Source organism: Bradyrhizobium sp. LTSP849, from assembly GCF_000938255.1.
Lineage (GTDB): Bacteria > Pseudomonadota > Alphaproteobacteria > Rhizobiales > Xanthobacteraceae > Bradyrhizobium.
In genome coordinates this window covers 1-57,087 of record NZ_JYMR01000010.1, presented here as the reverse complement: position 1 = coordinate 57,087, position 57,087 = coordinate 1, and the positions used below count along the sequence as shown (strand labels likewise).

54 protein-coding genes, 1 tRNA gene, 2 pseudogenes and 2 riboswitches (1 of these 59 only partly in view) are annotated in these 57,087 nt (G+C 63.9%); of the genes and pseudogenes, 32 read left to right on the top strand and 25 right to left on the bottom strand.

The genetic code is table 11. The features are described from left to right. Both UB31_RS08235 and UB31_RS08230 read right to left on the bottom strand, forming a co-directional pair. Nucleotides 1–160, bottom strand: partial view of a hypothetical protein gene (locus UB31_RS08235; protein WP_045010511.1) — the beginning only. Its footprint begins 353 nt before the window's first position; only the first 160 of its 513 coding nucleotides appear in the window; it begins with the start codon at nt 158–160; its stop codon lies off the left edge, out of view. 96 nt (nt 161–256) lie between these two features. Then, nucleotides 257–682, bottom strand: coding sequence for a VOC family protein (locus tag UB31_RS08230; protein ID WP_045010510.1), 426 nt, complete (start codon nt 680–682; stop codon nt 257–259). 308 nt (nt 683–990) lie between these two features. On the opposite strand from UB31_RS08230, the gene UB31_RS08225 reads away from it, so the two are divergent. Continuing rightward, a complete protein-coding gene (locus UB31_RS08225; protein ID WP_045010509.1) occupies nt 991–1,965 on the top strand; it encodes a c-type cytochrome in 975 nt (324 codons plus the stop codon). Between the two features lie 10 nt (nt 1,966–1,975). Here the strand turns inward: UB31_RS08225 and UB31_RS08220 are convergent, their stop codons facing one another. Next, entirely contained in the window at nt 1,976–3,127 is a 1,152-nt protein-coding gene (locus tag UB31_RS08220; RefSeq protein WP_045010508.1) for a zinc-binding dehydrogenase, read from the bottom strand. A gap of 443 nt (nt 3,128–3,570) precedes the next feature. On the opposite strand from UB31_RS08220, the gene UB31_RS08215 reads away from it, so the two are divergent. The 4 genes from UB31_RS08215 (at nt 3,571) to UB31_RS08200 (ending at nt 7,690) form a co-directional block, all read left to right on the top strand. Continuing rightward, nucleotides 3,571–4,812, top strand: coding sequence for an MFS transporter (locus UB31_RS08215; RefSeq protein WP_283806073.1), 1,242 nt, complete (start codon nt 3,571–3,573; stop codon nt 4,810–4,812). A gap of 75 nt (nt 4,813–4,887) precedes the next feature. Then, entirely contained in the window at nt 4,888–6,054 is a 1,167-nt protein-coding gene (locus tag UB31_RS08210) for an MFS transporter (protein ID WP_045010507.1), read from the top strand. Between the two features lie 68 nt (nt 6,055–6,122). Beyond that, nucleotides 6,123–6,734: a PilZ domain-containing protein gene (locus UB31_RS08205; protein WP_045008364.1), complete on the top strand. Its 612-nt coding sequence runs from the start codon at nt 6,123–6,125 to the stop codon at nt 6,732–6,734. A 329-nt stretch (nt 6,735–7,063) separates the two neighbouring features. Continuing rightward, complete coding sequence (locus UB31_RS08200) at nt 7,064–7,690, top strand: transglutaminase-like cysteine peptidase (RefSeq protein WP_045008365.1); 627 nt, start codon at nt 7,064–7,066, stop codon at nt 7,688–7,690. Between the two features lie 144 nt (nt 7,691–7,834). Here the strand turns inward: UB31_RS08200 and UB31_RS08195 are convergent, their stop codons facing one another. The 3 genes from UB31_RS08195 to UB31_RS08185 all read right to left on the bottom strand — a co-directional run bounded on the left by UB31_RS08195 (nt 7,835) and on the right by UB31_RS08185 (nt 10,988). Continuing rightward, entirely contained in the window at nt 7,835–9,175 is a 1,341-nt protein-coding gene (locus UB31_RS08195; RefSeq protein WP_045010506.1) for a metal-dependent hydrolase family protein, read from the bottom strand. A 25-nt stretch (nt 9,176–9,200) separates the two neighbouring features. After that, complete coding sequence (locus UB31_RS08190) at nt 9,201–9,764, bottom strand: HdeD family acid-resistance protein (RefSeq protein ID WP_045010505.1); 564 nt, start codon at nt 9,762–9,764, stop codon at nt 9,201–9,203. Nucleotides 9,765–10,280: 516 nt separating this feature from the next. Next, nucleotides 10,281–10,988, bottom strand: a complete 708-nt coding sequence (locus UB31_RS08185; RefSeq protein WP_045008368.1) for a GntR family transcriptional regulator — start codon at nt 10,986–10,988, stop codon at nt 10,281–10,283. 268 nt (nt 10,989–11,256) lie between these two features. Between UB31_RS08185 and UB31_RS08180 the strand changes: the two genes are divergently transcribed. From UB31_RS08180 to UB31_RS08155, 6 genes are all read left to right on the top strand, one after another. Then, entirely contained in the window at nt 11,257–12,243 is a 987-nt protein-coding gene (locus UB31_RS08180) for an ABC transporter ATP-binding protein (RefSeq protein ID WP_045010504.1), read from the top strand. A 40-nt stretch (nt 12,244–12,283) separates the two neighbouring features. Continuing rightward, complete coding sequence (locus tag UB31_RS08175; RefSeq protein WP_045010503.1) at nt 12,284–13,573, top strand: ABC transporter substrate-binding protein; 1,290 nt, start codon at nt 12,284–12,286, stop codon at nt 13,571–13,573. Then, nucleotides 13,573–14,532 carry an ABC transporter permease gene (locus UB31_RS08170; protein ID WP_045008371.1) on the top strand — a complete coding sequence of 320 codons (960 nt, stop codon included), beginning with the start codon at nt 13,573–13,575 and terminating at the stop codon, nt 14,530–14,532. Before UB31_RS08175 ends, UB31_RS08170 begins: the two co-directional genes overlap by 1 nt. 3 nt (nt 14,533–14,535) lie before the next feature. Beyond that, complete coding sequence (locus UB31_RS08165; protein WP_045008372.1) at nt 14,536–15,414, top strand: ABC transporter permease; 879 nt, start codon at nt 14,536–14,538, stop codon at nt 15,412–15,414. A gap of 21 nt (nt 15,415–15,435) precedes the next feature. Beyond that, a complete protein-coding gene (locus tag UB31_RS08160; RefSeq protein ID WP_045010502.1) occupies nt 15,436–16,167 on the top strand; it encodes an aspartate/glutamate racemase family protein in 732 nt (243 codons plus the stop codon). A gap of 204 nt (nt 16,168–16,371) precedes the next feature. After that, the gene (locus UB31_RS08155) at nt 16,372–16,866 is read left to right on the top strand and encodes a hypothetical protein (RefSeq protein WP_045010501.1); all 495 of its coding nucleotides are present in this window, start codon (nt 16,372–16,374) and stop codon (nt 16,864–16,866) included. 206 nt (nt 16,867–17,072) lie between these two features. Here UB31_RS08155 and UB31_RS08150 read toward each other — a convergent pair whose 3' ends face one another. Further along, complete coding sequence (locus UB31_RS08150; protein ID WP_045010500.1) at nt 17,073–17,441, bottom strand: hypothetical protein; 369 nt, start codon at nt 17,439–17,441, stop codon at nt 17,073–17,075. A gap of 103 nt (nt 17,442–17,544) precedes the next feature. Next, the gene (locus UB31_RS08145; protein WP_050044733.1) at nt 17,545–17,862 is read right to left on the bottom strand and encodes a hypothetical protein; all 318 of its coding nucleotides are present in this window, start codon (nt 17,860–17,862) and stop codon (nt 17,545–17,547) included. Between the two features lie 95 nt (nt 17,863–17,957). Between UB31_RS08145 and UB31_RS08140 the strand changes: the two are divergent. Continuing rightward, nucleotides 17,958–18,187: pseudogene (locus UB31_RS08140) on the top strand (hypothetical protein). Next, the gene (locus UB31_RS42100) at nt 18,184–18,348 is read left to right on the top strand and encodes a hypothetical protein (protein WP_197090785.1); all 165 of its coding nucleotides are present in this window, start codon (nt 18,184–18,186) and stop codon (nt 18,346–18,348) included. Before UB31_RS08140 ends, UB31_RS42100 begins: the two are co-directional and overlap by 4 nt. A gap of 2 nt (nt 18,349–18,350) precedes the next feature. Here the strand turns inward: UB31_RS42100 and UB31_RS08135 are convergent, their stop codons facing one another. Both UB31_RS08135 and UB31_RS08130 read right to left on the bottom strand, forming a co-directional pair. Then, nucleotides 18,351–18,881, bottom strand: a complete 531-nt coding sequence (locus UB31_RS08135) for a gamma carbonic anhydrase family protein (protein WP_045008377.1) — start codon at nt 18,879–18,881, stop codon at nt 18,351–18,353. 88 nt (nt 18,882–18,969) lie between these two features. Further along, nucleotides 18,970–19,299, bottom strand: coding sequence for a DUF6949 family protein (locus UB31_RS08130; protein ID WP_045008378.1), 330 nt, complete (start codon nt 19,297–19,299; stop codon nt 18,970–18,972). A gap of 222 nt (nt 19,300–19,521) precedes the next feature. On the opposite strand from UB31_RS08130, the gene UB31_RS08125 reads away from it, so the two are divergent. After that, entirely contained in the window at nt 19,522–20,232 is a 711-nt protein-coding gene (locus UB31_RS08125; RefSeq protein ID WP_045010579.1) for a hypothetical protein, read from the top strand. A 224-nt stretch (nt 20,233–20,456) separates the two neighbouring features. Here the strand turns inward: UB31_RS08125 and UB31_RS08120 are convergent, their stop codons facing one another. The 6 genes from UB31_RS08120 to UB31_RS08095 form a co-directional block, all read right to left on the bottom strand. Beyond that, entirely contained in the window at nt 20,457–21,626 is a 1,170-nt protein-coding gene (locus UB31_RS08120; protein ID WP_050044741.1) for an aminotransferase class V-fold PLP-dependent enzyme, read from the bottom strand. A 23-nt stretch (nt 21,627–21,649) separates the two neighbouring features. Then, a complete protein-coding gene (gene glyA, locus UB31_RS08115) occupies nt 21,650–22,951 on the bottom strand; it encodes a serine hydroxymethyltransferase (RefSeq protein WP_082078441.1) in 1,302 nt (433 codons plus the stop codon). Between the two features lie 62 nt (nt 22,952–23,013). Continuing rightward, nucleotides 23,014–23,808, bottom strand: coding sequence for an amino acid ABC transporter ATP-binding protein (locus UB31_RS08110; RefSeq protein ID WP_045010498.1), 795 nt, complete (start codon nt 23,806–23,808; stop codon nt 23,014–23,016). Beyond that, on the bottom strand, nt 23,805–24,938 hold the full coding sequence (locus UB31_RS08105; RefSeq protein WP_045010497.1) for an amino acid ABC transporter permease: 1,134 nt from the start codon (nt 24,936–24,938) through the stop codon (nt 23,805–23,807). Before UB31_RS08105 ends, UB31_RS08110 begins: the two co-directional genes overlap by 4 nt. Continuing rightward, nucleotides 24,935–26,128: an ABC transporter permease subunit gene (locus UB31_RS08100; RefSeq protein ID WP_050044731.1), complete on the bottom strand. Its 1,194-nt coding sequence runs from the start codon at nt 26,126–26,128 to the stop codon at nt 24,935–24,937. Before UB31_RS08100 ends, UB31_RS08105 begins: the two co-directional genes overlap by 4 nt. Nucleotides 26,129–26,180: 52 nt before the next feature. Beyond that, entirely contained in the window at nt 26,181–27,209 is a 1,029-nt protein-coding gene (locus UB31_RS08095; protein ID WP_045010496.1) for a transporter substrate-binding domain-containing protein, read from the bottom strand. Between the two features lie 196 nt (nt 27,210–27,405). On the opposite strand from UB31_RS08095, the gene UB31_RS08090 reads away from it, so the two are divergent. Next, nucleotides 27,406–28,314 carry a LysR family transcriptional regulator gene (locus UB31_RS08090; protein ID WP_045010495.1) on the top strand — a complete coding sequence of 303 codons (909 nt, stop codon included), beginning with the start codon at nt 27,406–27,408 and terminating at the stop codon, nt 28,312–28,314. Between the two features lie 99 nt (nt 28,315–28,413). Next, nucleotides 28,414–28,818, top strand: coding sequence for a PaaI family thioesterase (locus UB31_RS08085; protein WP_197090784.1), 405 nt, complete (start codon nt 28,414–28,416; stop codon nt 28,816–28,818). 48 nt (nt 28,819–28,866) lie between these two features. Here UB31_RS08085 and UB31_RS08080 read toward each other — a convergent pair whose 3' ends face one another. After that, nucleotides 28,867–29,085: a DUF3126 family protein gene (locus UB31_RS08080; protein WP_007602550.1), complete on the bottom strand. Its 219-nt coding sequence runs from the start codon at nt 29,083–29,085 to the stop codon at nt 28,867–28,869. Nucleotides 29,086–29,208: 123 nt separating this feature from the next. Further along, on the bottom strand, nt 29,209–30,033 hold the full coding sequence (gene cysE, locus UB31_RS08075; RefSeq protein ID WP_045008385.1) for a serine O-acetyltransferase: 825 nt from the start codon (nt 30,031–30,033) through the stop codon (nt 29,209–29,211). A gap of 277 nt (nt 30,034–30,310) precedes the next feature. Between cysE and UB31_RS08070 the strand changes: the two genes are divergently transcribed. Continuing rightward, entirely contained in the window at nt 30,311–31,687 is a 1,377-nt protein-coding gene (locus UB31_RS08070; RefSeq protein ID WP_045010575.1) for a hypothetical protein, read from the top strand. Here UB31_RS08070 and UB31_RS08065 read toward each other — a convergent pair. Both UB31_RS08065 and UB31_RS08060 read right to left on the bottom strand, forming a co-directional pair. Continuing rightward, on the bottom strand, nt 31,673–32,428 hold the full coding sequence (locus tag UB31_RS08065; RefSeq protein WP_045008386.1) for an alpha/beta fold hydrolase: 756 nt from the start codon (nt 32,426–32,428) through the stop codon (nt 31,673–31,675). The two genes, UB31_RS08070 and UB31_RS08065, sit on opposite strands and share 15 nt — an antisense overlap. Nucleotides 32,429–32,462: 34 nt before the next feature. Further along, nucleotides 32,463–33,599, bottom strand: coding sequence for a hypothetical protein (locus UB31_RS08060; protein ID WP_045010494.1), 1,137 nt, complete (start codon nt 33,597–33,599; stop codon nt 32,463–32,465). Between the two features lie 319 nt (nt 33,600–33,918). Between UB31_RS08060 and UB31_RS08055 the strand changes: the two genes are divergently transcribed. Beyond that, nucleotides 33,919–34,164 (top strand): zinc-finger domain-containing protein, encoded by a 246-nt coding sequence (locus UB31_RS08055; protein ID WP_007602543.1) that lies wholly within the window; start codon nt 33,919–33,921, stop codon nt 34,162–34,164. Nucleotides 34,165–34,183: 19 nt separating this feature from the next. Then, a complete protein-coding gene (locus UB31_RS08050) occupies nt 34,184–35,386 on the top strand; it encodes an FAD-dependent monooxygenase (RefSeq protein WP_045010493.1) in 1,203 nt (400 codons plus the stop codon). A gap of 10 nt (nt 35,387–35,396) precedes the next feature. Here the strand turns inward: UB31_RS08050 and UB31_RS08045 are convergent, their stop codons facing one another. After that, the gene (locus tag UB31_RS08045; protein ID WP_045010492.1) at nt 35,397–35,822 is read right to left on the bottom strand and encodes a hypothetical protein; all 426 of its coding nucleotides are present in this window, start codon (nt 35,820–35,822) and stop codon (nt 35,397–35,399) included. Between the two features lie 173 nt (nt 35,823–35,995). Here UB31_RS08045 and UB31_RS08040 point away from each other — a divergent pair. The 4 genes from UB31_RS08040 to UB31_RS08030 all read left to right on the top strand — a co-directional run bounded on the left by UB31_RS08040 (nt 35,996) and on the right by UB31_RS08030 (nt 38,907). Then, nucleotides 35,996–36,084, top strand: a tRNA-Leu gene (locus tag UB31_RS08040). Next, nucleotides 36,042–36,272, top strand: coding sequence for a hypothetical protein (locus UB31_RS42095; protein WP_197087461.1), 231 nt, complete (start codon nt 36,042–36,044; stop codon nt 36,270–36,272). The genes UB31_RS08040 and UB31_RS42095 overlap by 43 nt, the downstream gene beginning before the upstream one ends. A 95-nt stretch (nt 36,273–36,367) precedes the next feature. After that, nucleotides 36,368–37,378: a hypothetical protein gene (locus UB31_RS42090; protein ID WP_045010491.1), complete on the top strand. Its 1,011-nt coding sequence runs from the start codon at nt 36,368–36,370 to the stop codon at nt 37,376–37,378. Nucleotides 37,379–37,656: 278 nt separating this feature from the next. Further along, nucleotides 37,657–38,907 carry a multidrug effflux MFS transporter gene (locus UB31_RS08030; protein WP_045008818.1) on the top strand — a complete coding sequence of 417 codons (1,251 nt, stop codon included), beginning with the start codon at nt 37,657–37,659 and terminating at the stop codon, nt 38,905–38,907. A 204-nt stretch (nt 38,908–39,111) separates the two neighbouring features. Here UB31_RS08030 and UB31_RS08025 read toward each other — a convergent pair. The 3 genes and pseudogenes from UB31_RS08025 to UB31_RS08015 form a co-directional block, all read right to left on the bottom strand. Next, nucleotides 39,112–40,711, bottom strand: a pseudogene (locus UB31_RS08025) (glycosyltransferase family 39 protein). A 227-nt stretch (nt 40,712–40,938) separates the two neighbouring features. Next, complete coding sequence (locus tag UB31_RS08020) at nt 40,939–42,537, bottom strand: ABC transporter substrate-binding protein (RefSeq protein ID WP_045010490.1); 1,599 nt, start codon at nt 42,535–42,537, stop codon at nt 40,939–40,941. A 100-nt stretch (nt 42,538–42,637) separates the two neighbouring features. Then, complete coding sequence (locus tag UB31_RS08015) at nt 42,638–44,248, bottom strand: ABC transporter substrate-binding protein (protein WP_045010489.1); 1,611 nt, start codon at nt 44,246–44,248, stop codon at nt 42,638–42,640. Nucleotides 44,249–44,510: 262 nt separating this feature from the next. Here UB31_RS08015 and UB31_RS08010 point away from each other — a divergent pair, with 262 nt between their 5' ends. From UB31_RS08010 to UB31_RS07970, 9 genes are all read left to right on the top strand, one after another. Next, the gene (locus UB31_RS08010) at nt 44,511–45,641 is read left to right on the top strand and encodes a M20/M25/M40 family metallo-hydrolase (RefSeq protein WP_045010488.1); all 1,131 of its coding nucleotides are present in this window, start codon (nt 44,511–44,513) and stop codon (nt 45,639–45,641) included. A 94-nt stretch (nt 45,642–45,735) separates the two neighbouring features. Further along, nucleotides 45,736–45,840: riboswitch (glycine riboswitch) on the top strand. 3 nt (nt 45,841–45,843) lie between these two features. Further along, nucleotides 45,844–45,972: riboswitch (glycine riboswitch) on the top strand. A gap of 68 nt (nt 45,973–46,040) precedes the next feature. Continuing rightward, nucleotides 46,041–47,354, top strand: coding sequence for a D-amino acid dehydrogenase (locus UB31_RS08005; RefSeq protein ID WP_045010487.1), 1,314 nt, complete (start codon nt 46,041–46,043; stop codon nt 47,352–47,354). Between the two features lie 182 nt (nt 47,355–47,536). Beyond that, entirely contained in the window at nt 47,537–48,478 is a 942-nt protein-coding gene (locus UB31_RS08000) for an ABC transporter permease (RefSeq protein WP_045008396.1), read from the top strand. Between the two features lie 18 nt (nt 48,479–48,496). After that, entirely contained in the window at nt 48,497–49,384 is an 888-nt protein-coding gene (locus UB31_RS07995; RefSeq protein ID WP_045010486.1) for an ABC transporter permease, read from the top strand. Further along, nucleotides 49,384–51,033 carry an ABC transporter ATP-binding protein gene (locus tag UB31_RS07990; RefSeq protein WP_045010485.1) on the top strand — a complete coding sequence of 550 codons (1,650 nt, stop codon included), beginning with the start codon at nt 49,384–49,386 and terminating at the stop codon, nt 51,031–51,033. Before UB31_RS07995 ends, UB31_RS07990 begins: the two co-directional genes overlap by 1 nt. Before the next feature lie 314 nt (nt 51,034–51,347). Next, the gene (locus UB31_RS07985; protein ID WP_045010484.1) at nt 51,348–52,853 is read left to right on the top strand and encodes a M81 family metallopeptidase; all 1,506 of its coding nucleotides are present in this window, start codon (nt 51,348–51,350) and stop codon (nt 52,851–52,853) included. A 13-nt stretch (nt 52,854–52,866) separates the two neighbouring features. Beyond that, nucleotides 52,867–54,039, top strand: a complete 1,173-nt coding sequence (locus UB31_RS07980; RefSeq protein ID WP_045010483.1) for a M20 aminoacylase family protein — start codon at nt 52,867–52,869, stop codon at nt 54,037–54,039. Then, nucleotides 54,032–55,453: an amidase gene (locus UB31_RS07975; protein WP_045010482.1), complete on the top strand. Its 1,422-nt coding sequence runs from the start codon at nt 54,032–54,034 to the stop codon at nt 55,451–55,453. The genes UB31_RS07980 and UB31_RS07975 overlap by 8 nt, the downstream gene beginning before the upstream one ends. A 175-nt stretch (nt 55,454–55,628) precedes the next feature. After that, nucleotides 55,629–56,519 (top strand): crotonase/enoyl-CoA hydratase family protein, encoded by an 891-nt coding sequence (locus tag UB31_RS07970; protein ID WP_045010481.1) that lies wholly within the window; start codon nt 55,629–55,631, stop codon nt 56,517–56,519. 202 nt (nt 56,520–56,721) lie between these two features. Here UB31_RS07970 and UB31_RS07965 read toward each other — a convergent pair. Further along, on the bottom strand, nt 56,722–57,087 hold a 366-nt coding region (locus UB31_RS07965), incomplete at its 5' end, for an IS110 family transposase (protein WP_045010198.1).

The following is a 57,087-nucleotide window of genomic DNA, read 5'->3' as shown; positions in this document are numbered from 1 at the left end:
GATAAGGCGGCAGCGATCTGATCCAGGCCCGCAACCGCTTGAACTCGAGATGCCGTCCAAGCCAGCGCGATATTGGCCTCGCCAAGGCCATGAAGACCGCATCCACCAGGAAGTAGATCGCGGCCAAGATATAAGTGACGGGTTTCAGGATTCGCTTCACGGTAAACTCTCCCGTGAACTGAAAGCCGGAACTGGGGCCTAAGTTTCACCGCAGCGTGAATAAGTCAGGGATTCCCAATGGAACTTTTTGGGCATCTCAGATCTCCGCGTAGACCTCAAGCAGATTGCCGTCCGGATCGCGGAAGAACAGCGTCCGATGCCCGAAGGACTGGTTCGTCGGCGGCGACAGCAGCGCCACGCCCTGGCGCACGAGTTCGTCGGCGCATTGATCCACCTCGGCCGCGGACACCTTGAAGGCCAGTTGCAGCGAAGCGCTGCCGGCAGGCGTCGGCGCATCGGCCGCAGTCCGGCTTGGTCGTGCCAGCGTCAGTGTATTGTTGCCCAAGCCGTATTCGATCCAGTTCGGCGAAAGCTCGCGCAGCAGCGGAAAGCCGAGGACAACTTCATAGAAGCGGCGCATCGCGGCCATGTCGCGGGCGAAAATAACTGTGTAGTCGATCGCGCGAATGGCTCGAAACGGCGAGCCGTCGCGCGAGTTTGGTTTGCGTGTTCGTTCGTCCATTGACTGGTCCTCGCGTTCCGGCCTCTATGGGCAGCGATACCAAGGCTAGGCGCATTAGTATGCAGCCGCGTTCGGATCGATGCGAGATTGACAGTCAGATTATCGGTACCCGACCCGACGGGTTGATCGCCGCAGTCGGCAGCGTGCGCATCGCCGACCTTTATGCCGAGCCATGAGGGCGCTCACCCGGACGGGTGATGACGCGGAGCCCGCGGCGGGTTCAATGGAATCACCGAGGCCTGCCATGTGGTCGGTGGACGTGGTCGGTGGACTTGGCCGGGTATGTCACGGACTTCAGAAGGCGGATCATGAGGAAGCTTGCTGCGGCGCTGGCGATTTTCTGCACGTGTTTCGCCGCGGCTCGCGCGGAAGAACCGACGCCTGCGTGGGCGTATCCGGTCAATCCGCCGGACTTCAAACCATCTCCTGACGATGGTCAGCTCCGGCAGGTTCCGGGCAGCTCTCTCGCTTATCGCACGGCTCAAACGCGCGACTTGTTCTTATCGCCCGACTGGCACCCTGATGACCATTCCGAGATGCCCGAGATCGTGGTGCATGGGAGAAAGCCCGATGTCTTCGCCTGCGGTTTCTGCCACCGCGCGGACGGAGCCGGCGGCCCCGAAAACGCAGGCCTTGCCGGGCTTCCGGCGGCCTACATCATTCAGCAAATGGCTGACTTCAAGAATGGGGCGCGAAAGACGGCCGGTCCTGACCGCGTTCCCATGCGATTGATGGTCAAGGCCGCCATAGCTGCTTCGGACGAAGAGATCCGCGCCGCCGCGGCCTATTTCTCCGCCTTGACGCCGAAATCCTTCATCAGGATCGTCGAAACAGACACCGTGCCGGAAACCCGCGTCACCGCGTGGTTTCTGGCCGATGCAAACTCCGGAAAGAAAGAACCTGTCGGCAACCGGATCATCGAAGTCCCGGAGGACCTGGTGCAGTTCGAGAACCGCGACGCGCGGGCCCGCTTCATCGCCTATGCACCGATCGGCAGCATTAAAAAAGGTGAAGCGCTAGCCACGCAAGGCGTCGGGGCCGCCGCCGCTCCGTGTGCAACTTGCCACGGCGCCGGGCTGAACGGAATGAATGACGTTCCCAGGCTCGCCGGCCGGTCGCCCAGCTACATTGTTCGGCAGCTCCACGATTTCAAGCACGGCGCACGAAGTGGGAGCGGCAGCGAACTGATGAAACCGGTGGCCGAGGCGCTCACACTTGACGACATGATAAATCTTGCCGTCTATGCGGCGTCGCTGCCGGCGGAGGCGGCCTCGCCGAGATAGTATTTCTCGGTCACTCCACCAATTCCGGCCACGGCACGATGGTCGACTTCACCGTCTTCATGGCCACCGCATCCTGCACCGCCTGCGCGACGCCCTCTTCCGTGAAGGGATAGATCGTCTGCATCTTCAGCCACGGATATTTGTCGCGGGTGCGGTAGAGCATGTCGACGCCGAGCGGCAAATCGTTGGCGGTAAAGCCCCAGGAGCCGAGCACATTGAGGTCCTTGGTGCAGATGCGGTGCCATGAGGTCTCGATCGAGCCGGCGTCGGTGAACTGGCCCATCTCGACATAGGTGCCGCCATCACGCAACATCTCGATGCCTTCGGGGCCGGCGGTCGGATGGCCCGAGCAATCCATCACGAGATCAGCACCAAAACCGCCGACGATCTCGCGCACGCGCGCGATGCGATCTTGCGGTGTCTTGAGCTCCTCGATGTTCACCGTCGCCTCGGCGCCGAATTCGCGCGCGAGTCTCAGCCGCGGCTCCTCCGGCGCGCCAACGCAGATCACCCGCCCTGCGCCCATCTCCAGCGCGGCGGCGACCGCGAGAATGCCGATCGGGCCCGAGCCCTGGATCACCACGGTGCCGCCCCAGCTGAAACCGCCGGCGCGGTTCGCGCGGTTGAAGGCGCGGATGCAGGACGTCAGCGGCTCGGATAGTGCGCCGAGCCGCAGCGACATGTCGTCGGGCAATTTGTAGATCTTGGTGCCCGGCAGCATGTCGAGATCGACATAGACATATTCGGCCCAACCGCCCCACATGTGAGGTGGTTTGTCGAAGCCGAGATAGCGGCCGTAATAGACCGGCGTCAGGCACTTGTTGGCGGTCTGCGGATAATGGATGCAGTAATAGCAGCGGCCGCACGGCATCAGCGGCGGGATCATCACCTTTGAACCGACCTTCAACGGCTTGCTCATGAAATCCTCGGTGAATTCCTCGCCGCATTCGACGATGACGCCCCCGAGCTCGTGGCCGAGCGTGAACGGCCAGGGCAGCGGCTTCGGCCAATGTCCCTTCAGGATGTGCAGATCGGTGCCGCAGACCCCGCACGCGCCGATCTTGATCAGCGCCCCCTTCTTGCCGACCTTCGGCCAGGGCACGGAGCGGATGACGGGTTCAGTGCCCGGCCCTGCATGGGTGCAGACGCGGATGGATTCCATGGCTGTTTCCTCGACGCCCGCTTGTTGTGATTGTTTGGTGCGGGCTGAGGCGAAGCGTATGTGAGATGTGTGATTGTGCCAAGCCGTGGTCTCGTAGCCCGCATGAAGCGAAGCGTAATGCGGGGGCGGCGTTCCCGGATTTCGCTGCGCTCCATCCGGGCTACAGCGCCTGCCACAAGCTCAACCGTCATCCTGAGGTGCGCGCCTTGCGATGCATTTGCATCGCAAGGTGAAGCCTCGAAGGATGAGCCACAGGCACTTGGATGCCATCCTTCGAGGCGCGCAAGAGCGCGCACCTCCAGCGACAACCGCTTCGCGGTTGCGCGGGGATGACGGTGCAGTGTGTGACAGCAGCGCATGGCAGATGTCCAAGCGCACCCAAGTGTCTTGAGCCCTCACCGGCGACCGTGTAGGGACGGCTCAAGTCCCACCCAGGTGATCGCTTGAACCCCCTTCCCCAAAATCCCGTGGTCGCGTCCGGCTCGTTCGCGGCCATGAAGTCGGTGCCCTACCGCCTCCAGTTCATCGCCTATGTGCTGGCGATGATGGCCGACAATATCGAGCACGTGATCAGCTATTGGGTGGTGTTCCAGAAATTCCATTCGCCGGCGCTGGCAGGCTTTGCCGTGCTGTCGCACTGGCTGCCGTTCCTCTTGTTCTCCGTCGCCGTCGGCGGGCTCGCCGACCGGTTCGACCCGCGCCGCATCATCCAGTGCGGAATGCTGCTGTTCATCGTGGCCTCCAGCGGCTGGGGCTTCTTCTTCATCACCGACACGATCCAGATGTGGCACGCGATGCTGCTGCTGGTGATCCATGGCTGTGCCGGGGTGCTGTGGCAGACGCCGAACCAGCTGCTGCTCTACGACCTCGTCGGCCCCGCCGATCTTCCGAGCGCGGTACGCCTGAATGCGATGGCGCGCTATCTCGGCATTCTGGTTGGCCCTGCGGTGGGTGGCGTCATCATGCTGACGCTCGGCACTTCGCACGGCATCATCTTCAACACGCTGTTTTATCTGCCGATGCTGCTGTGGTTGTTCTGGGCTCCGGTACGCGACAGAAGCGTCGCTGTGCGGCGCTTCGCAGTCCGCGGCTTTGCCGACATCGTCGACACCATGCGCGCCATCGGCACGCAGCCGGTGCTGACGGCGATGACTTGGCTCGCCGGCCTCACCTCCTTCATGGTCGGCAACGCCTACCACGCGCAGATGCCGGGCTTTGCCGGCGATCTCGGCCACGGCGATCCCGGCGTGTCCTACAGCGTGCTGCTTGCCGCCGACGCGGCCGGCGCGCTGCTTGCGGGCATCGCGCTGGAATCCTGGGGGCGCCTCAAGGGCACGCCGCGCACCGCGATCCTACTGGCGATGCTGTGGAGCGTGGCGCTGCTTGGCTTCGCCGCGGTGCGGATCTATCCGGTTGCAATCGTGCTGCTGTTTTTCGCAGGCTTCTTCGAGCTGTCGTTCAACACCATGGCCCAGGCGCTCGTGCAGTTGAACGCGCCGCCCGACATCCGCGGCCGCGTCGTCGGCCTCTACAACATGGCCGGGCTCGGAATGCGGGCCTTCAGCGGCATCACCGTCGGCCTCTTTGGCGCGGCGATCGGCATTCACTGGTCGCTGGGACTGTCGGCCGCCGTGCTGCTCGCACTGCTGTTTCTCCTCAATCAGCGCGCGGCAAAGAAGGCGTAGCTCCTCGCGAAGCTGCCCGTTGACAGCAACGTCTCGCCACCGCAGGTTTGTCACAACGGCTGGGGAGATGAGGCGTTGCGCAATCGCTGGGGCATTCTTGCGATCCTGTTCTTTGTGCGCCTCACCATTGCGTTCCAGTTCCAGAGCGTGGCCGCGGTCGCGCCGCTGCTCGAGAAGACGTTCGGCGTTGGGCTCGCCGATATCGGCATCCTGATCGGGCTCTATTTCACCCCTGGCGTGGTGCTGGCGCTGCCGGGCGGCGCGATCGGACGAAGGTTTGGCGACAAGCCAACGACGATCGCGGCGCTGCTGTTGATGACAGCGGGCAGCCTCGTGATGGCGTTGGCTGAAGCCTGGGGCTGGCAGATGGCGGGCCGGCTCGCCTCCGGCGCCGGCGGCGTGTTGCTGACGGTGCAGCTCACCAAGATGGGCACCGACTGGTTTGCCGGCAAGGAAATCGCCACCGCCATGGCGATCTTCGTCAATTCCTGGCCGGCCGGCGTCGCGATCTCGCTGCTGATACTGCCGGCCATCGGTATCGCGCATGGTGCCGGTGCCGTCTTCCTGGCGGCCGGCGCGCTGACCGCAGCCGGGATCGTGCTGATCGCGTTCTATCAGCCGCCGCCGACGACAGGCGCGACAGCGGCCACCTCGGCGCGGCTCGATCCGCTGGCGCTGCTGGCGGTGATCGTCGCCGGCGCGATCTGGGGCCTCTTTAATGTCGGCTTCGCCATGATCTTCTCATTCGGCCCCTCGCTGCTGGTCGAGCGAGGCTGGAGCATTGCGGCGGCAGGCTCTGCGATCAGCCTCGTGCTGTGGCTGTCGGTGATCTCGGTCCCGGCCGGCGGTTTTATCGCCGATCGGACCGGGCGGCCGATGACGCTGGCGGTCACGGCGTGTCTCGTGGTTGCTGTGCTGCTGGCCTGGCTGCCCCGGTCCGACGCGGTGATCGCGATCATCGTCCTGATCGGCCTGATCAGCGGCCATCCGGCCGGACCGATCGTGAGCCTGCCCGCCCGGGTGCTCGCGCCCGAGACCAGGGCGATCGGCATGGGCGTGTTCTACACTCTCTTCTATGCCGCGATGATGCTGGGACCGGCGGTGGCAGGAAGGCTCGCCAAATCGGCCGGGACTGCCGGGGTCGCGCTCGACCTCGGCGCGCTGGCCGTGCTCGCCTGCCCGCCGCTGATGTGGCTTTTTGAACGGATTGTGTCTGTCCGTGATCGCCGCGCCAAATCATAACGCGGCATTAACCCTATGCACCTTAGGGTCGTCTCGGACTCCGCCAGGCGGGGGGTCGGGTTGTGAAAATGGCGTTGGCGAACAAAAAATTTCTTCCGGCCGCCGAGGAACGTCGGCGTTTCCAGCGGGTGAAAGTTCACCTGCTCGGCCGCTACATGCTGCCGGACCGCCGTGAATTCCCCTGCCAGGTGATCAACATGTCGCCCGGCGGGCTTGCGCTGCTGGCGCCGGGTATCGGCAATGTCGGCGACCGCGTGGTCGCCTATCTCGACCATATCGGCCGGGTCGAGGGCAAGATCACCCGCATCATCGACAACGGCTTCGCCATGACGGTCGGGGCGACGCCCCGCAAGCGGGACAAGCTCGCGGCACAGCTGACCTGGCTCGCCAACCGCGACATTCTCAACCTGCCGGAGGACCGCCGCCACGACCGTATCGTGCCGCGCAACCCGATCGCGGTGCTGACGTGTGAGGACGGCACCAAGATGACCTGCCGCATCATCGACCTCTCGCTGTCCGGCGCGGCGATTGCCGCAGAGAACCGGCCGCCGCTGAAATCAACGGTTTTGCTCGGCCGGGTCCAGGGTCGCGTGGTCCGAAATCTCGAAGACGGCTTCGCGCTCGAGTTCCTGCACTCGCAGCCGATCGAGACTCTCGAAGAGAGCGTTACCGCGCGGTAAAGCGCGACGACGCCAAAACCCCCGTTTTTTTAGCCTCAAGGCGGCCTCCGCGATGCGGACGCCGCCTTTTTCGTGCGTCGTCACGGGCCTCGCGCGGGTTAACGCGCGGCCTGTTCGCATGCGAAACAGCAGTTCCGCCAGTGTTCCCGCGTTAATCCTTACAATTTGAATCAATTGCAGTCATATCAAATTTTATTCGAATAATATTCAAGTATAGATCGAATTCGCCGCTCGTTTTACTTGTATTCGTCTCGACTTGACTTGACTGACTTAGCGGCAACGCAAAAGCTCCATGCGCAATGTGGTCCCAACAAGAAACGGGGGCCGCAATGTTGGACTTCAGGGGACAGGGGAAGGGTTTGGCGCTTGCCGCCATGCTCTTCGGGATCGGCGCGACAGCGCAGGCCGGCGAAAGCCGACTGCTCTACGCGAGCCTCGGCGACACCACGCGTGCGCCGATCGGCTGGGTCGAGTTCTGTTCGGAGAATACCGCTCAGTGTCAGGGCGGGCCGACGCAGCCGCGCGACATCGTGATGTCGCAGACCGCGTGGCGCGACCTGACCAAGGTCAATCGCTGGGTCAACGAGACCATCAAGCCTTTGACCGACCAGGAGCACTGGGGCGTGATCGAGAAGTGGTCGCTGCCGACCGATGGTTACGGCGACTGTGAAGACTACGTGTTGTTGAAGCGCAAGATGCTGATCGATGCCGGATGGCCGCGCGAGGCCCTGCTCATCACCGTCGTGCGCGACAAGAAGGGCGAAGGACACGCGGTGCTGACGGTGAAGACCGACAAGGGCGAGTACGTTCTCGACAATCAGAACGAGAACGTCATTGCCTGGACGGAAACCGGCTACCGCTTCGTCAAGCGCCAGTCGCAGAGCGATCCCAATGTCTGGGTCTCGCTCGGAGATACCAAGCCGGCGGTCTCCACCGCCAGCGCAAGAGATCAGTAGTTCGATCCGTAGGAACGAGACAACGAGTTACGCGACCCGGTCACATCCCCACCCCTCCCCGTCCCAGACCGGTTCGCGCGCGGCCAGCCATCCCCCAATGGCTGGCCGCAACTTTTTTTGAGACATGATCGACGCCTGCCTTCGTCAGCGCGCTAGGATATTCTTGTAGACCTTGCCGCTCTTCATGATCACCACAAAATTCTTCGCGGGATCTTCGACGAGGGCGATTTTGTCGAGCGGATTGCCGTCGACCAGCAAGAGATCGGCGAGCGCGCCCTCCTCGACCACGCCGAGCTTGCCGGGATAGGGATTGCGCAGGCCCGACAGGCTCAGGAGTTCGGCATTGGTCGACGTCGCCATGGCCAGCGCTTCGGCCGGCGTGTACCAGCGCGTCAGCGCGGCCAGCATTGAGCCTTGCTTCTCCGCCAGCGCCTGCGAGAACAGGACATCGGTGCCGAACGCAGTCTTGAGGTGATACTTCTTGGCCAGCGCATAGACACGATCGGTGCCGGCGACCACCTGCCGCAGCTTGTCCTGCTCCGCCGGCCCGAGCCCGGCACCCATGGACATATCCAGGAACGGCTGCGTGCTCAGCCAGATCCCCTTCTCCGCCATCAGCTTTGCGCTCGCCTCGTCCATGAGATGGCCATGCTCGATACATCTTACGCCGGCGGCGATCGAGCGCTGGATCGCGACCGGCGTATAGGCGTGCGTGGCAACATAAGTGCCCCAATTGTCGGCGGCCTCGACGGCGGCGCGCAGCTCGGGCTCGGTGAAGGTCGAGACGTCCAATGGACTGAACGGCGAGGCCACGCCGCCGCCCGCGGTGAGCTTCACCTGGGAAGCACCCTGCATCAGCTGCTCGCGGGCGCGCACGCGCACCTCGTCGGGACTGTCGGCAACCATGCTGCCGCCGATCCGCTCCATCCGGCTGAGCATGCCGCCGATGGTTCGCGGCAGGTCGGAGAGTTGGCGGAAGTCGCCGTGACCACTGGTGATGGTGATGATGGCGCCGGACGGATAGATGCGCGGACCGACGACGAGGTCCTCGTCGATGGCCTGCTTGAGGCCGAAACTCGGCCCACCCATGTCGCGTATGGTGGTAAAGCCGCGCATCAGCGTCGCGGTCGCTTCGCTGGCGGCGAGCAGATTGTTGTAGCCGATATCGCCTGCCATTGCGGCCATCGGCGTCGGGCGCACCAGCATCGCATGCCAATGCGCGTCGATCAGCCCCGGCATCAGCACGCGGCCGCCGCCGTCGATCACTTGGCCGGCGGCCGCGATATCCGCGGTCGAGATCTTCTCGATCTTCCCATTCCTGACGAGGACATTCGACGCGGCCGAGAGCGCGCCGTTCTTTCCGTCGAAGATTTTGACGTTGCGGAACAGGATGGCAGAGTCCTGTTGGGCCGGCGCAGGCAGCGCGCTGCAGAGAAGCACTGCAAGCAGCACTGCGAGTCCGGCCCGCACCTTCAATCCCAACATATTCAGTCTCCGCGCCAATACGCTGTTACGTGGTTGCGGCCACGGGCCGCCACGCAAACGTCAGCCAGCCGATGCCTTGGGACAACAGGTCGATGCCAAGCAGCATTCCCAACACCCAGAGCCCGGTCGTCGGAAAGCCCGTGAGGATGATGAGACCCGCAAGCACGCCAAACAGGCCGGAGGCCAGCATGATCCCACCGCCCTGCTGCCAGCGGCCGATGCCGATCAGCATGCGGACGACACCGGAGACGAGGAGCGCGAGGCCGAGCACATAGGTGAGCAGCAGCGCGCCGGTCAGCGGCTGGCTGATGAGAATGATGCCGAAGGCGATATAGAGAATGCCGAGCACCACCTGCCAGACGAAGCCGCCCCAGCCCTTGGTCCAGAACGCGTGGAAGATCTCGAAGGCGCCAGCGGCGATCGCCATCCAGCCGATGAACAGCGCGCTGACCACGGTGAAGAACGCAACGTCGCCCAGCACCATCAGTCCCGTGAACACCATGAAGAGACCCAACAGCACACAAACCCAGCGGGGCGGTTGCGGCAGCCCGGTTGCGCCCATCGGCGCGCTATGGTCGTAAGTCGTCATGACATCCTCCCTCGGTTAATGCCAACGCCAGCCGCAATGGCGGCGGCCACCGTGCAAGCGCCGGATGCCGCGAATTTTCTCCATCGCGATTTGATTTGAATCGTCGCTGCGCGTCGTCCGCAAGCGCCTGCACCACTTCGGAGCCTGGCAAATGGCCGGTCAAAACATACGCCGGCTTCCGCTCATCGACGACCGAACGCGACGCCATTGCACCACTCCACAGAACGGCTTCGCCCGGTGTCGGCTCCGTTCCAGAACTCAATGCGCGAGGGTAAGTTGATGCCGACGCCCGACGCGAGTCAATTTGCAACTACAGGGCGCTTCTGCAATTCAGCCATACGACTGAATGAGAGATACATGGGCACGTGTCGGTGGAACGAAATTTCCTGAAAGATGCGTCAGTGCGGCTGTCTCACTTGCATCGAACTCTCATCAAAAGACGGACATCGCGTTCGACCCCCGATCAACGCAAGATTGCCGCTCTCATGGAAAACAGGCCGCGATATCGTGATTCGCTTACGCGCCCAGAACGTCCGCGAGCCGCAGCTCGTCGGCGGCGGGGTCCTTCAAGAACAGCTCGGCCTCGATCTCGCGAAGATGCGACAGCATCTGCGCGCGTGCGACGGCCTTGTCACGCTTGCGGATCGCGGTGACGATCTCGGCGTGATGATCGGTACCGCAGGCCGGCGTGTCATGACGGCGATAGAGCAGGATGATCAGCGAGGAGCGCGCGATCAGCTCTTTCAGGAAGCCGAGATAGATGCTGTGGCCACTCATCTCGGCAATCAGCCGGTGAAATTCGCCGGAGAGCCTGACCGAGGCACGCGCGTCGCCGCGCAGCTCCGCCTCGCGCTCTTCAGCGAGATGCCCCTGGAGGCGATTGATCCAGGCCGGCGAGACCGCTGCACAGGCGTGGTCGACGATGGTGGGCTCGATCAGCCGCCGCGCCTCGAACACTTCGCGGGCGTCCGCAGGTGTGGGACGCGCCACGAAGGCACCGCGGTTCTTCTCGATGTTGACGATACCCTCATGCGCAAGCTGTTGCAGCGCGGTGCGGACCAGGGTGCGGCTGGCGCCATAGATCTCGCCGATCTCGTCTTCGCCAAGTTTCGTGCCCGGCAGCAGGCGATGCTCGAGGATCGCCGCGGTCACGCCTTCCCTGATCCGGCTGACGCGATCGCTCACGTCTGGCGCATCGGACTTTTGGCGGGTTTTGGCGGCCATCAGTTCAAGGGTTGGGTTTGAGGGCTCGATCGGCGAAGTTCGGCCTTGAATGTTAGTCGACGAGCTGTATCCAATTACAGGCGAAACTTTATACAATCTTCGCCCATTTTGTGTGCACATTTCTGCCCGCCCGGCGCGCCGCGTGGTTGCGCCGAATTCGATCTAACGGCCTGACTCCGCTGCACAGTTTTGGAATTCGGCAATCCCGGGGCTGTTGGCACGGACCTCGCAGAGAAAGCCGGAGCATCGCCCTCCTTTCGGACAAGCCATGGCCACTCCCGCCGCCCTCGAACTGGTCGCCGTCACCAAGCGCTACGACACGACGCTCGCCGTCGACAACGTCAACCTGAAGATCCCGGCCGGCACCTATTGCTGCCTGCTCGGCCCATCCGGCTGCGGCAAAACCTCGACTTTGCGCATGGTTGCGGGCCACGAGGCGGTCAGCGAGGGCGACATCATTCTGGGGCCGCAGAACGTCACCGACCTCGAGCCCGCCAAGCGCGGCACGGCAATGATGTTCCAGTCCTACGCGCTGTTTCCGCACCTGACCGTGCTCGACAACGTCGCATTTGCCCTGAAAATGCGCGGCATCGACCGCGCCACGCGGCACAAGCGTGCCAACGAATTGCTTGAGCTGGTGGCCATGACCCCGTACGCGGCTCGGCTCCCGGCGCAGCTCTCCGGCGGCCAGCAGCAGCGCGTCGCGCTCGCCCGTGCGCTGATCACCGAGCCGCAGATCCTGCTGCTCGACGAGCCGCTGTCCGCGCTCGATCCGTTCCTGCGGGTGAGGATGCGGGGCGAACTGAAGCGGCTCCAGCGCGAGCTCGGCATCAGCTTCATCCAGGTCACCCATGGCCAGGAAGAAGCGATGGCGCTCGCCGACCACATCGTGGTGATGAATCACGGCAAGATCGAGCAGCAGGGCTCCGCCCGCGATATCTTCCACCATCCCCGCACCGAATTCGTGGCCCGCTTCATCGGCGGCCACAACGTCCTCAGCGACGCTGGCAAACTCATCGCCGTGCGCGCCGATCAGCTCGGCATCGTGCCGTTCACTGACGGCGTGTTCGGCGCGCCGGCGCTGCTGACCCAGACCGAGTACCAGGGCTCCTATGTCGCCGTCTCGCTCACGCTGGACGACGGCACCGCCCTGTTCTCACACGTTTCCGAGGCCGCCTTCGACGTTCACCCGTTCCGTCCGGGCGATCGCGTGCTGGCCACCTGGGATCCCGCCAAGGCGCAACGCCTGCAATAACGATTTCACTTAGAAAATGCGCAACAGAGGAGTGACTGATATGACCGAGACGACCAAAAAGACAGGTGTCAGCCGCCGCACGCTATTGAAGAGCACCGCAGGTCTCGCCGGCCTCGCCGCTGGCTCCGGCGCCATCACCGGCTTTCCCTATGTGATGTCGGCCGAGCCGAAAGTGCTGCGCTATCTCGGCACCGCCGTGAACGAGGGCGACGACATCTCGAAGCAATGCCTCAAGGACACCGGCATCAAGATCGAATACATCACCGCGACCACCGACGACGTCACCAAGCGCGTGATGACCCAGCCGAATTCCTTCGACGTGCTGGACACCGAATATTTCTCGCTGAAGAAGCTGGTGCCATCGGGCAACATCCTTGCCCTCGACTCCAAGAAGATCAAGGAATTCGACAACATCACGCCGGTCTTCACCAAGGGCGAGACGCCCGGCGGCAAGAAGATCGGCAATCAGGGCACCGCGCCCTGGAAGGTGCTCTATCTCGAAGGCAAGGACTCCAAGACCTTCTCCAAGACGGCGACCGAGTTCGTCACGCTGATCCCGACCGTCTACAACGCCGACACGCTCGGCATCCGTCCCGACATCATCAAGCGCCCGATCAGCTCCTGGGCCGAGTTGCTCAACCCCGAGTTCAAGGGCAAGGCCTCGATCCTCAACATCCCCTCGATCGGCATCATGGACGCCGCGATGGTCGTGGAAGCCACCGGCAAGTACAAATATGCCGACAAGGGCAACATGACCAAGGAAGAGATCGATCTCACCATGAAGGTGATGACCGAAGCGAAGAAGGCCGGCCAATTCCGCGCGTTCTGGAAAGACTTCAACGAGAGCGTCAATCTGATGGCCTCGGGCGAGACCGTCATCCAGTCGATGTGGTCGCCTGCCGTGACGAAGGTCCGCTCGATGGGGATTGCCTGCACCTTCCAGCCGCTGAAGGAAGGCTACCGCTCCTGGGCCTCGGGCTTCTGCGTCTCCAAGGGCGTGTCGGGTGCGAAGCTCGACTGGGCCTACGAGTTCGTCAACTGGTTCCTGTCCGGCTATGCCGGCGCCTATCTCAACCGCCAGGGCTACTACTCGGCTGTGCTCTCGACCGCGAAGGCGAACATGGAGCCCTACGAGTGGGCCTACTGGATGGAAGGCAAGCCGGCCGAGAAGGACATCAAGGCGCCCGACGGCTCGCTGCTGGAGAAGGCCGGCGCGGTGCGTGACGGCGGCTCCTACGAGGACCGCATGGGCGGCGTTGCGTGCTGGAATGCCGTGATGGACGAGAACGACTACATGGTCCGCAAGTGGAACGAGTTCATCGCTGCGTGATGGATACGTCGGAAGACATCCTGCAACAGTCATCCCCGGACCTGGTCCGGGGACCCGACACGACGCGCGCCGCGAAAGCGGCGCGCCTGTCGCCATCCTTCATCTCCTGGCTCCAGGCCGGGCCGATGATGCTGGTGTTTCTCGCCTTCTTCCTGATCCCGCTGGTGTTCGTCGTCATCGTCTCGTTCTGGGACTATAACGAATACCAGTTGCTGCCGGCCTTCTCGGGCCGCGGCTACACCGACACGTTCGAAGGCTGCATCGCGCAGCTGCCTGATCTCTGTACGATCGGGCGAACCTATGTGAAGACGCTGAAGCTCTGCGTGATGGTGTGGGCGATCACGCTTTTCATCGGCTTCTGGGTCGCCTACTTCCTCGCCTTCCACGTCAAGTCCAAGACCTGGCAGATGGGGTTGTCGCTGCTCTGCACGATCCCGTTCTGGACCTCCAACGTGATCCGCATGATCGCCTGGATCCCGCTGCTCGGCCGCAACGGCCTGGTGAACTCCGGCCTGGTCAAGAGCGGGCTGATCAACCAGCCGCTGGAATGGCTGCTGTTCTCCGAATTCTCCGTGGTGCTGGCGCTGGTGCACCTTTTCACCTTCTTCATGGTGGTGCCGATCTTCAATTCGATGGTGCGCATCGACAAGTCGCTGATCGAGGCGGCCTACGACGCCGGCGCAACCGGCTTCCAGACGCTCGTCAACGTCATCATTCCCCTGGCCAAACCCGGCATCGTGATCGGCTCGATTTTCGTCATCACCATCGTGATGGGCGACTTCATCACCATCGGCGTGATGGGTGGCCAGCAGATCGCCTCTGCCGGCAAGATCATCGAGACACGGGTGAACGCGCTGCAATTCCCGGCCGCGGCCGCGAATGCCGTGATCCTGCTTATCATCACCTTCCTGATCATCACCATGATGTCCCGCATCGTCGACATCAAGAAGGAGCTGTAGGCGATGACGGAAGGACGTCCGCGCAGCTTCTATGTTCTCGCGATCTTCTTCGCGGCCTATGTACTGTTTCTCTACGGACCGATGATCGCAATCTACGTGCTGTCGTTCCAGGGACCGCAAGGCGGCCTCACCTTCCCGATGAATGGCGTGTCGACCTTCTGGCTCCAAAAGTTATTCCAGGGCACCGGCATCGTCGATCTCGGCGCGGCCTTCCGCCGCTCGCTGCTGCTTGGCATCATCGTGATGGCTGTCACCGTCGTGCTGTCGGTCGCCGCCGGCATGGCCTTCCGCAGGAAGTTCAAGGCGCAGAGCATTTTGTTCTACTCGGCGATCGCGAGCCTCATCGTGCCCTCGATCATCACCTCGCTCGGGATCTCGCTTGAATTCCGCATCATCGACGATCTGATCAAGGCGCATTGGAACGAGAACTTCGAGACCTCGATGGGTCTGCTCACCTCCGGCCTCGGCGCGCATCTGACCTGGACGCTGCCGTTCGGCCTGCTCATCATGTTCGCGATCTTCAACCGCTTTGATCCGAGGCTCGAGGAAGCCGCGCGCGATCTCGGAGCGACGCCGTGGCAGGCCTTCCGCCATGTCGTGCTGCCGATCATCTTGCCTTCGGTGATCGGTATTGGACTGTTCGGCTTCACGCTGTCCTGGGACGAGCTCGCGCGCTCCAGCCAGGCCATCGGGGCGGTGAATACATTGCCGCTCGATCTCCAGGGCCTCACCACCACGGTGACGAACCCGGACATCTATGCGCTCGGCACCATCATCTCCGCAGTCTCCTTCGCGGTGATCACGCTTGCACTCGGCACCATCCACATGCTCAACAAGCGGCAGGCGGCCAAGGGCTCGGACGCCGGCAAAGGGCTTGTCTGACAAGGGGCCTGTCTGATCGCGATGCGACTTCACGTCGTCAATCCCAACACTACGGCGTCGATGACGGCGAAGATCGCCGCTGCGGCGCGCGCGATCGCGCTGCCCGACACCGTGATCGATGCGCGCCAGCCAACGATGGGCCCGGTCTCGATCGAGGGCTTTTACGACGAGGCCTTCGCCGTCCCCGGCATGCTCGGCTGCATCCGCGACGCCGACCGCGACGGCGCGGACGCCCACATCATCGCCTGCTTCGACGACACCGGCCTCGATGCCGCACGCGCGGCCGCCAAGGCGCCGGTGATCGGCATTGGGGAAGCCGGCTTCCACATCGCGAGCCTGATCGCGGCGCGCTTCGCCGTGGTGACGACGCTCGGTGTCTCGATCGTGCCGATCGAACATAATCTGAAGAAGTACGGCCTCGCCGAGCGCTGCGCCCGCGTCCGCGCTGCCGAGGTCCCCGTGCTTGCGCTCGAGGAGCGCAACGCCGAGGCGCTCGCGAAAATCTCCACCGAGATCACGGCCGCGATCCGTGATGATCGCGCCGAGGCCATCGTGCTCGGCTGCGCCGGCATGGCGGATCTCGCGGCGGAGCTGGCCGACAAGCATGGCCTGCCCGTGGTCGATGGCGTGGCCGCCGCGGTGACGCTGGCTGAGGGGCTGGTCCGACTCGGGCTGACGACGTCGCGGCTCGGCCCATATGCCGCGCCGCGTTCAAAAACCTATTCCGGCCCATTTTCGCCGTTTCAGCCCTGATTCCGTCCCCCGGCTTGGGGCGTTCAGAGGGCCAAAGGCCGGCCGATTACTGTTTTTTCGCCCGCAGCCTCTTTTTTGTCCCAATTGTTGCTGAAGGGTAACACTTTCGGGACGTCCCGGCCGCCTTGTTCTGCGTTCTTGTTCTGCGTTCTTGGGCTGCCGGTCTTCGCCACTCACCAAGTTTCAATTTGGGTTTTGTCAGCGATGATCGATCTCGCCGAGGACGCACCGTCCAATCCCCTCCTTCGTCTTGGCGCTCAGCCGATCGCGCTGACCGCCGCGGCCCTTCTGCTCCTGATAGCTGGCGTGACCTCGATCGCGATCTGGCGCGCCTATACCGGCGCCGCACCAGAGACCGACCGGGTGGTCGCGTCACGGCAACTCCAGGCCCGCACGGCGCAGGCATCCGAGCAACTCGTCGAAAAGACCAAGGGAATAGAGGCGACCCAGCAGGAATCGATCGACCAGCTCCAGGTCGTGCAGGACCAGCTTCAGACGATGAAGCGGCTGCTCGCGTCTCAGCAGGCCGACACCAAGCGCCTGTCGGAGCAGGTCGCGACCCTGAACGAATCCATCGACGGGCTGCGGCAGTCCTTTGCCAGCGTCCGGGCCACCGAGGCCGATGCGCCGTCGGTTACCCGGAGGAAACCGGCGCGCCACCATGCCAGCGTGCGCAAACGCGGCAAATCGCGCGGCTGATCGGCGGCGGCGCCTCCGCCTTTTATTTTCGCCACTTGTGAACTGGATCACACTCGTCCGTATGATTCCGCGCGATGCTCGCCGGTACCGGATGGCGTGAGCCGATTTCAATGTCCGGGGCTGGCAAGGTCGTTGACGGTATATTGCGTCAACGGCCTTGTTTTTTGATGGGTCCAGCTGGGCTTCAAAGCTACTCGCAGACCCCTTTACTCACAGACCTGAGCACGGCGGATGCGCCAGCCCCACTGCGTCATCACGCGCTTCCGCACGAGGTAGCACTGGGCGCCATAGCCGCCATCGTCATAGCCGGCGCCGTAGTAATAGGGGTCGCCATAGTACGGGTAGCCGTAACCATAGGCGCCGTAATAGCCTGCGCCCGCGATGCCGGCGCCGATTGCGATGCCAGGCCAGAAGCCGCCGCCGTGCCAGCCATGGCCCCAACCGCCACCGCCGCCCCAATGGCCGCCGCCCATATGGCCGCCTCCGCCGAAACCGCCCCGCGCCTGCGCCGCCTGGGGCGCTGCGAGACCAACTGCCGCGACGGCCAGTGCCGCCATGATCGTCTTGCGTAACATCACTCGACCCTCCGCGTGGAAACGCTCCACACTTCAATGCGAGGGCAACCTAGTGTCATTCAGGCATTCATGACAGGCGTGCTGGCTCACTTCCGCGCGAGCGTCAGCAGCCGCGGCAGATGCTCTTCATCTTCTTGTCGAGCAGGTGGTTTTCGGCATTGACGGTGGCATCGGCGTCGGGGTTCGTGCCCGAGGCGGCGCCGGTGGTGACACCGGGCGCGGTATTCGCGCCGGACGATTGGGCGGTGCCCAGGCTGTTGGTACCAGGCGCTGGCGCCGGCGCATTGGCAACGCCGCCGGTTGATCCGGTCGAGCCGGTCGAGCCGCCAGTCGTCTGCGCGAATGAAATGGCCGGCGTCGCGGCGAGAGCGAAGACCACGGTCAAGGTCTTGATCGAGGCAGTTGCGGACGATTTGGTCATCGGAAATTCTCCTTGCCCCATCAACGGCTGCGGCAAAGACAGGTTCCGGAACAAATCCCGTCACATCAGCTTGAAACAAGGAGGTAGCCACGATCATGCGCAAACTGATCGCGTTCGACGAGGATACGTTCGATAAGCTGAAGCAACTGGGCGCGACCGGATGGCAACGTTTCAAGAGCTCGCGGATGAAGCCTTCGCCGACCTCCTGAAGAAGCACGGCATTCCCATCGACCTCAGAGACGCCTTGCGCAAGAGCGCGAGAGTCGACGGCGCGGCGAACAAAGCAACAGCGCGCCCCAAAACCCGAAAGGCGAAATCACGATGACCGACCGCGATCCCTTTGCAGAGGGCGAACGCGCCGCGCGCGAAAACATTCCCGCAGAGGGCAATCCGCATCTGGATGGCAGCGCCGAGCACGCGCTGTGGGCGGCCGGTCACGAGAAGGTCGCGGGCACAATCGAAGCGCGCGAGTCCGAGGGGAGCTGAGCTCACCCGATCCGCTTCAGGCCCTTCTTGAAGCGCGGGCCGTTGGCGACATAGAACCTCGCCGCACTCCCCATCTTCTGCACCTGGGCGTCGTCAAGCGCGCGGATCACGCGCGCGGGCGAGCCGATGATCAGGGAGCGTTCGGGAAACTCCTTGCCCTCGGTGATGACGGAACCGGCGCCGACGATGCTGTTACGGCCGATCTTCGCGCCGTTCATCACGATCGAGCCCATGCCGACGAGTGCGCCTTCCTCGATGGTGCAGCCGTGCAGGATGACGTTGTGGCCGACCGTGCAGTTCTTCCCGATCACGAGCGGAAAGCCGAGATCGGTATGGCAGGTCGAGCCGTCCTGGACGTTGGCGCCCTCGCCGATCTCGATCCACTCATTGTCGCCACGCAGCACCGCGCCGAACCAGACGCTGGCGCCCGGCTTCAGGCGCACGCGGCCGATGACTGTGGCTGTCTCCGCGATGAAATAATTACCGTCAGCGGGAAGGTCGGGCGCCTGCCCGTCGAGCTCGTAGATCGCCATGGAGGTCTCCTGTCAGGTGAACCCAGCCATAGCGAAACGGAGCAGAAGAGGCAAAGGGCCGCCTCACCGGGCAGCCCTGCAATGAGCGTCAGGCCAGGACGCCGGCCGCGCGCAGCGTCATCATGAAGAAGGTGCCGCTCATCATGCTCCAGAAGCCGGCGATGACGGTCGCCATCAGCACGAATTCGAAGCGTCGGCTCTCCACCCGCATCCCGCGTAGCGTGTTGCGCATGATGATGAAGGGCGCCGCGAACACCAGGAACGGCACCGCCGCAAATGTCTTCGGGGCCACGCCCTCCTGCAACAGCCCGAAACCGGCAGGCCGTTGCGACATCGCCTGGTATCCATTTGCGAGCGCGCCCGCGAGCGCGAAGCCGATGCAGATCGCGAACAAAGTATTGAGAGCTTCAGGTGTCATCGGAACAGTCCGCCCTTACGCAACGCCGGTACCTTCCTGTGACAAAAAGTGCCGGTTAACGCTACATTATCCTTAAGCGAAGGTTAACGGCGCCACCCGGCCCGCGCAGGGCCCTCTCCCGTTCCCGGTAGCCGGGAACCTTCCGCCAAATCGCCGCCGCATGGCATATTCGCCGTTGATTCGTCGGCCACCGGCCGACCTCCGGCTCATTTGCGCGACGTCATGACAGTGTTTTCGGCAGCCTCCTCCCCTCGCTCCTCCAGGACGCGTACCCGTGCGCATCTGGTCCCGTTCGTGCTCGTCGGCGTGTTCGCGGCAGGCGCAATCGCGCTGGTCGCCTATCTGCTGTGGCCGACCTGGAGCACGGGCGGCGCCAACGCCCCGGACAAGCTGCCGGTGAGCGTCGGCGGCACGCTGTTCAACCTGCCGACATCGGCGATCCGGATGAAGATCCAGCGGCACTCCGGGCCGCAGGAGCGCATCGACGTCGATTTCCTTTATCCCTCGCTGGAGCCGCCGGGCACCCCGAAGCACGTCAGCGCCGACAGCGTCGACGCGGCGATGCAGCCGATCGACCGCATCTTCCTGTCGATCGCGGCGCATCACGATGCGCTCTCGCCCGAACAGCGAACAGCCACGATCTATCCGCGCTATCTCGACCAGGCCGCGACGACGCCGGAAGACGGTCTGACGATGCGGACGTTCCGCACTGACACGCCCTATGGCAACGAGGATCTGTATTCCGGGACGAGCCCCGCGCTCGCCGCGCGGTGCACGCGCGATGCGGCGACGCCCGGCATGTGCCTGTCCGAGCGCCGCGTCGACGGCGCCGACCTCACCTTCCGCTTTCCGCGGAGCTGGCTATCGCAGTGGCGCGACGTCGCGGAAGCGATGGACAAGCTGACGGTGCAGCTGCGCGGGCCAAGGGGCTAAGTGCGGACTCTACGCCCCGTCGCGAGACCAGCTTGCCGGGACGGGCTGAAGCCTCCGAATAAAAAATGTCGAAAACAACCCCATGCACAGTAGCCAAGTATCGGCATCATCGATGCTTTCGTATTTTTCGAAAACCGATTGCCCCGTCGGGCAAAACAGGGGCAAGATGGCATCATTGCAAGATCCCGTCAGCTGCCTCCCCCACCTCATACTCGTCGTGACGTTCAGGCGGCCGCACCTGCGCGGGCCGGCAAAGCGCCGCGCTCGGCAAGTATCCGCGCGAACTGGTCGACATCCTCGGCGATGTTGAAAAGGCCGAAAGAAACGCGGATGCCGTCGCGCTCGGGAGACACGCGCACGTTCCGGCTGGCCAGATAATCGGCCCACTCGTCCGCCGGCAAATCCAGCACGTAGATGTGCGGCGAGCGATCGGCGCGGTCGCGCGGCCCCACGAGACCGATACCGAGATCATCCATGCGCCCGATCAGGTGGTCGCCAAGATCATAGAGGTGAGCTTCGATGGCGGATACACCGACGCTTTCGATGAGCGTCAGCGAAGCATCCAGCGCATGGATATCGGGCAGATTGAGGTTGCCGATCTCAAACCGCCCGGCTTCCGCCTTTGGCGTCATGTTGTCTGCGCGCGCAATGTAGTCGCCGGGCGGATGAGCGAGGCTCGACATAGCGAGATACGCCGGCTGGAGCTCGTCGAGCCCCTGCCGGCAATAGAGGATGCCGAGGCCCTGCGGCACCAGCAGCCCCTTGTGGCAGCCCGCCCCGATCAGACTTGCTCCGCTCGTCGCGGTATCAAGCGGGACGACACCGATCGACTGCATCGCGTCGATGACGAAATAGAGCCCGCTCTGCGCGCAGAACGCACCGATGCCGTCGATGTCGAAACGGTGCCCCGCGTGAAAGGTCACGTGCGAGAGCGAGATTGCACGCGTGCGGGCATCGATGTGGGGCGCGAACATCTCGGCGCGCGCTGTCTCACCCGTCATCGGCACAAAGCGCACCTCGACTCCCTTGCGTCGCAGATTAAGAAAGGCATAGGCGTTGTTGGGATGGTCCCCTTCGACCAGGAGCACATTGTCGCCCGCCGCCAGCGGCAATGCGTTGGCGGCAATGTTCATGCCCTCGGACGTGTTCTTGGTGAAGGCGATCTCGGCCGGCGCGGCATTGAGGAGCTTCGCGACCCGGGCACGAACCTGCTCGACCCGGTCGAGCCAGACCGGCTTCGGGCCCGCCATTTCACTGCCTTCCCGATAAAACCCGAGCAACGCCTCGCGAACGCTGGTGGCGAGCGGCGTCTGGTGAGCGGAATCGAGATAGAGCAAGCGCTCGGTCACGGGAAACTGGCTGCGGACCGCAGCAACGTCGTAGTGGCGACTCATGGTGAACGGCTCCGCGTGCGGGATCAATCGACGAAGGACGGAATGGGGTGGGCGTCGGCCAGATCTTTCAGCCTGCGCAGCCGCGCGCGATCGACGGAGGCGCTTGGGCCGGCTCGTAAGATCTCCGCAACTTCACGACCGAGTGTCCTCGCCTCGGCGATATCGAAGCCGCGGATCGTCAGCGCAACGCTGCCGAACCGGAACGCGGTACGTGGTTCGCCGGCTTGCCCCGGCGCACGCATGGCGTTGCCGATAACACCATACCCACCGAGCCCCGCGACCAATTCCGGCTGCGTCCAACTCTCGCCGGTGTAAGCCATGATCATGTGCGAGTCCGTGCCCCCGGTGTAGAGCTCGATGCCGCCCTCCTCCAGGCCCGCACCGAAAGCCTTTGCATTCGCGACGACGTCACGCATGAGCTGCGCAAAGGCCGGGCGGGTAATCATCTCCATCTGCACGGCCCGCGCCGCGATCATGTTCGAGGCCGCCGGCCCTTGCAGGCCGGGATAGACGGCGGCGTCGATGGCGGCGCCGAAGCGCTCTTTGGCGAAAACAAACGCGCCATTGCGCGGTCCGCACAATGTCTTCTGCGTCGAGGTCGTGGAAACGTCGGAGAACGGAACGGGGTTGGCATGGAGGCCGGCCGCGATCAGCCCTGCAACATGAGCAATGTCGGTGAAGAGAAGCGCGCCGACCTCGTCGGCGATATTCTTCAATCCGGCGAAGTCGATCTCGCGCGGGTACGAAGACGGGCCGGCAAGCAAGACATGCGGTCTCATCTTGCGCGCGAGATCGCGGGCCTGGTCCAGATCGACTGCGCCGGTGCTGGTCACGCCGAATGAAACCACCTCGCGGTTCGCGCCCGTGATATGGCGCATGGCGCCGTGGCTGACATGGCCGCCGGCGAGCTCATCGAAGGTCAGCAGCCGGGCGCCGTCGGGCGGCAGGATCGCGCGCAGGACAGCGACATTGGCGATGGTCGAGGACAGCGCCTGCACGTTGACGTATTCGGCGCCGAAAATCGCCTTCGCCCGATCGATGGCGAGGTTCTCGATCGCGTCGAGTTCTTCGGAATTTGCGACGCTGCGACGGCCAGGCAGACCCATCGGCGCACGGTTGACGAGGTGGGTTCCTTCGATCTGTCGCAGGCCGAGCGGCGCATAGGAAGCCGAAGCGATCATGTTGAGGGACTGCATTTCCCTTTTCCGGTCTTGGTCGATCAGCGCGACGACGTCCGCTCCGAGCTGCCGGGAGTCGGCTTCAAAGAAGTTGTGCCGGCTGTGATGAGTTGAATGGGTCGGAATAGAGCCCGCTGAAAGTGACATCGGTCATCCTCTTCTATGTGGTCGGAAATGCGCTCGTTCCGCGAGCACGAAGGACGGTTTCGTCAGTGCCGAAGCACGCGTGACAGGAAGGTTCGGGTTCGTTCGTGCGTCGGCCGGTCGAAGATCTCCGCCGGCGTGCCGATTTCCAGGATGCGTCCGTGATCGATGTACACGACGCGATCGGCCACCTCGCGGGCGAAACCCATCTCGTGGGTCACGATCATCATGGTCATGCCCTCGCGAGCGAGTCCGCGCATGACGTCAAGCACCTCGCCGACCATTTCGGGGTCGAGGGCCGAGGTCGGCTCGTCGAACAGCATGATATGCGGCGCCATCGCCAGCGACCGAGCAATTGCGACGCGCTGTTGTTGACCGCCAGAAAGCTGATCCGGAAACTTGTGGGCGTGGTCGCGCAGTCCAACCCTCTCGAGCAGGCGCAACGCGTTCGCCTTCGCTTCGTCGGGCGTGTGGCCGCGAACACGGATCGGCGCAATTGCGACGTTGTCGAGCGCGCTCATATGCGGAAAGAGATTGAACTGCTGAAACACCATGCCGACGCCCTTGCGGATCCTGGCCAATTCCCTCTCGCCGCCGATTTCGCGGTCAGCCTCCGTCGGCATGTCGAATCCGTCGACGGTCAGGCGCCCGCTCTGGTACATCTCCAGACCGTTGACACCGCGGATCAAGGTCGACTTCCCCGAGCCGCTGGCTCCGATGATGACGACGACCTCGCCGCGTCCGACGTCGAGATCGATATCTTTCAGGACATGGAACGTACCAAAGGACTTGTTGAGGCGAGCGATGCCGACGATGACATCGCGCGAAATCGTGGCCGCTGGAACCTGAATGGCGTTCATCGCGATCCCCTTGCGAGATGGGTTTCGAGTCGGCGCGAGGCGTAGGTGATCACCCCGCCGATGGCGAGATAGACGGCGAAAAGGAAGACGTAGATCTCGTAGGTCCGGCCGCTGTTCTGCGGATCGGCGAGAATCATCTGGCCGGCGCGCAGGAAGTCGGTCAGGCCGATAATGAAGACCAGCGTCGCGCCGTTAAAGATGTCGAGGATCTGTCCGACCAGCGAAGGAACGACAACCCGCAGCGCCTGCGGCAGGACGATATCGACATTGAGCGTCCAGCTGCTCATGGCGAGCGAACGCGCCGCCTCGATCTGCCCCTTGGGCACGGCCTGAAGTCCGCTGCGGACATATTCCGCGACATAGGCCGCAAAGAAGAGCGCAAAGCCGGCCATGCCGCGCAACAGCCCCGGGACGGACGTATCCGGCGCCAGCAGCGGCACGATGATCCAGATCCAGTAGACGACGAGGATCAACGGCACCGACCGCATCGTCTCGATATAGGCGGTCGAAATCAGGCGCAGGCTGGTGATGCGGCTCTGCCGGCCAAGCGCGAGCAGGATTCCGAAGGACAAGGTCAGGATCGAGACCGCGATCGTCAGGACGACGCTGAGCAGCAGACCGCCCCAGACGTCGAAGCCCGGCGGCGAGAGCACGACGAAGATTGCGACCACGCCCGCGAGAAGTCCGGACAGGGCGAGGCGCTGGTCCAGAGCCGAACGATGGACACCGCACCATGCAGCAACGCCGAGCGCAGCGCTGCCGGCAGCAAGCATGCCCGAATGCGCGTCGATCGCGACCGCGACCATGACACCAGTCAGCGTCACGACCAATGCGACGACCGTTAGCGCGGCTCGCCCCGGGCGAACCGAAAGGCCGAGGCCCGCGCCGAACATTGCGCAGATCGTTGCGACGGAGAACCATGCCCGCCACAACTGATCGGCCGGATATATGCCGGTCATCAGTACCTTGAAGCTGCCGCCAACGACTTGCCAATGCGCCTGGACCAGCACCCAGTACGCAAAGGCATAGACCGCCCAGGCCATCAGCGGGATGACGACAAGCGACAGCGCGGCATCGAACGGCTTGGCGAAGAGATTGCGGTGGACCCACCGCAGCGCGACCGTGGTCATCGCATCCTCCGTCCATTGACGCGCGCGTTGACGCCATTCACGCAGCCGCTGATGATCCAGCTCAGCGCGAGATAGGTCAGCATCACGATCACGACGCCTTCGAGATTCCGCCCGGTCTGGTTTGAGACAGTACCGTAGACGTTGAACAGGTCCGGAAAGCCGATGGCGATCCCGAGCGAGGTATCCTTGGTCAAGCTGATGTAGCGGTTGGCGAGCGACGGCAGGACGATCCGAAATACCTGGGGAAGGATGATGTCGCGCAACGTGTGGGAACGCGACAATCCAAGCGAGGCAGACGCCTCCCATTGTCCCTTCGGCAAGGACTCGATCGCGCCGCGGACGATCTCGGCGACATAGGCGGAGCTGTTGACGACGATCGCAAGGAGGAGCGCCGTCATTTCCGGTGAGATGGCAAAGCCTCCGCGCGCGCCGAACCGAGTCGCGACTGGAAGGTCAAGGCCAAGGGGAAAACCGATGAAGGCGGCTGCAATCAGGGCCGAGATCGCCGCCGCCAGGAGGATCAACCGAAGTCGCAGTCCACGCAGAACCACGTAGGCGGCAACCAGAGCGAAGGCCGCGGCGAGCAATCCCCACGACGCAACGCCTGCGCGTTCGGAAATCGCAAGGCCAGGAAAGAACACACCCGAACGACTGGCGAGAAGGCCGCCGAACCAATTCGAAGCGACGTTGGCCGGAGGAAACCGCAGCACCACCGCGAAGTACCAGAACACGATCTGGATCAGCAGCGGTGTGTTGCGTATCGCTTCGACCAGCCCAAAGCAGAGGTTGCGCACCAGCCAGTTCGTCGAGAGCCGGCCGACGCCGACCAGCGTACCGAACAATGTGCAGAGGACGATCGCCGAGAGGGCGACCTTGAGCGAATTCCAAAGGCCCGCCAGCAGCGCCTGCAGATTGGTGTGCGTGGGAGAGAAAAGCTCCAGAACCAGCCAATTGCCCTCACGTGAAGGCACGAGGCCTTCACTGAGACTGAAATTCGCGACGTTGCCGAGATAGCCGAACGAGAACTGGATGCCCTTGCGGGCGAGCGCCTCACGGACCGCGAGGCCAAGCCAGATAGCGAGCCCAGCCACCACGATGACGATCGCGGCCTGCAATAGCCATTTGGACGCGATCAGCAGGCCGCGACGCGCCGGCGGGATGCTGTGATATTCGACAATCTGCGTGGTCACGACGCCCCCCGAGATCGAGGCGAGCCTGTCGGCTCGCCCATGACCATGTGGCTCAGTTCCACGGAGGCGAGTACTCGGCACCGCCCTTGGTCCACATCGCGTTGGGCGTGCCGGCACGATCGATGAAATAGGGTGTCTTCGGTCCAAGGTTACGGTCGTAGATCTCGCCGTAATTTCCGACCGACTTGATCATGCTGGCGACGAAATCGTCGGCGACGCCGAAATCCTTGCCGAAGCCGTCCTTCACGCCGAGGAATTTCTGCACGAAAGCGGTCTCGTCCTTCTGCCTGTCGGCCAGATTGGCCGTCGTGATGTCCCATTCTTCCGCCTGGAACAGCGCAAACGTCGCCCAGCGCAGGAGATTGCGCCATCTGGAATCGTTGGCGATGACGAAGCCCGCGAACGGCGACTTGTTCAGCGTCTCGGGCAGGATCGTGAAGTCGTCCGGCTTGGGCGAGTTGCCGCGCCAGGCTGCAAGCGCGGATTTGTCCGTCGACATCGCGTTACAACGATCGCCCTGAAGCGCGCCAAACAGCTTCTCGAGATTCTCGAAAGTGAGCACCTTGGTGGTCTTGAAACCGCGCACGCGGACGAAGCTGGCGAGCGTGGCTTCGGTGCCGGAGCCCTGCGTCGTGCAGATCGTCGCGCCGTCCAGCTCCGCAACGGATTTCACGCCGGATGCCGACTTCACCATCATGCCGGTGCCGTCGTAGAAATTGATCGGCAGGAAATCGATGCCGATGGCGGATTCGCGCACGGGCTTGATGGTCGTGTGCGCAAAGACGACATCGGCCTGTCCGGTCTGCAAGGCGTTAAAGCGACTCTTGTCGGTGACGATGACGAAGTTGACCTTGCTGGCATGGCCGAGAACGGCAGCGGCCATCGCGCGGCAGAAATCGGCATCTAATCCTTCGATCTTGCCGGTCTTGGTGTTGAGGTAACCGAAGCCAGGGGCCGTGTTGTCGGTGCCGCAGTTCAGGATGCCGCGCTGCTTGACGTTGTCGAGGACGGAGGCGGATGCACCGCTCGCCCACAGCGATGCTGCGGCGAGCGCAGCGACCAGGAATTTGGAACGAGCCATCTGAGAACCCCTCTTTGCCTGTTGTCGTCCAACGCGTGTCAGCCGGGACTTGGGATGTGCTCCTCTTGTGAACACCCGAACTGCTCTGGGGAATGAGGCTACAGCCGCAAAACAATTCTGGTCTACTTAATTAATTTCGCGATATACATTAGAGAATATGCATGATTGTGTTCTGGGCACTTGTTGGAGCTAACGAATGGATTTCGCCCGACTCCGCACGCTTCGTGAGCTTTCGCTGCGAAAAACAATGGCAGCAGTGGCCGAAGCCTTGCTGATCTCTCCATCAGCCGTTTCGCAGCAGATCGCGCAGCTTGAGGACGAAACGGGGACTGAATTGGTGGAACGCAGGGGCCGCGGTGTACGGCTCACGCCGGCGGGACAGCGACTCGCCGACCACGCGGGGCGGGTCATCGGCATCCTGGAGGAAGCAAAGACCGATCTCGCGGAGCTCAAGAAGACCGTCGCTGGCGAGCTGCGCGTCGCGGCATTTCCTTCTGTCGCCGCATCTCTCATCCCGCCGACGATCCGGGCGATGTCGGCTCGCTTCCCCGATCTGGCGACAATATTCGAGGAGCTGGAGCCTGACGACAGCCTGGCCGCCCTGCGAGCCTGGCAGACGGACGTCGCGATTGTCGACGACCTGACCACTTCGGCCGGCCTCTCGGAGACGCAGGTCGAGATGCTGCACCTTCTCGACGACCACCTCCATGTTCTGCTGCCGCGCGACCATCCGCTGGCCGAGCGGCCTCATCTCACTTTGCCGGAGTTGGCAACAGAGCGATGGGTCCTCGATACGACGTCGGCCACCTATTCCGACGTGATCGTCGGCGCGTGTCGCGATGCCGGATTCGATCCTATCATCAATGCCCGCTGCCACAGTTTTGAGGTGGTCCGGGCGATGGTCGAGGCGGGCTGCTCGGTTTCGATTAACCCCGGCCTACGCGGGCGCGACCATATCGGCACCTTACGTCTCAAGGAGATCCGGCCGATCATCACACGGCGGATATTCGTAGCCTTTCGCACCGGTGAAAGACGCAATCCGGCGATCGCTGAATTCGTCAACGAGCTTCAAGCCGTGGTGACGTCTACGACTGGTCTGCGGTGACGCGCTGACGGTGCATCTGCGCGGGCCGCGAGGGTGACGCGCAGCCCGCTTGCACGGCATTGACCGGCTGATAGGCTCGTCACCGGCATATCAAGCGCGGTGATCGACGTGACCGATGCGGCGGCAAACCTGCCACCTGGCGCCCAACTCCTGGGACGCGAATGGATCGGCTTTGACGAGAGCGGGCATGCCCTGATCCGCTTCCAGGCTCAGCCCGCGTTCACCAACAGGCACGGGACGATCCAGGGCGGATTCCTTGCCGCGATGCTGGACTCCGCCACCGGGATTTGCGCGCTCGCGGACCTCTCGCCTGACCTGACCGTGGTTACAAGGAGCCTCGACACGCGCTTCCTGAAACCTGCGGCGGTTGGAGAAATCCAGGCACGGGCGAGGGTGACCGAACGGACGGAGCGCGACATGGTCGTGCAAGCCGAACTGATCGATGCGGAGGGCATCACGGTCGCCGACGCAACGGCGCGGCTGCGCATTCTTGCAAAGAAATAGAGCGATGGGGTCGCGCCCGCGGCCCCATCGAGCGGCACGATCGCCGAACTACTCCTGATCGACGAGATCGTCTTCGAGGATCGCCATCTGGAACTGGAACGAACGATCATCGTCCTCGTCGTCGACGAAGAGCACGCCGATGAACTCCTCGCCGATATAGACCTCGGCGGAATCATCCTTCTTCGGCCGCGGCACGACGCGGATCTTGGGATTGCCGAATACGCGCTTCAGATACGCGTCGAGCTTCCTTACTTCCTTGACGTCCACGGCAAGTCTCCAATCGAAATCTGGGTTGGCGGGGTTTTAGGACGAGACGCGACGAACCGCCAGCATGAATTGCCAAAGAATTTGGGGACGAAACGGGCCGGAAAATCCAGCCCTCCTCGCAATCTAAAGTCCCATGGCGTTGATCATCTGATCCATGGTGCGCGACGGCTCGGCGCAGCCGGCCTCGCCGACGATCTTGGCGGGCACGCCTGCGACGGTGACGTTATGCGGTACCGGCTTCACCACGACCGAGCCGGCGGCGATGCGCGCGCAATGGCCGATCTCGATGTTGCCGAGGATTTTTGCACCGGCACCGATCAGGACGCCGTGGCGGATCTTGGGATGACGGTCCTCGTTCTCCTTGCCGGTGCCGCCGAGCGTGACGCCATGCAGGATCGAGACGTCGTCCTCGATCACCGCCGTCTCGCCGCAGACGAAGCCGGTGGCGTGGTCGAGGAAGATACCGCGGCCGATCCGCGCGGCGGGATTGATGTCGGTCTGGAACACCGCAGAGGCGCGGCTCTGGAGATAATACGCAAAATCCTTGCGGCCCTTCAGATAGAGCCAGTGCGCGAGCCGATGAGTCTGGATCGCGTGAAAGCCCTTGAAGTAGAGCAAGGGATCGATGAAGCGCGAGGTCGCCGGATCGCGGTCGTAGACGGCGACGAGATCGGCGCGGAAGGCATTGCCGAGATCGGGATCATCGCGCAGCGCCTCGTCAAAGGTCTGGCGTACGAGATCGCCCGATAGCGCGGCATGATCGAGCCGGTCGGCGACACGATGGATCACCGAATCTTCCAGGCGGCTGTGATGCAGCACCGTCGAATAGATGAAGGTCGCAAGCTCCGGCTCGCGATGGACGATGTCCTCCGCTTCGCCCCGGATCCGGTCCCAGATCGGATCGAGCGATGCGAGCTTTCCTCCCGGATTGACCTGATGCACTGCCATGGGATCTGCTCTTTCGAATTGGCTCGTTTGGCTGGCTCTATAACACAGTCTAGGCGACAAAGTCCCGACGGGCTTGCCTGAGAGTGAACAGCGTGTTGCCCCGCGAAAGCACGCCAACGCTTTGAAACACAACAGCTTCTTCTGACGCCCCCAAGCGGCAAGGTCGGCTCAAAATGGTCAGGGTTTTGCCAAATTCAAGCCGGGCGGCGTCAAACTATTGGTGAATTTCGTCTCAACGGTTATTGCGGGCATGGTCGTGAGCGACGACGGAGCAGATTTGAGCATCACCACCGATCAATTGCGCGCGCGCGGCGCGGGCTCGTTCTGGCTGCGGCTCGCCGCGGTGGCCCTCCCCCTCCTGATGATCGCGCCGGCGTTCTGGAACGGCTATCCCCTGCTCCAATGGGATACCGGCGGCTATCTGGCGCGCTGGTACGAGGGCTATCTCGTGCCAAGCCGCTCCACCGTGTTCGGCCTCTATCTGCACTATGGCGAAAGCTACGGCTTTTGGATCAACCTCGCGATCCAGTCACTCGCAACGCTGTGGCTGTTGCAGCTCACTTTGCGCGTGCTCGGGCTGATGCAGACGTTCCGCTTCGTGGCGATCAGTCTCTTGCTGATCCTGTCGACGGCGCTGCCCTGGCTCGCCAGCATGCTGCTCACCGACATCTTTGCGGGACTGTCGGTGCTGTCGCTGTTTCTCCTGGTCGTCGGCGGAAGCCGGATCTCGGCGATCGAAAAGGTCGCGCTGTTCGTCTTCACTGCCTTTGCCGCCGCAACCCACAGTGCCACGCTCGGCGTGCTGCTCGGGCTCTGCGCCGTCGGCTGGATGATGCGGCCGTTTCTCAGGGCCCGCCTGCCAATCGCCGGATTGACGCAGGCAAGCCTGACCATCGTTGTTGGCGGCCTGATGCTGGTATCGGCGAACCATGCGCTGTCGGGCAAATGGGCCTGGACACCCGGCGGCTACGGCGTCGCCTTCGGCCGCATGATGCAGGACGGCATCGTCGCGCGCTACCTTAGCGATCGCTGCCCAAGCGAGAACTTCAAGCTGTGTCCCTATCGCAACCAATTGCCGGCGACCGCCGACGAGTTCCTGTGGGGCACGAGCATGTTCAACACGCTCGGCCGGTTCGATGGGCTCAATGACGAGATGAGCTACATCGTCGTGCATTCGCTCGCGGACTATCCGGCCTGGCAGGCCGGCGCGGCCCTGAGGGCGATGGGGCAGCAATTGCTGCATGTCGCCACCGGCGAAGGCACCAGCGGCTGGATTCCCCACACCTACGGCATCATCGAGCAGTACATCCCGGAGCAGGTGGCGCCGATGCGCGCGGCGCGCCAGCAGCAATGGGGTGTTGATTTCGAGTACGTCAACTTGCTGCACGTTCCCGTCGCGCTCGTCTCGATGCTGGCGCTGGTCGCGCTGCTCGCGCATTCGCTGGCGAGCCGCAGGCTGGACGACCTGATACTGCTGGCGGCGACCGTCACGCTGGCGCTGCTCGGCAACGCCTTCATCTGCGCCGTCATCTCCGGTCCGCACGACCGCTACGGCGCGCGGATGGTGTGGGTTGCGACCTTCGTGGTGCTGATGGCGCTCGCGCGTGCGTTCGGCGACGACGGGTCTGCAGACGAAACCTCAGCCCCGGCGTGACAGGAAATCGAGCACGCCGGTCTTGTAGACCTTGTCGCCGACCGCGCGCATGTGGTCGCGGCCCGGAATATCGAGCACTTCCGAGCCGGGGATGATCGCGCCGAGCGCGCTGGCCGAGCCCGCAACGTCATCGGTGCTGCCGACCGCGATCAGCACGGGCACGTCGATGCGCGCCGCTTCGTCCTTTGTCATCAGCTCGCGCGTGCCGCGCAGGCAGGCGGCGAGCGCCTTGCGATCGGAGCGGGTCTGATCGGCGAACGCACGGAAGGTGCGCCCGACGGGATCGGTGACGTCGTCGAGCGAGGGCGCCTCCAGCGCCTTCGCCACGTTCTCGCCGGGACCGGTGCCCTCGATCAGGCCGCCGATGCCGATGCCGCCGAGGATCGCCGAGCGCAGGCGCTGCGGCTCGTTGAGGCCGAGCCAGGCGGTCATCCGCCCGCCCATCGAATAGCCCATGATGTCCGCCTGCGGGATCGCGAGATGATCCATCAGCGCGAGCACGTCGCCGGCCATGGTGGGAATCGAATATTGCGCGGGCTCATACAGCTTTGCGCTCTCGCCATGGCCGCGATTGTCCAGCGCGATCACGCGGCGGCCGTTCTTGCGCAGCTCCGAGACCCAGGTTGGATAGACCCAGTTCACGTTCTTGCTGGAGGCAAAGCCGTGCACCAGGATGATCGGATCGCCCTCGCCTTCGTCGAGATAGGCAATTTCAACGGCGCCGTTGTGAAAGCTCGGCATCAGATATTCCGCAGTGTTGAGGGGAAAGGTAATCTTAGGCCGGGATGGCTGGGCTTGCCAGAGCGGCTTCAGCGGCGATCTGCGCCCGGCGGAGCCGGCGCGCACGTTTGCGATCGCACCAAGCCTGGGTGAGACGTTCCGTCATCGCCTTGATCGAGGACAGGAGACCGAACAGCGTCAACGCCGCGCCGAACAGCCAGAGCGCGAGATCGAACGCGCCGCCGACGAGCAGCAGCGCACCGCGGCCCAGAAGCTTCATGATCGCACGGGTCTTGCTACCCTGCGCTTCCGCAAGCCGCGCCGCACGCGCGACATCCTTCGGGCCCTCGGCGATGCGCAAGCTGTCCATGGCGCCGCGCGTGCCGGTCTTCTCGGCGACGCGCGTGACGTCCTTGCCGAGACGGACCAGCGCACCGGCCTTCTCGACGCGGAACGCGGCCTTGATCGCGCTGACGGTCTCGCCCGGGCGTAACACAGAGCCCGAGGCAACCGCGTTCTGGAGCATTGGCGTGTCGACCACCTCGCGGGCGGACCTACCGGCCCATGCGGCAAGCCCTTCGCCGAGCCGCCCGACCTTGCGCGCATCCTTCACCAGCGTCAGCCCGGCGCGCACCGGCGCGGCACCGCCAACGGACACATAGGTCGCAGCTGTCACGGCGAGACCCGCGGCCGCAAGCCCCAGCACCAGGCGATCGGTGTCCTCGCCCATGGCGAGATGCTTGCCCTCGCGTACGACGTCCCTGACGTCACCGATCACGAAGAGATCGCCGGCCACCGTCCCCGACAGGCTCGCGACATCATCGGCGTTGCCGGTGACGAGCCCGGTGGCGAAGCGCTTTGCGAAGTGCGAGCTGGAGCCCTCCTCCCTGACCGCATCGCCCACGCGGTTCAGGAGGTCGTCGGGAAGCGCGATGTTGCGGTCGCGCGCGAGCGCAACAAAACTGCCGGCGAGATCGGCGTCGCCTGCGCTAAGCGCTGCCTCGATGTTGTCCTGAACCAGATGGTCGTTCTGCCGCAGCACTGCATCGAGCTTGAGCTCGGAGAGCGCGGCCGGGTCGTCCTGGGCGGCGAAGATCGCGCCGGCCTCGCGAGCCTGCGGCGCTACCTGCGCGAGCATGAAGCTGCATGCCGCAATCCCCGTCAACGCTGTGCTGATTCGTAGCCACTTCATGCCAAGAGCCTGGACGGTCCCAAGATCATTCCTAAGATCAGTTGCGCCTGATAATTCGCCTTTTGCCGCAATTGCACGCGTCCTCAGACATAGTATGCCAAAATTGCGACACAACGTCCCCGACGAAAGAAGGGCTTCTCTCAGGCCGCAAGATTGTGTCGAATTTGCATGAGCAAATGAGCATGGGGCAATTGCGAACCTTTCGGTTCCGCTGGACTAGCAATCATCTGCACCCACCAGTATGGTCCGCGGCGCCTTAAAGATGCCGCGTCAGTATTTGATTGTGTCTGCCGCCATTGCCACTCCAGGATGAGTTACGATGTCCGACCATGTCGTCCCGCACTTCCATAACGATGCCGGTGTTCCCGTCATCGAGATCGGCTCGCAAGAGTTCATGTGCGTGGGCGCCAACCCTCCGTTCGACCATCCGCACGTCTTCCTCGACCTCGGCAACGACAACGAGATCATCTGCCCGTACTGCTCGACGCTGTACCGCTTCGCTGCCGACCTGAAGGCCGGCGAAGCCCGTCCGCCAGAATGCGTGCTGAAGGACAAGGTGGCCTGACCGCCCCTCACGGTCAGGGGTGGCGCTCTCCCGAACGATTGTCATCGCCGGTGCCGGAATCGGAGGACTGGCGGCTGCGCTCGCGCTGGCCGCCCGCGGCTTTCGCATCGTCGTGCTGGAAAAGGCCGAGCGGCTCGAGGACATCGGCGCCGGCCTGCAACTCTCCCCCAATGCCAGCCGCGTGCTGGTCGAGCTCGGCCTGACCGAGCGGCTCAAGCTGCGCGCCGTCGTCCCGGAAGCGGTCTCGATCATGAGCGCGCGCGCCGGCGGCGAATTGCTCCGCATGCCGCTCGGTGAAGCCGCCGCCAACCGCGCCGGCGCCCCCTATTGGGTGGTGCATCGTGCCGACCTGCAAGCCGCGCTCGCCGGCGCGGTCGCCGATCATCCCGATGTCGAGTTGAAACTCGGCGCGACTTTTGAAGATGTCGCGCCCCACGCCAAGGGGCTGACGGTCGTCCATCGCAGCGGCACCATCCGCCGCAGCGATCTGGCGAGTGCGCTGATCGGCGCCGACGGCATCTGGTCGACGGTGCGCCAGCATCTGTTTCCCGAGGTGCAGCCGCGCTTCTCCGGGCTGATCGCCTGGCGCGGCACGCTCGATGCCACGCAACTGCCGAAGGACTACACCGCACGGCGGGTGCAGCTCTGGATGGGCCAAAACGCCCATCTCGTTGCCTACCCGATCGCGGGCGGACGCCAGATCAACGTCGTGGCGGTGCTGCCGGGCACCTGGAACAGACCGGGCTGGAGCACGCCGGGCGATCCCTTCGAGGTGATGGACGCCTTCGCCGCGCCGCGCTGGCCGCCGACGGCGCGGATGATGCTGGCGACCGTGGACTCCTGGCGCAAATGGGCGCTGTTCGGCGTGCCCGAGGGCTGCCCCTGGAGCAAAGGCCCGGTCGCGCTGCTCGGCGACGCCGTGCACGCGATGCTGCCGTTCGCGGCGCAGGGGGCCGGCATGGCGATCGAGGATGCCGCCGTGCTCGCACAGCATTTGAACGTCGAGACCGCCGAGAGCACGACCGACATCACCGCGGCGCTGAAACAATATGGCCGGGCGCGTCAGGCCCGTGTCAGGCGGGTGCAGCGGACCGCGCGGCAGCAGGGCCGCATCTATCATCTCGGCGGCGCGCTCGCGCTCGCGCGCGATCTTGCGATCCGCGCGCTCGGGCCGGAACGCATGCTGGCACGGCAGGACTGGATCTACGGCTGGCGTCCCTGAGGCAGGCCGCTCAGCGAGCGGCGCTACCGGGTTTCGGGGCTGGCTTGATGTCCGGCCGCTGCGGAGCTGAGGCCGCCGGCGCCGCACCAGGCGGCGTGTCCCGGCACTTGTTGCGGCGCCAGGCGTCTTCGGCCAACTGCGCCTGCCCACGCACCGAAACGTAGTCGTTGCGGTAGGCGAGCTCGGACACGACAGCGCCGCCGGTCCCGGTTTCCGCCTTGTCCATCAACTTCTGCAAGTCCGCGGTGCGGGCGGCGATCGCCTTGCGCTCGGCCTCGAGCTGCTTGCAGTCATACAGTTCGTATTTGGCGGGATCGGCAAAGGCCGGAGCGACCGTCTCGCTCATGCCGGCGCAGCCAGACAGGGCGAGGCCGGCCGCGAGCAGCGCGGCGGCCGCGCAACACGCGCGCAGGGAAGAGGAAATCGAAGCAGTCATGCCGGATGAATAGTCCCCGTGGATTGAGAATGCCTAAAGCAGGGCCAGATGTCCGGATTGAGGCTTTGCCTTGTGCGGCCGGCTCGCTTAAGGAAGAACCACCTGTCAGGCCCGCGAACGCGCCAATTCCAAACGGCCGGACAGGACTTAAGTGTTTGATCTCGTTGGATCAAGCGGGCATGGCGGAATTGGTAGACGCAAGGGACTTAAAATCCCTCGGTGCGCAAGCGCTGTGCCGGTTCGACCCCGGCTGCCCGCACCATCAGAGCTGACGGCGAGAACTGTGCACGCAGCATGATCCAGAAGCAGACGAGTGCGACCGCGATCTGGACAAAGCTGCCCTCGATCATCATCCCCGTGAGCGAGACGAGCGTCGGGACGCCGACGCCGATGGTCAACACTGCAGCAAGGGCCGCGGCCGGAAGATCGACGATGAGGACGGCGGCGTAGACTGCCAGTTCGAAGAAGGCATATTCCTTGAGGCGCGGCGAGCAGAGATAAAGTCCGTACATCGCAAGCACCGTGACGCGCATCGCTGCCTGCGGATGGTCGATCAGCCAGCGATCAAGGCGCGCCGGCAACGATCCCGCATTGTTGCGGATCGCGCGCAGCAGCGACCAGCCGAGCGGCGCGAGCACGAGCACGACCGCTGTCAACGCGTAGATCGCGAACACGAGCGGCTTGCTGTCGACGAGTCCAACACGATCCACGATGCTTTGCGCGAGCAGCAGCAGCGACGGATTGGTTTCCTCGATCTGCACAGAATGCTGATCGGGGATCCCTCCCCTGATCGCGAGCAACCAGCTGGAGAACAGATCTGGATAGAAGACGACCGAAACCAGGATCGGAAGCGCGAAGCTGAGGCTCGCCACCATGATCAGGACGAGTTTGCGCCGGCGCGGCAGCGGCAGGAAATAAAGCGCGGCCAGCACCGGGCAGAACACCAGCTTGAACGACATCACAAGACCGAGCAGCGCCGCACCCGCAACACGAGGCACATCATGTCGATCGCGCTGCGCAGGCTCCGCGGGGCGAAGCAGAAGCGCAAGTGCGGCGGCGGTCAGGAAGCCGCCCAGGATCGCAAAATTCCCCGAGGCCAAAACCCATTCGAAGCCGACGAACGCGCCAAGCGCGCAGAGCACTCTGAGCCCGACGTCACGCAAACTGCGTCGCCGGCCAAGACCGGGCAAGAGCAGACCGCAGAGCACGGCGAGGACAAGAAAGACGCCTCTGTGATGACCGACGAGAAAGCCGCCAGCGCACAGAGGACGGAAGCCATCCAGCGTCGCCGGCAGATAGGGATAGGAAAGTTTGGTGCCCTTCAGATTCTTGACGAAGTAGGGATCGAGCCCATCGACATGCGCATCGACTGCCGCGCAATTGACGCGAACATCCCAGCCATAATTCACATCCAGCGCGGAATCGTTGGCGAGATTGGCGAACACCAACAGCGCCACCAGCGCGATCAGGCAGGCAAGCCAGACGTTCCGCCTCCCAGCCATGTCGGCCGACGGCCCCAACCATCGTGCTGTACCGGTGACGTCCGACACTTCTGATACCCTGCCCGCGTCTCAAGTTTCCTCGGCGCCCGACCCGGCGTCCAATCAGGCCACAGTGGACAGGATCAGTTGCGGATTCATCTCCCCGATGGACCGCGCCCGCCGGGCGACGATCTTATGGTGAACAGCTGGTTTCCCGCCCATGCCAGACCCGCCGCGTCAGAGCTCTGCATACGCTGTCTTCCCCCGGCTCGCCTGCCAGCCATCCCAAAACATGGGTTGTGCGATGCAGCATGGGCATTAGATAAAGCTTCTGAATTTCAGAGGTGAGCTTCTTGTCCGACGTCAATGCCGACGATTGGGTGTCCTCGGGACACCGCCCGATGGGTTTTCCCGAATTCGTCATCGTAATCGCATCCATCATGGCCCTGAATCCGCTTGCGATGGACATGATGCTGCCGGCGCTGCCCAATATCGGGGCGGCCTTCAACATTCCGAACGCCAACCATCTCCAGCTCGTGCTGTCGACCTTCCTGATCGGCTTCGGCGCAGGCCAGTTCGTCATGGGTCCGTTGTCAGACCGGTTCGGGCGACGGCCGGTGCTGCTCGGCGGCATGGCGGTCTATGCGGTGGCGAGCGTGCTGGCAGTTGCCGCACCTTCGTTCGAGACGCTGCTGCTTGCGCGCGCGCTTCAGGGACTTGGCACCTCGGCGACGCGCGTGATCGCGACCTCGATCGTGCGCGACTGCTATGCCGGCCGCCGCATGGCGAGCGTGATGTCGCTCGCGATGATGGTGTTCATCGCAGTGCCCGTGATCGCGCCGTCGTTCGGACAGGCTGTACTGTTGGTCACGCAATGGCGCGGCATCTTCGTCGTGCTGATGCTCTACGGCCTGCTCGCGCTGGCATGGAGCGTGTGGCGGTTGCCGGAGACACTGCCTGAGACAGAGCGCAGGTCGCTTGCACCTGCAGACGTGCTCGCAGCCTTCCGCCAGACCGTCACCAATCGCCAGACCATCGGCTACGCAACGGCCGCCGGCAGCGTCATGGGCGCGCTGTTCGCCTACGTGTTCTCTGCGCAGCAGGTCTTCACCGGCATCTATCACCTCGGCCACTATTTCCCGCTCGCCTTTGCCGCGATCGCGGCCGGCACCGCCATTGCCGGCTTCCTCAACGCCAGATTTGTCGGGACCCTCGGCATGCGCGTGATCTCGCACGGCGCGCTGACGCTTTATACAGCTGTGGCAGGCGTGATGCTGCTGACCGAAAGCCTCGGCATACTCCCACTTGCCTTGTTCATGGTGCTATCGGCCCTGATGATGTTCTCGTTCGGCATGATGGTCGCCAATTTCACCGCGCTCGCGATGGAGCCGCAGGGCCACATCGCCGGCACCGCCTCCTCGCTCTACGGCTCGATCACGACGCTGATCGGCATTGCGGTCGGCACGGCCATTGGCCAGAGCTTCGACGGCACACTGATGCCGTTCTCGGTCGGCTTCTTCCTGTCGACGCTTGCAGCGCTCGCGATCGTGCTGGTGGTGGAGAAAGGTCGGCTGTTCAAGCCGCACCATCGCCCTATCGCCTGAGGAACTTCGCGGGCCTTTCGATGTTGTCATGCAGCAATCGAAAGGCCGCCTCAATGGAACCGAAACGCAACGAAACCGATCACGCGTCGGAACTAACTGAGGCGCAGCGATCGGCCACTGCCGTGAAGCAGCCCGCATTTAAGCCTCCCTTCGCAAGCGAAGGACTCGAGGGGCTGCGCGACAGCCACTGCTGAGAGACGCGCGTTATTCCGGACTGCGCTTGCTGGCGCTGAAATCCTGCGCGGCACTTTCGGGCGCGGCATCACCGTTCGCACGTGGCGGCACCATCAGCACGACCACATCCCGCGTCAGGCCGGGCTTGCCCCACAGCGATGCCTGCACGGTGAATTCGCGCCTGACAAAGTTCCCGGCGCGCGAAGACACCTCCTCCATCCAGCGATCACAACCATCCTGGCCACGGAAGCACAGCGCAGCCCAGCCGCGATCGAGCGTCGTCTTGCGGGGTAATCCCCATTCGTATTGATACGCGAGGGGCCGCGCATAATACGGATGATCGGGGCTGTAAAAGGCCGTGGCGAAAGCCAGCGAATCGTCGCCGCTGATCGCGCTGAGCGGCTCGCCGGTCAATTCGCGCCATTGCCGGGTGACCTCGTTCGCGGCTTGCGCGTAAAAATTCCGTCCCTCTTCATAACCGTTGATGTTGCGGTAGACGGCATGGATTGGTGCTGCGACCAGAACGGCCGCGAGCGCGACGCCGGCGACAATGATCGTGGCATTGACGGTGTAGAAGCGCTCGATCGGGTAGCGCGTGCCGCAGACGATGAGAACGACGAACAGGAATAGTCCCTGCAAGGCCCATAGCGACGGCAGATCCGTGCCCATTGCGAGCGATGTCAGGACCGGCAGGGCGATCGTGCCGATGGCGACATAGAAGAGAAGTCGCAGGCCGGGGCTCATCGCGGCGAAGTCGGCCGAAAAACTGTTTTAGTCGCGTCCCTGCGATCAATACCCAGATGACGGCCGACACGCTCATGGCCGCAGCAAGTCCCAGCAGAAAGTTCTTCACTTCCCCGAGCGAGCTGATGGCGTTGCCGTTGGCGTGGTTCAGCGCATAGGTGAAGGTCGACGCGCCCGTGGTGGCGAGCCAGTAGAGATGCGGCGACAGCACCGCAAGCCCGGCGACGATCGAGATCCAGGGCGAAGCGGACGTGAAATAGGCGCGTCGCGCGGGATGCGCCAGCGCAGCAAATGCAAAACTCGCGATCAGAAAGACCGAATAATACTTGCCGACCATTGCGAGCGCCGTGGCGCATCCCGCGGCAGCCGCCCAGAACGCGCTGCGGGCCTCGAACGCGCGCAGGAAGCACCAGGTGGCGAGCGGCCAGATCACGAGCAGCACGGCGTTGGCGTTGAAGCGCTGGGCGTGGAATTGATAGGCCGGCGTCAGCATCAAAAGCAGCAGCACCAGGATGCGCTTGTGCCCGGTCACGAACTGCCGCGCGACCAGGTCGACGAAGAACAGCGCAAGTCCCGCATTCGCCATCGCCATCAATTGCAGCGACCAGTCGCTGAGCGGAAAGACCGAGGTCCAGGCCGCGGCAACCCAGCCCATCAACGGCGGATGCTTGTGATAGCCCCAGGCGAAATGCCGCCCCAGCGTCCAGGACTCGAGCGTATCGGGGTGCAGCCCGCCGCCGGCATAGGCGATGGCGAGATACAGCGTCCAGACCGCGACGAAGCAGACCAGGAGCAGTGGAACGCCCCAGCCCGCCTCGACGCCATCAAGCCAGCGCAGCAACGGCAGGCGCCATCGCGCCGGCGCGCGATCTGACCGCTCGGCCATCGCCTGGAATGCAAAATCGATCAGCACGTGATTCAAATCGAGGGAGGGAAAGTAATGAGCGAAGACAAATCATCTAGTTCAGATCGGAAACAAATAGCAATAATTGGAGACTGGAAGAGTTAAAAGCTCGCTGGCCTTGCGGAACAAGGCTGGCAAAAGACAACGGCGCCGCTGATGACAGCGGCGCCGGGTGATGATTGGACGAAAGGTGCGGGACGCGCCCTCCCTTACTCCGACTTGTCGATATTCCAGAACACCGGGGTCGCCGGGCCATCGAGCACGCCGGTCAGCGACTTCCGCCACGCGCTCGGCGCCTGATACTGGCCGAGCGGGACATAGAGCACCTGGTCGTAGGTCTCCTTCTGGATCTCGGTCGCGATCTTCTTCTGATCATCGAGCGAGGCCGCACGAACGAAGGCGTCCTTGAGCTGCTCGACCTTGGCGTCTTCCGCCCAGCCGAACCAGCCGCCCTTCTTGCCCTGCCCGCCGACGGCGATGTTGGAGATCGGGTTGACCACGTCGGCGCTGACCCAATTTGTGATGAACATGTTCCAGCCGCCCTCCTTCGGAGGCTTCTGGCTGGCGCGACGACTCACCACCGTCTGCCAGTCGGTCGCCTGCAAGTCGACCTTGAAGCCGGCTTCGCGCAGCTGCTGGGCCACCACGATCGGTTGAGCCTTCAGCGTCAGCACGTCGCCCGGCGCCATGAGCACGACCGGTGTCCCGTCGTAACCGGACTCGGCGAGCGCCTTCTTGGCCGCAGCAACGTCGCCGCCCTTCGCGAGGGTCTCACCGCCGACCTCTGTCGCGAACGGCGTGTCGCAGATGAAGACCGCGGCGCAAGTCTTGTAGTATTTGGGATTGCCGATCAGCGCGTCGAGCACGTCCTTCTGGTTGACCGCCATGAGTGCTGCGCGGCGGACCTTGACGTTATCGAATGGCGGATGGAGGAAGTTCATCCGCGCGCCCGTCTGGAATCCGAACTTGTTCAGGGTCTCGAGTTTGAGCTCCTTGTCGGCTTCGATGGTGGGCAACATTTCGAAGGCAGGATTTTCCATGAAATCGATGTCACCCGACTGCAGCGCGTTCAACGCCGTCTGCGCGTCCGGCATCGTAATCCATTCGACGCGATCGACCTTCACCACCTTGCCGCCGGAGGTCCAGCTCGCCGGCTCCTTGCGCGGCACGTAGTCGGTGTTCTTGACGTAGATCGACTTCACCCCGGGCTGGAATTCACTCTGCACGAATTTGAAGGGGCCGGAGCCGATCTGCTCGGGGATCTGCTTGTCCGCCGGCGTCTCGGCGAGACGCTTCGGCATCATGAAAGCGACCCGCGACGACGGCTTGCCGATCGATTCCAGCACGAGCGCGTAGGGCTCCTTCAGCTTCAGCGTGATGGTCTTCGGGTCGGTCGCCTCGATGCTCGCAGTGAACAGCATCATCTGCTGCCCCATGCTATCGACAGCGGCCCAGCGCTTCAGGGAGGCAACGCAATCTTCCGCGGTGACCGGCGTACCGTCATGCCACTTCAGACCATCGCGCAGCGTGAAGGTATAGGTCAGCTTGTCGTCGGAGATCTTCCAGTCGGCCATCTGCGGCTGGATCTTGAAATTCGCATCCGTCGCGATCAGCGTGTCGTAGACCATGTAGCCATGATCACGCGCGATATAGGCGCTGGTGAAGATCGGATCGAGGATGCGCAGATCCGAATGCATCACGGCGGTGATGGTCTTGCCTGCGGCAAGAACCGGCGAGGCCAGTGCCGAAAGCGCCACGAGTGGAATCGCAAGTGAGGAGGCGAAAGCCCGACGCATGAATTGGAACATTGAAGCTCTCCTGGCGAGCGGCGCCGCTGATGACAGCGACGCCGCGTGATGGCCGGAACAGAAGGCGCGCTAACGCGCCTTCCCTTACTTGGACTTGGCCTTACTCGGACTTGTCGATGTTCCAGAACACCGGGGTCGCCGGGCCGTCGAGCACGCCCGACAGCGACTTCCGCCATGCGCTCGGCGCCAGATACTGGCCGAGCGGCACATAGATCACTTGGTCGTAGGCTTCCTTCTGGATCTCGGTCGCGATCTTCTTCTGATCGTCGAGCGAGGCGGCGCGGACGAAGTCGTCCTTGAGCTTCTCGATCTTGGCGTCTTCCGCCCAGCCGAACCAGCCGCCCTTCTTGCCCTGGCCGCCGATCGAGAGATTGGAGATCGGGTTGGAGACGTCGGCGCTCACCCAGTTGGTGAAGAACATGTTCCAACCGCCCTCTTTCGGGGGCTTCTGGCTGGCGCGACGGCTCACCACCGTCTGCCAGTCGGTCGCCTGCGCGTCGACCTTGAAGCCGGCCTCGCGGAGCAGCTGCACCGCGACCGTCGGCTGCGCCTTCAACGTCACGACGTCGCCGGGCACCATGACCACGACGGGCGTACCGTCATAGCCGGACTCGGCGAGCGCCTTCTTGGCTTCCGCCATGCCGTTGCCCTTCACCAGCGTCTCCGAGCCGACGTCGGACGCAAACGGCGTGTCGCAGATGAAGAAGGCACCACAGATCTTGTAGTATTTGGGATTGCCGACGAGCGCGTCGAGCACGTCCTTCTGGTTCATCGCCAGAAACGCAGCGCGGCGGATCTTCGGATTGTCGAAGGGCGGATAGAGGAAGTTCATGCGCCCGAGCGTCTGATAGCCGAACTTGTTGAGCGTCTCGACCTTGAGATCGGCATTGCCTTCAAGCACCGGCAGCAGATCCCACGGCGGCACTTCCATGAAGTCGATGTCGCCCGATTGCAGCGCGTTCACCGCGGTCTGCGCGTCCGGCATGGTGATCCACTCGACGCGGTCGACCTTCACGACCTTGCCGCCGGCGGTCCAGCTCGCCGGCTCCTTGCGCGGCACGTAGTCGGTGTTCTTGACGTAGACCGCCTTCACGCCGGGCTGGAATTCGCCCTGCACGAACTTGAAGGGGCCGGAGCCGATCTGCTCGGGGATCTGCTTGTCCGGCGGCGTTTCGGCCAGGCGCTTCGGCATCATGAAAGCGACGCGCGAAGAGGGTTTGCCGATCGAGTCCAGCACGAGGCCGTAGGGTTCCTTCAGCTTCAGCGTGATGGTCTTGGCGTCGGTCGCCTCGATGCTGGCCGTGAAGGTCATCATCTGCTGGCCCATGCCGTCGACGGCGGCCCAGCGCTTCAGCGAGGCGACGCAGTCTTCGGCCGTCACCGGTGCGCCGTCGTGCCACTTGAGCCCGTCGCGCAGCGTGAAGGTGTAGGTGAGCTTGTCGTCGGAGACCTTCCAGTCGGCCATCTGCGGCTGGATCTTGAAATTCGCGTCCGTCGTGATCAACGTGTCGTAAACCATGTAACCATGGTCACGCGTGATGTAGGCGGTCGTGAAGATCGGATCGATGATGCGAAGATCGGAATGCATCACCGCGGTGATGGTCTTGCCGGCCGCAAGCACTGGCGAGGCCAGCGCGGTCGAAAGCGCGACGACCGACAGCGCAAGTTTGGAGGCGAACGCGCGACGCCCCCGGCGCATCATGTGGAACATATAAAGTTTCTCCTGACGTGAAACTGTTCAAAGGCAGGTTATTGGTTGAGCATTCGGTTCGTTCTTTGGGCGAACTAACCTCATGCAATGCCTTTATCTTTTCGAGACTTGCAGACAGCGTTGAGCCCGTCAATCGGCTTTCGTTGCAGCCCATGGCGGCGTGCACATGGGCTCCACAGCGACCGGTTTGGCTCTACAACGCTGTTCGCGCTGCTTGCCGATGCAATGCGCGTTCCACCTTCGAAGCTTGAGAGACTTCCCGATGAATCCAGCCAATCTTCCCTTTGATTCCGAGGCCATGCTCCAGGGTCTGCGCAACTGGGTGGAATGCGAAAGCCCGACCTGGGACGCAGGCGCGGTCAACCGCATGCTCGATATCGCAGCGCGGGACATGGCCATCATGGGTGCGACGATCGAGCGCATTGGAGGCCGGCAAGGCTTTGGCGGCGTCATCCGCGCGCGCTTTCCCCATCCGAAGCAGGGCGAGCCGGGCATCCTGATCGCCGGGCATATGGATACCGTCCACCCGGTCGGCACCATCGAGAAGCTGACATGGCGCCGCGAGGGCGGCAAATGCTACGGCCCCGGCATCTACGACATGAAGGGCGGCAACTATCTCTCGCTGGAAGCGATCCGGCAGCTGGCGCGTGCCTCCTTCACCACACCGCTGCCGATCACCGTGCTGTTCACGCCGGACGAGGAAGTCGGCACGCCCTCGACGCGCGACATCATCGAGGCGGAGGCCGCGCGCAACAAATACGTGCTGGTGCCGGAGCCCGGCCGCGCCGACAACGGCGTCACCACCGGACGTTATGCCATCGCGCGCTTCAATCTCGAGGCGACCGGACGTCCGAGCCACGCCGGCGCGACGCTGTCGGCGGGTCGCTCCGCCATCCGCGAGATGGCGCGGCAGATTCTCGCGATCGACGCGATGACCACGGACGACTGCACCTTCTCGGTCGGCGTCGTGCATGGCGGCCAATGGGTCAATTGCGTTGCCACGACCGCCACCGGCGAAGCGCTCTCCATGGCCAAGCGTCAGGCCGATCTCGATCGCGGCGTCGAGCGAATGCTGGCGCTGTCGGGCTCAGCCAATGACGTCTCCTTTAAGGTCACGCGCGGCGTCACCCGTCCCGTGTGGGAGCCGGATGCCGGCACCATGGCGCTCTATGAAAAGGCGCGCGGCATCGCCGAGTCGCTTGGCGCGAAGCTGCCGCATGCGAGCTCCGGCGGTGGTTCCGACGGCAACTTTACGGGCGCGATGGGCATTCCTACGCTCGACGGCCTGGGTGTGCGTGGCGGCAACGGCCACACGCTGGAGGAGTTCATCGAGGTCGACAGCCTGATCGAGCGCGGCCGCCTGATGGCCGGGCTGCTGGCGACCCTGGAATAATTGAATCAATTTCGCACTGCACAATGCGTTGGCAGTCGCGGTCGAAATTTAGCCTTGTCCAAAAATGAGGCGTATCGTACTTGTCGCTGGTCCACGCGACGATGCGGGAGAGATCACAACGAAGGCCTCTAGCTTTCGTTGTGGCGCCGACGGAGCAACCGCCCCGGAAACTCTCAGGCAAAAGGACTGTATCGTCAGGACGATCTGGAGAGAGACGGCGCGGCCAGCGTGGTCGTGACGTCCACCGAAGGGGATAGTCCGCATAGACCTCGTGAGGGTCCGCCCTTGTCAGGTCCGCGCCGGATCAAGCTCTCAGGTAACCGTGACAGATGGGGCGCCGCCAACGGCCTTGTGGCCGGCGGTTAGCCGACTCTAACTCACGGGAGCCCCGAACCTGCCATGACCCATATTGCCATTATCGGCGCCGGTATCACCGGCGTAACGACTGCCTATGCCCTGCTCGAACGCGGCTTTGAGGTGACGGTGCTCGACAAGCACCGCTACGCCGCGATGGAGACCTCCTTCGCCAATGGCGGACAGCTCTCCGCCAGCAATGCCGAAGTCTGGAATAGCACCGCAACGATCCTGAAAGGCCTGCGCTGGATGTTCCGGCGCGACGCACCGCTGTTGATGAACCCGCGGCCGAATTGGCACAAATATTCCTGGATGGGCGAGTTCGTCGCCAATATCGGCAACTACCGCGCCAACACCATCGAGACCACGCGACTCGCGATCGAAGCCCGCAAGCACCTGTTCGAGATTGCGACGCGCGAAGGCATCGACTTCGATCTCGAACGCCGCGGCATCCTCCACATCTATCACGACAAGAAGGGTTTTGAATCCGGCCTGCGTGTCAATGCGCTGTTGCAGGAGGGCGGCCTCGATCGGCGCCCGGTAACGCCGGAGGAGATCCGCACGATCGAGCCGACGCTGCGCAAGCAGTATTACGGCGGCTTCTACACGCCGTCGGATGCGACCGGCGATATCCACAAGTTCACGCGCGGGCTTGCAGACGCCTGCAAGCGCCGCGGCGCAACCTTCATCCACGACGCCAACATCGATTCGATCGCCCGCGCCGGCAACGGCTTTGTCGTCGGCTGGGCTGATCTCGCCGCTGGCGACGCCGTCGCATCCGCACGTGGCACGCTGAAGGTCGACGGCGTCGTAGTCTGCGCCGGCGTTGCCAGTCGCCAATTCGCCGGCCTCCTCGGCGAGCGCGTCAATGTCTATCCGGTGAAGGGCTACTCGATCACCGTGCAGCTCGACACCGCCGAGAGCCGCAACGCGACGCCGACCGTCAGCCTGCTCGACGAGGCCGCGAAGATCGTCACCAGCCGGCTCGGCGAAGATCGTTTTCGTGTCGCCGGCACGGCCGAGTTCAACGACTTCAACCGCGACATCCGCGCCGACCGCGTGCAGCCGTTGGTCGATTGGGTGCGCAGCAACTTCCCCGCCGTCGAAACGTCGCGGATTATTCCGTGGGCCGGGTTGCGCCCGATGATGCCGAACATGATGCCGGTGGTGCGCGCAGGGCGGATGCCCGGCGTGTTCTTCAACACCGGCCATGGCCATCTCGGCTGGACGCTGTCGGCGGCAACCGCGCAGATGATTGCCGGGACCATCGACGGCTGGCGCGGGCTCAACGCGCCGCCGACCGCTCCCTCGCTTCAAGGTGAACTTGCGGTTGAGCACAAGCTGCGTCGTGCATCTTGAGTGGTCGCAAACCAATGCAGGGCGGCCCCTTGCGACCGCCCTGCCCTTGGCACACAATTTGCCCCGAAAAGCCGGCATCTCCGGCCGGCATTTCCAGCCCGAATGACAGGCGCTCATGATAGACACGATAGAAACAACGGGCGTCTCAAGCCCTCACAAGTTCCGCAGCCGGAGATAGGTGCATGCTAGGTTATCTCATTCGCCGCGTTCTGGCCGCGGTGCCCGTGATGGGCGTGGTGGCGCTGTTCGTCTTCCTGCTGCTGCGGTTGACGCCGGGCGACCCCGCCGCGATTCTCGCCGGCGATAACGCCACGCCGGAACGGCTCGAGCGCATCCGCACCTCGCTCGGCCTCAACGAGCCCTTGATCGTGCAGTTCGTCACCTGGGTCGGCAAGCTGCTGCACGGCGATCTCGGAACCTCGCTGATCTCCAATTTGCCGGTCATGAAGATGATCGGCCAGCGCGTCGAGCCGTCGATCTCGATCGCGCTCTCGACCATCATCCTCGCCGTCATCGTCGCCGTTCCCTTGGGCGTGATCGCGGCCTGGAAGCACGGCACCTGGATCGACCGCTTCGTGATGGGGCTCTCGGTGCTCGGCTTCTCGGTGCCGGTGTTCGTGATCGGCTACGTCCTGATCGAGGTCTTTGCGATCGACCTCCGCTGGGTGCCGGTGCAGGGCTTCCGCAGCATCTCGACCGGCTTCGGGCCATTCTTCGAGCGCATCATCCTGCCGACCTGCGCCCTCTCCTTCATCTATGTCGCGCTGATCGCCCGCATGACACGGGCGGCGATGCTCGACGTGCTCGGCGAGGATTATGTCCGCACCGCGCGCGCCAAAGGCATCAACGAGGTCGCGGTGATGATGCGGCATGCGCTGCGCAACGCCGCCGTGCCCGTGATCACCGTGATCGGCACCGGCTTTGCGCTGCTGATCTCCGGCGTCGTCGTCACCGAGAGCGTGTTCAACATCCCCGGCATCGGCCGCCTCACCGTGGACGCGGTGCTGGCGCGCGACTACCCGGTGATCCAGGCAATGATTTTGCTGACGTCGCTGATCTACGTCGTCGTCAATCTTCTCATCGACGTCGCCTACACCCTGCTCGATCCCCGGATCCGGTACTGAGGCAAGGATAAGGACAAAATGTCAGTCGATACCCTTCCCCAGTCGTCCATTCCGATCACGTCGCCGCTGCGGCCGCGCTTCGGATTCCTCACCTCGACGCCGATCATCGCCACGGCAACCGTCTTGCTCGCGCTGATCGTGCTGATCTCGATCCTGGCGCCGCTGATCGCGCCGTATGACCCGATCCAGCTCGCACCGTCGCTGCGGCTGAAACCCTCCTCGACGCAGTTCCTGCTCGGCACCGACGCCTACGGCCGTGACCTCCTCTCGCGCGTCATCTATGGCGGCCGGATCTCGCTTCTGATCGGCATCGGCTGTGCGATCCTGTCGATCGTCATTGGGCTCGCAATCGGCCTCATCTCCGGCTTCTTCAAGCTGGTCGATTCCGTCTTGATGCGCGTCATGGACGGCCTGATGGCAATGCCGAGCATCCTGCTCGCGATCGCCGTGGTGTCGCTCTCCGGCGCCAGCATCTGGACCGTGATGATCGCGATCACAATCCCCGAAATCCCGCGTGTGGCCCGCCTGGTGCGCTCGGTCGTGCTGTCGGCACGTGAGGAGCCCTATGTCGAGGCCGCGATCTCGGTGGGCTCGTCGCTGCCAAAGATCATGTGGCGGCATCTGATGCCGAACACGATCGCACCGCTGATCGTCCAGGGCACCTATGTTTGTGCGTCCGCGATCCTGACCGAGGCCATCCTCTCGTTCCTCGGCGCCGGCATCTCGCCGGAGACCCCGACCTGGGGCAACATCATGGCTGAGGGCCGCCAGTATTTTCAGCTCAAGCCGACGCTGATCTTCTGGCCGGGCCTGCTGCTCTCGATCGCCATCCTCAGCATCAATTTGATCGGTGACGCCGCGCGCGACGCACTCGATCCGCGCATGAAGCAGCGGGAAGGCAAGTGATGACCAACCCAGTCCTCGACATCAACAACCTCGTCGTCTCCATCGGCAAGAAGCCGAAGGGCGCGAGCATCATCGACGGCATCTCGATTCAGGTGCACACAGGCGAGACGCTGTGCCTTGTCGGCGAAAGCGGCTCGGGCAAGTCGGTGACCTCGCTGACCACGATGGGCCTGCTGCCGAAAGGCACGCTGGTTCCGACCGGCGGCAGCGTCAAGCTGGTCGGTGAAGAGATTCTCACCGCAACCGACCGCCGCCTGCGCCAGCTGCGCGCGACGCAGATGGCGATGATCTTCCAGGAGCCGATGACCGCGCTCAATCCGGTGGTGCCGGTCGGCAGCCAGATCGACGAGGTCCTGCGCGCCCATACCAGCCTCGACGCGAAAGCGCGGAAGCAACGCATCCTCGACATGATGGAGCAGGTGCGCCTGCCCCAGGTCGAGCGCATCTTCGCCTCCTACCCGCACCGCCTCTCCGGCGGCCAGCGCCAGCGCATCATGATCGCAATGGCGCTGGTGCTCGAACCGAAGCTGCTGATCGCCGACGAGCCGACCACCGCGCTCGACGTCACCACGCAGAAGCAGATCCTGACACTGATCCGCGATCTCCAGCGCGATCACGGCACCGCCGTGCTGTTCATCACCCACGACATGGGCGTGGTGGCCGAGATCGCCGACCGTGTCGCGGTGATGCGGCAGGGCCGCCTCGTCGAGACCGGCACGCTCGATGCCATCCTGCGCAATCCGACCATGGAGTACACCCGCAATTTGCTCTCTGCGGTGCCGAGCCTGGTGCCGCGCGCTCCGCGCGAGGAGTCCAGGGAGCCGGTGGTGCTGGAAGCCAACGAGCTCAGCAAGGTCTATAAGGAGCGCGCCTTCTTCGGCAAAGGACGCGAGGTCGTTGCCGCCGACAAGGTGACGCTGACGCTGCGCAAGGGCCGCACGCTCGGCATCGTCGGGGAAAGCGGTTCGGGGAAGTCGACGGTGGCGCGCTGCATCGTCCGCCTGATCGATCCGACCTCCGGCGGCGTGCGCCTGGCCGGCCGCGAGATCTCCGACATCTCGCGTCGCCTGCTCCAGCCGCACCGACAAAAGATCCAGATCGTGTTCCAGGATCCCTACCGCTCGCTCAACCCGCGCGTCACTGTCGGCGAGAGCATCGCGGAAGGCCCGATCAATTACGGCACCTCGCACACCGATGCGATGAAGCGGGCGCGCGAATTGCTCGAACTCGTCGGCCTCCCGGCCGACGCCGTGTCACGCTATCCGCACCAGTTCTCCGGCGGCCAGCGCCAGCGCATCGCGATCGCGCGTGCGCTCGCGCTCGACCCCGACGTGCTGGTCGCGGACGAAGCGGTCTCCGCGCTCGACGTCTCCGTGCAGGCGCAGGTGCTGGAACTGCTCGACGAGATCCAGAAGCGGCTCGGCATCGCCATCCTGTTCATCACCCACGATCTGCGTGTCGCCGCCCAGATCTGCGACGAAGTCGTGGTGATGCAGCACGGCCGCGTCGTCGAACAGGGCCCCGCCGCAGAGGTGCTGACGCATCCGAAGGAGGCCTATACAAGGGCCTTGCTCGAGGCAGCGCCCGGCCGCGGCTGGGATTTTGCGAACTTCCGGCCGGTGTCGGAGGGCGTGGCGGCCACTCTGTAGCAACACTCTCCGGTGTCGTCCCGGCGAAGGCCGGGACCCATACCGCGGAATCTATCCCATTGCGTACGGTGCTCGTCCCAAACTTCTAGTCTTCGCCAAACTTCTCCCTGGGGTTATGGGTCCCGGCCTTCGCCGGGACGACATCGAGAGTGGGGTTGGCGGAGTGTCTCACTCGCATCCACCGCATCAGCAGCATTCCCAAAACGGCCTGACGCCATGCGCGGCGCGATGGGTTCGCAAGCTTGCTCTCTCCGCAAGGCCAAGGCTAACGTCGAAGGCTAACGTCGCGCACTTTCGATTGCTGGACTGAATTGATGACACGTATCGCCGTCGGCGGCTTCCTGCACGAGACCAATACCTTCGCTCCGACGAAGGCGACGTTTGCCGACTTCCAGCATGGCGGTGGCTGGCCGGCAATGACTGAAGGCGCCGACGTGTTAAAGGTGATGCGCCGCATCAATGTCGGGCTGGCCGGTTTCGTCGACAGCGCCGAGGCCAATGGCTGGGAACTCATTCCGACGATCGCCTGCGGCGCAAGCCCGTCGGCGCATGTCACCAAGGATGCCTTCGAGCGCATCGTGAAGGTCATGGTCGACGGCATCAAAGCCGCCGGCCCCATCGATGCGATCTATCTCGACTTGCACGGGGCCATGGTGACCGAGCATCTCGACGACGGCGAAGGCGAGATTCTGGCGCGCGTGCGCCGCGTCATCGGCAAGGATGTTCCGCTGGTCACGAGCCTCGACCTCCACGCCAACGTCACGCCCGAAATGATGGAACATGCGGACGCGCTGATTGCGTACCGCACCTATCCCCATGTCGACATGGCCGAGACCGGCCGCGCCTCCGCGCGCCATCTTGCGCTGCTGCTGAAGACCAAGCAGCGTTTCGCAAAAGCGTTCCGGCAGTTGCCGTTCCTGATCCCGATCAGCTGGCAGTGCACCAACGACCAGCCGACCAAGGGCATCTACGAAAAGCTCACCGCACTGGAGAACGATGCGGTTCCGACTCTCTCTTTCGCGCCGGGCTTTCCCGCAGCCGACTTCCGCGATTGCGGCCCGAGCGTGTTCGCCTATGGCAAGACGCAAGGAGATGCCGACCGCGCGGCCGATGCGATCGTCAAGCTGATCGAAAGCCACGAGGACGATTTCGACGGCAAGATCTGGTCGCCCGACGACGGCGTGCGCCACGCGATGGAACTTTCGAAGGGCGCGAGCAAGCCGATCATCATCGCCGACACCCAGGACAATCCCGGCGCCGGCGGCGATTCCGACACCACAGGCATGCTGCGCGCGCTGGTGCGCAACAAGGCGAGCGCTGCGACCGGCGCGATCTACGATCCGGCATCCGCGAAAGCCGCGCATGCGGCCGGCGTCGGCGCCACCGTGACGCTGTCGCTCGGCGGCAAGTCCGGCATTCCCGGCGACGAGCCCTATACCGAGACCTTTATCGTCGAGAAACTTTCCGACGGCCGCTTCATCGCACCCGGTCCTTACTATGGCGGCCGCGAGATGGAGATGGGCCCCTCCGCGGCCTTGCGCATCGGCAACGTCCGCGTCGTCGTCTCCTCACACAAGGCGCAACTCGCCGACCAGGCGATGTACCGCTATGTCGGCATCGAGCCGACCGAGCAAAAGATTTTGGTCAACAAGAGCTCGGTGCACTTCCGCGCCGATTTCGAGCCGATCGCGGAAAAGCTGATGATCTGCGCCGCGCCCGGCGCAATGCCGGCGGACACCGCCACGCTGCCCTGGACGCGCCTGCGGCCGGGCATCCGCCTCAAGCCGAACGGCCCCGTTTTCACGCCCCCATCACGCTAACTGGACAGGACACATGCCCACCATTGACCGCATCGACGGCTATGCCGACGAACTCACCGCCATCCGCCGCGACCTTCACGCCCATCCCGAGATCGGCTTCGAGGAGGTCCGCACCTCCGGCATCGTCGCCGACAAGCTGAAGGGCTGGGGCATCGAGGTACATCGCGGGCTCGGCGGCACCGGCGTGATCGGCGTCATCAAGGGCAGGGGCTCGAGCGGCAAGCGCATCGGTCTGCGCGCCGACATGGACGCGCTGCCGATGGAAGAGAACACCAATCTGAAATGGAGTTCGAAAATTCCCGGCCGCTTCCATGGCTGCGGCCATGACGGCCACACCACCATGCTGCTTGGCACCGCGCGCTACCTCGCCGAGACGAAGAACTTCGACGGCACCGTGCACCTGATCTTCCAGCCGGCCGAGGAAGGCCTCGGCGGCGCCCGCGCCATGATCAAGGACGGCCTGTTCGAGAAGTTCCCCTGCGACGAGCTCTACGGCCTGCACAACGCGCCCGACCTCAATCTCGGCGAGATCGCAATCCTGCCGGGACCGGCAATGGCCAGCGCCGACTTCTTCGACCTCCGCATCATCGGCTATGGCGCGCACGGCGCGATGCCCGAGCGCTCCAAGGACGCGGTCGTGATCGCGACCACGCTGGCGCAAGCGATCCAGACCATCGTCAGCCGCAACGTCGAGCCGCTCCAGGCCGCCGTGGTGTCCATCACCCAGATCCATGCCGGCTCCGCCTACAACGTCATTCCCGGCGAAGCCCATCTTTGCGGCACCATCCGCACCTTCTCGAAAGAAGTCCGCGCCCTGATCAGCGAACGCATCCGCACGATCTGCGCCGGCATCGCCAGCGCCTATCAATGCGTGATCGACGTCGACATCCGCGACACCTTCAACGTGCTGGTCAACCAGGTCGAGCAGTCCAAGGTGGTCGAAGAGGTCGCGCGCACAATCGTCAACCCCGCCAACGTGATCACCCGCACCACGCCGAAGATGGGCAGCGAAGATTTCGCCGACATGCTGGAAACCATTCCCGGCGCCTATTTCTGGGTCGGCCATGACGGCTCGGTGCCCGTGCACAATCCCGGCTATGTGCTCGACGACAAGATCCTGCCGATCGGCGCCAGCATGTTCGCCCGCATCATCGAGACGCGCATGCCGGTGGGTGCCCATGCATAAAAAGAGTGTCGAAGAGGCGGTCACCTCGCTGCACGATCTCTCCGCGGTCGATCTGATCGCGGGCTATCGCGCCAAACAGTTCTCGCCGAGCGAGGTGTTGGAGGACGTGCTCGAGCACGTCGCCGCGTGGGAGCCGCATCTCAAGGCGCTCTATGCGTTCGACCCCGACGGCGCGCGCGAGGCGGCAAAGGCCTCGACCGCGCGCTGGTCCGGCGGCGAGCCGTCCGGCCCGCTCGACGGCGTGCCGGCGACGGTGAAGGACAACATCGCGACCAAGGGCGTGCCGGTGCCGCTGGGCGCGGCCAGCGTCAAGCTGGTGCCGGCCGAGAAAGACGCGCCGCCCGCTGCGCGCCTGCGCGAGGCCGGCGCGATCATCTTCGCAAAAACCACCATGCCCGATTACGGCATGCTGTCCTCAGGACTCTCCAGCTTCCACGCGCTCGCGCGCAATCCCTGGGACCTCTCCAAGAATCCCGGCGGCTCCAGCGCGGGTGCCGGCGCTGCGGCGGCGGCCGGCTACGGTCCGCTGCATCTCGGCACCGATATCGGCGGCTCGGTGCGCCTGCCCGCGGGCTGGTGCGGCCTCGTCGGATTGAAGCCGAGCTTCGGCCGCGTGCCGATCGATCCCGCTTATGTCGGCCGCGTTGCCGGTCCCATGACCCGCACGGTCGACGATTGCGCGCTGATGATGAGCGTGATCGCAAAGCCCGACCGGCGCGACGGCACCAGCCTGCCCACTGACACCATCAACTGGAAGATCCTGGACAAATCGCCGCGCAAGCTGCGCATCGGCCTGATGCTCGATTGCGGCGTCGGCCCACCGCCGGAGAAGCCGGTACGCGAGGTCGCGGTGAAGGCCGCGAAAGCGTTCGAATCCGCCGGCGCCGTCGTCACCGAGGTCGACGGCATTTTGACCCGCGAGATGCTCGATGGCCTCGACAATTTCTGGCGCGCACGGATGTGGGATGATCTGTCGAAGTTGACACCCGCCGAGCAGGCCAAGGTGCTGCCCTATATCTTCAAATGGGGCGCGTCCGGTGCAAAGCTGTCGGGCGTCGACGTCATCAGGGGCTTCAACCAGACCATGGCGATCCGCGCTGCGGCGGCAAAGCTGTTCTGCGAGCTCGATTATGTGATCTCGCCGACCGCACCGAACGTGAACTACCCGGCGGAGTTTGCCTCGCCGCTAAACGATCCGATGAAGCCGTTCGAGCACATCGGCTATACCGTACCGTGGAATATGTCAGAGAACCCCGCGGTCTCCATCAACGGCGGCTTCGATGCCAAGGGTTTCCCGATCGGCGTGCAGATCGTCGGCCGCCGCTTCGACGATATCGGCGTGCTCGGCATGGCCAAGGCCTTCGAGGGCCTGCGCGGTGCGCAGAAGCCCTGGCCCAAGCCGCCGGCCAAGTAGCATTCCGTCATGGCCGGGGCGTAGCCGTCCGAAGGACGGCGTCGCTTCCGCTAGCCTATGCCCGGCCATCCACGTTCTAACTGGCCGCCACATGCCCAGTCCGCGCAAGACGGACGCCGGCGACCATGCATGACGTCTCTTCGAGACAGAATTCAAGACAGGGAAGGAAACCACCATGGCGTATGAGACGATCAAATACGACGTCGCCGAGCAGATCCTCACCATCACGCTGAACCGGCCCGACAAGCTCAACGCCTTCAACGCGCAGATGCAAGGAGAGCTGATCGATGCGTTCGACGCCGCCGACAAGGACGACAACGTCCGCGCCATCATCGTCACCGGCGCCGGCCGCGGCTTTTGTGCGGGCGCGGATCTCTCCTCCGGCGCGGATACGTTCGATCGCGACGCGCGGCGTGGCCCGGTGAAGCGGTTCGCCGACGGCAAGGTCGACTACAGCGATCCGCAGGTGCGCGACGGCGGCGGCCAGGTGACCCTGCGCATCTTCAAATGCCTGAAGCCGGTGATCGCCGCGGTCAACGGCCCGGCGGTCGGCATCGGCGTCACCATGCAGCTCGCGATGGACATCCGCATCGCCTCAGACGCCGCGCGCTTCGGCTTCGTATTCTCCCAGCGCGGTATCGTGCCGGAGGCGGCCTCGAGCTGGTTCCTGCCGCGCATCGTCGGCATCTCGCAGGCGCTGGAATGGTGCTATTCGGGCCGTGTCTTCCCGGCGCAGGAGGCGCTCGCGGGCCGTCTCGTCAGCAAGGTCGTGCCGCCGGATGATCTTTTGCCGACCGCCCGCGCGCTCGCCAAGGAATTTGCCGCCAAGACTGCGCCGGTGTCGGTGGCGCTGATCCGCCAGATGATGTGGCGCATGATGGGCGCGGACGACCCGATGGAAGCCCATAAGGTCGACAGCCGCGGCATCTACGCCCGCGGCCGGTCTGAGGACGTGAAAGAAGGCGTGGTGTCGTTCCTGGAGAAGCGTCCGGCGCAGTTCAAGAACAAGGTGTCGAGCGATATGCCGGACTATTTCCCATGGTGGAGCGAGCGGGAGTATAAGTGAGGCCACCGTAGCAACCATTAAAGCGCGCCCGATTGCCGGCGAGCATGACGCCGTGCTTGCGGCCGTCAAGGCGTGGCCTGGCGGCAGCGGAGATGGGGTTGGGCCGGAGCGACGGCCAGCCTTGACGGCCGCGGCGCGCGGCGTCTTTGTGACGGCAGGTCGGGACGAAGAAACGGTGCTTCGGCCGAACAAAGAAACGCGGTCAGATGGCTGGCGGGCTGGCGACTTCAGGCGATTCTTTTTGCCAGGGTGTGCCGCGGGCTACGACTGTGTTGGCGAAAATCAGCAGCTTTCTGGCGCAAGCGATCCGAGCGCGCTTGTGCTCCTTGCCGGCCCCAGTCAGCTTTTTATAGAACGCGATCAGCTGCGGATTCCAGCGAAAGGACGCCGGTAGCGCCGCATTGAACAGCGCGCGGCGCAGCCGTTCACGCCCGCCCGCAATGTGACGGACGCCGACGTGATTGCCGCTGTCATCGTCATAAGGGGCAAGCCCTGACAGTGCGGCGGCTTGTTCGCGCGTGATCTGACCGATCTCGGGCATCCGCACCAGAATGATAATCGCGGTCTT

Coding starts and splice junctions, on each gene's coding strand:
- UB31_RS08105 (WP_045010497.1), bottom strand. CDS start 24,938: ATGACCACGGTCGCGCTGCGGTGGGTCCACCGCAATCTCTTCGCCAAG.
- UB31_RS42100 (WP_197090785.1), top strand. CDS start 18,184: ATGACCGACCGCGATCCCTTTGCAGAGGGCGAACGCGCCGCGCGCGAA.
- UB31_RS08175 (WP_045010503.1), top strand. CDS start 12,284: ATGACCGAGACGACCAAAAAGACAGGTGTCAGCCGCCGCACGCTATTG.
- UB31_RS07970 (WP_045010481.1), top strand. CDS start 55,629: ATGGCGTATGAGACGATCAAATACGACGTCGCCGAGCAGATCCTCACC.
- UB31_RS07985 (WP_045010484.1), top strand. CDS start 51,348: ATGACACGTATCGCCGTCGGCGGCTTCCTGCACGAGACCAATACCTTC.
- UB31_RS08155 (WP_045010501.1), top strand. CDS start 16,372: ATGATCGATCTCGCCGAGGACGCACCGTCCAATCCCCTCCTTCGTCTT.
- UB31_RS08000 (WP_045008396.1), top strand. CDS start 47,537: ATGCTAGGTTATCTCATTCGCCGCGTTCTGGCCGCGGTGCCCGTGATG.
- UB31_RS07975 (WP_045010482.1), top strand. CDS start 54,032: ATGCATAAAAAGAGTGTCGAAGAGGCGGTCACCTCGCTGCACGATCTC.
- UB31_RS08225 (WP_045010509.1), top strand. CDS start 991: ATGAGGAAGCTTGCTGCGGCGCTGGCGATTTTCTGCACGTGTTTCGCC.
- UB31_RS08065 (WP_045008386.1), bottom strand. CDS start 32,428: ATGCCGAGCTTTCACAACGGCGCCGTTGAAATTGCCTATCTCGACGAA.
- UB31_RS08060 (WP_045010494.1), bottom strand. CDS start 33,599: ATGAAGTGGCTACGAATCAGCACAGCGTTGACGGGGATTGCGGCATGC.
- UB31_RS07980 (WP_045010483.1), top strand. CDS start 52,867: ATGCCCACCATTGACCGCATCGACGGCTATGCCGACGAACTCACCGCC.
- cysE (WP_045008385.1), bottom strand. CDS start 30,033: ATGGCAGTGCATCAGGTCAATCCGGGAGGAAAGCTCGCATCGCTCGAT.
- UB31_RS07990 (WP_045010485.1), top strand. CDS start 49,384: ATGACCAACCCAGTCCTCGACATCAACAACCTCGTCGTCTCCATCGGC.
- UB31_RS08005 (WP_045010487.1), top strand. CDS start 46,041: ATGACCCATATTGCCATTATCGGCGCCGGTATCACCGGCGTAACGACT.
- UB31_RS08160 (WP_045010502.1), top strand. CDS start 15,436: ATGCGACTTCACGTCGTCAATCCCAACACTACGGCGTCGATGACGGCG.
- UB31_RS42090 (WP_045010491.1), top strand. CDS start 36,368: ATGGTCGATCAGCCAGCGATCAAGGCGCGCCGGCAACGATCCCGCATT.
- UB31_RS08130 (WP_045008378.1), bottom strand. CDS start 19,299: ATGACACCTGAAGCTCTCAATACTTTGTTCGCGATCTGCATCGGCTTC.
- UB31_RS08205 (WP_045008364.1), top strand. CDS start 6,123: ATGGCGTTGGCGAACAAAAAATTTCTTCCGGCCGCCGAGGAACGTCGG.
- UB31_RS08125 (WP_045010579.1), top strand. CDS start 19,522: ATGACAGTGTTTTCGGCAGCCTCCTCCCCTCGCTCCTCCAGGACGCGT.
- glyA (WP_082078441.1), bottom strand. CDS start 22,951: ATGTCACTTTCAGCGGGCTCTATTCCGACCCATTCAACTCATCACAGC.
- UB31_RS08135 (WP_045008377.1), bottom strand. CDS start 18,881: ATGGCGATCTACGAGCTCGACGGGCAGGCGCCCGACCTTCCCGCTGAC.
- UB31_RS08110 (WP_045010498.1), bottom strand. CDS start 23,808: ATGAACGCCATTCAGGTTCCAGCGGCCACGATTTCGCGCGATGTCATC.
- UB31_RS08045 (WP_045010492.1), bottom strand. CDS start 35,822: ATGACTGCTTCGATTTCCTCTTCCCTGCGCGCGTGTTGCGCGGCCGCC.
- UB31_RS08010 (WP_045010488.1), top strand. CDS start 44,511: ATGAATCCAGCCAATCTTCCCTTTGATTCCGAGGCCATGCTCCAGGGT.
- UB31_RS08095 (WP_045010496.1), bottom strand. CDS start 27,209: ATGGCTCGTTCCAAATTCCTGGTCGCTGCGCTCGCCGCAGCATCGCTG.
- UB31_RS08200 (WP_045008365.1), top strand. CDS start 7,064: ATGTTGGACTTCAGGGGACAGGGGAAGGGTTTGGCGCTTGCCGCCATG.
- UB31_RS08090 (WP_045010495.1), top strand. CDS start 27,406: ATGGATTTCGCCCGACTCCGCACGCTTCGTGAGCTTTCGCTGCGAAAA.
- UB31_RS08015 (WP_045010489.1), bottom strand. CDS start 44,248: ATGTTCCACATGATGCGCCGGGGGCGTCGCGCGTTCGCCTCCAAACTT.
- UB31_RS08150 (WP_045010500.1), bottom strand. CDS start 17,441: ATGTTACGCAAGACGATCATGGCGGCACTGGCCGTCGCGGCAGTTGGT.
- UB31_RS08055 (WP_007602543.1), top strand. CDS start 33,919: ATGTCCGACCATGTCGTCCCGCACTTCCATAACGATGCCGGTGTTCCC.
- UB31_RS08220 (WP_045010508.1), bottom strand. CDS start 3,127: ATGGAATCCATCCGCGTCTGCACCCATGCAGGGCCGGGCACTGAACCC.
- UB31_RS08120 (WP_050044741.1), bottom strand. CDS start 21,626: ATGAGTCGCCACTACGACGTTGCTGCGGTCCGCAGCCAGTTTCCCGTG.
- UB31_RS07995 (WP_045010486.1), top strand. CDS start 48,497: ATGTCAGTCGATACCCTTCCCCAGTCGTCCATTCCGATCACGTCGCCG.
- UB31_RS08195 (WP_045010506.1), bottom strand. CDS start 9,175: ATGTTGGGATTGAAGGTGCGGGCCGGACTCGCAGTGCTGCTTGCAGTG.
- UB31_RS08020 (WP_045010490.1), bottom strand. CDS start 42,537: ATGTTCCAATTCATGCGTCGGGCTTTCGCCTCCTCACTTGCGATTCCA.
- UB31_RS08190 (WP_045010505.1), bottom strand. CDS start 9,764: ATGACGACTTACGACCATAGCGCGCCGATGGGCGCAACCGGGCTGCCG.
- UB31_RS08185 (WP_045008368.1), bottom strand. CDS start 10,988: ATGGCCGCCAAAACCCGCCAAAAGTCCGATGCGCCAGACGTGAGCGAT.
- UB31_RS08230 (WP_045010510.1), bottom strand. CDS start 682: ATGGACGAACGAACACGCAAACCAAACTCGCGCGACGGCTCGCCGTTT.
- UB31_RS08165 (WP_045008372.1), top strand. CDS start 14,536: ATGACGGAAGGACGTCCGCGCAGCTTCTATGTTCTCGCGATCTTCTTC.
- UB31_RS08145 (WP_050044733.1), bottom strand. CDS start 17,862: ATGACCAAATCGTCCGCAACTGCCTCGATCAAGACCTTGACCGTGGTC.
- UB31_RS08180 (WP_045010504.1), top strand. CDS start 11,257: ATGGCCACTCCCGCCGCCCTCGAACTGGTCGCCGTCACCAAGCGCTAC.
- UB31_RS08170 (WP_045008371.1), top strand. CDS start 13,573: ATGGATACGTCGGAAGACATCCTGCAACAGTCATCCCCGGACCTGGTC.